The sequence below is a fragment of the Janthinobacterium sp. SUN073 genome, assembly GCF_030397665.1.
Classification (GTDB): domain Bacteria; phylum Pseudomonadota; class Gammaproteobacteria; order Burkholderiales; family Burkholderiaceae_D; genus Janthinobacterium.
This window is the reverse complement of sequence record NZ_JAPUBT010000010.1, coordinates 114,757-172,427: the sequence shown is the minus strand read 5'-3', so window position 1 is coordinate 172,427 and position 57,671 is coordinate 114,757. Positions and strand designations below refer to the sequence as shown.

At 61.2% G+C, this 57,671-nt stretch carries 41 protein-coding genes (1 of these 41 running past the window's edge); 15 read left to right on the top strand and 26 right to left on the bottom strand.

All coding sequences use genetic code 11. The features are described 5' to 3' along the window. Positions 1–1,036: the 5' portion of a 3-deoxy-7-phosphoheptulonate synthase AroG gene (gene aroG, locus O0882_RS23080; protein WP_289951943.1), read on the bottom strand. It extends 29 nt beyond the left edge of the window; 1,036 of the gene's 1,065 nt are visible here — the first part of the coding sequence; the start codon lies at positions 1,034–1,036; the stop codon falls past the left edge of the window. Between the two features lie 499 nt (positions 1,037–1,535). On the opposite strand from aroG, the gene O0882_RS23075 reads away from it, so the two are divergent. Further along, positions 1,536–4,391 carry a TonB-dependent receptor gene (locus O0882_RS23075; RefSeq protein WP_289951833.1) on the top strand — a complete coding sequence of 952 codons (2,856 nt, stop codon included), beginning with the start codon at positions 1,536–1,538 and terminating at the stop codon, positions 4,389–4,391. Between the two features lie 206 nt (positions 4,392–4,597). On the opposite strand, the gene tldD is transcribed toward O0882_RS23075, so the two are convergent. From tldD to O0882_RS23060, 3 genes are all read right to left on the bottom strand, one after another. Continuing rightward, positions 4,598–6,058, bottom strand: a complete 1,461-nt coding sequence (gene tldD, locus O0882_RS23070) for a metalloprotease TldD (RefSeq protein ID WP_289951832.1) — start codon at positions 6,056–6,058, stop codon at positions 4,598–4,600. A gap of 157 nt (positions 6,059–6,215) precedes the next feature. After that, positions 6,216–7,016, bottom strand: coding sequence for a carbon-nitrogen hydrolase family protein (locus tag O0882_RS23065; protein ID WP_116743322.1), 801 nt, complete (start codon positions 7,014–7,016; stop codon positions 6,216–6,218). Positions 7,017–7,046: 30 nt separating this feature from the next. After that, the gene (locus tag O0882_RS23060; protein ID WP_354670287.1) at positions 7,047–11,210 is read right to left on the bottom strand and encodes a YhdP family protein; all 4,164 of its coding nucleotides are present in this window, start codon (positions 11,208–11,210) and stop codon (positions 7,047–7,049) included. Between the two features lie 237 nt (positions 11,211–11,447). On the opposite strand from O0882_RS23060, the gene glnE reads away from it, so the two are divergent. The 3 genes from glnE to O0882_RS23045 all read left to right on the top strand — a co-directional run bounded on the left by glnE (position 11,448) and on the right by O0882_RS23045 (position 15,596). After that, on the top strand, positions 11,448–14,228 hold the full coding sequence (gene glnE / locus O0882_RS23055; protein WP_289951941.1) for a bifunctional [glutamate--ammonia ligase]-adenylyl-L-tyrosine phosphorylase/[glutamate--ammonia-ligase] adenylyltransferase: 2,781 nt from the start codon (positions 11,448–11,450) through the stop codon (positions 14,226–14,228). Between the two features lie 99 nt (positions 14,229–14,327). Then, a complete protein-coding gene (locus tag O0882_RS23050) occupies positions 14,328–14,804 on the top strand; it encodes a cache domain-containing protein (protein WP_289951828.1) in 477 nt (158 codons plus the stop codon). A 27-nt stretch (positions 14,805–14,831) separates the two neighbouring features. After that, on the top strand, positions 14,832–15,596 hold the full coding sequence (locus O0882_RS23045) for a YoaK family protein (protein WP_116743320.1): 765 nt from the start codon (positions 14,832–14,834) through the stop codon (positions 15,594–15,596). A gap of 54 nt (positions 15,597–15,650) precedes the next feature. On the opposite strand, the gene O0882_RS23040 is transcribed toward O0882_RS23045, so the two are convergent. The 4 genes from O0882_RS23040 to tkt all read right to left on the bottom strand — a co-directional run bounded on the left by O0882_RS23040 (position 15,651) and on the right by tkt (position 24,253). Beyond that, a complete protein-coding gene (locus tag O0882_RS23040) occupies positions 15,651–17,657 on the bottom strand; it encodes a prolyl oligopeptidase family serine peptidase (RefSeq protein WP_289951827.1) in 2,007 nt (668 codons plus the stop codon). Between the two features lie 123 nt (positions 17,658–17,780). Continuing rightward, complete coding sequence (locus tag O0882_RS23035) at positions 17,781–20,453, bottom strand: TonB-dependent receptor (protein WP_289951826.1); 2,673 nt, start codon at positions 20,451–20,453, stop codon at positions 17,781–17,783. A 715-nt stretch (positions 20,454–21,168) separates the two neighbouring features. Continuing rightward, positions 21,169–22,179, bottom strand: coding sequence for a type I glyceraldehyde-3-phosphate dehydrogenase (gap, locus tag O0882_RS23030; RefSeq protein ID WP_096234037.1), 1,011 nt, complete (start codon positions 22,177–22,179; stop codon positions 21,169–21,171). 76 nt (positions 22,180–22,255) lie between these two features. Next, on the bottom strand, positions 22,256–24,253 hold the full coding sequence (gene tkt, locus O0882_RS23025; RefSeq protein ID WP_289951825.1) for a transketolase: 1,998 nt from the start codon (positions 24,251–24,253) through the stop codon (positions 22,256–22,258). Positions 24,254–24,459: 206 nt separating this feature from the next. On the opposite strand from tkt, the gene O0882_RS23020 reads away from it, so the two are divergent. The 3 genes from O0882_RS23020 (at position 24,460) to O0882_RS23010 (ending at position 30,631) form a co-directional block, all read left to right on the top strand. Next, positions 24,460–25,185, top strand: coding sequence for a 16S rRNA (uracil(1498)-N(3))-methyltransferase (locus O0882_RS23020; protein ID WP_289951824.1), 726 nt, complete (start codon positions 24,460–24,462; stop codon positions 25,183–25,185). A gap of 890 nt (positions 25,186–26,075) precedes the next feature. Next, positions 26,076–28,766 (top strand): TonB-dependent receptor, encoded by a 2,691-nt coding sequence (locus O0882_RS23015; RefSeq protein ID WP_289951823.1) that lies wholly within the window; start codon positions 26,076–26,078, stop codon positions 28,764–28,766. 236 nt (positions 28,767–29,002) lie between these two features. Further along, positions 29,003–30,631 carry an NAD(P)/FAD-dependent oxidoreductase gene (locus O0882_RS23010; RefSeq protein ID WP_289951821.1) on the top strand — a complete coding sequence of 543 codons (1,629 nt, stop codon included), beginning with the start codon at positions 29,003–29,005 and terminating at the stop codon, positions 30,629–30,631. Positions 30,632–30,646: 15 nt separating this feature from the next. Here O0882_RS23010 and O0882_RS23005 read toward each other — a convergent pair whose 3' ends face one another. From O0882_RS23005 to glnA, 6 genes are all read right to left on the bottom strand, one after another. Then, positions 30,647–32,020, bottom strand: a complete 1,374-nt coding sequence (locus tag O0882_RS23005) for an ATP-binding protein (protein WP_289951819.1) — start codon at positions 32,018–32,020, stop codon at positions 30,647–30,649. 134 nt (positions 32,021–32,154) lie between these two features. Beyond that, the gene (gene corA, locus O0882_RS23000) at positions 32,155–33,120 is read right to left on the bottom strand and encodes a magnesium/cobalt transporter CorA (protein WP_071079199.1); all 966 of its coding nucleotides are present in this window, start codon (positions 33,118–33,120) and stop codon (positions 32,155–32,157) included. Between the two features lie 142 nt (positions 33,121–33,262). Then, positions 33,263–34,753: a nitrogen regulation protein NR(I) gene (ntrC, locus tag O0882_RS22995; RefSeq protein WP_289951815.1), complete on the bottom strand. Its 1,491-nt coding sequence runs from the start codon at positions 34,751–34,753 to the stop codon at positions 33,263–33,265. A gap of 48 nt (positions 34,754–34,801) precedes the next feature. Next, the gene (glnL, locus tag O0882_RS22990; protein WP_289951814.1) at positions 34,802–35,890 is read right to left on the bottom strand and encodes a nitrogen regulation protein NR(II); all 1,089 of its coding nucleotides are present in this window, start codon (positions 35,888–35,890) and stop codon (positions 34,802–34,804) included. Positions 35,891–35,895: 5 nt separating this feature from the next. Beyond that, positions 35,896–36,405 (bottom strand): DUF4124 domain-containing protein, encoded by a 510-nt coding sequence (locus O0882_RS22985; protein ID WP_354670286.1) that lies wholly within the window; start codon positions 36,403–36,405, stop codon positions 35,896–35,898. 145 nt (positions 36,406–36,550) lie between these two features. After that, on the bottom strand, positions 36,551–37,966 hold the full coding sequence (gene glnA, locus O0882_RS22980) for a type I glutamate--ammonia ligase (protein ID WP_071079202.1): 1,416 nt from the start codon (positions 37,964–37,966) through the stop codon (positions 36,551–36,553). 384 nt (positions 37,967–38,350) lie between these two features. Between glnA and O0882_RS22975 the strand changes: the two genes are divergently transcribed. The 3 genes from O0882_RS22975 to O0882_RS22965 all read left to right on the top strand — a co-directional run bounded on the left by O0882_RS22975 (position 38,351) and on the right by O0882_RS22965 (position 39,601). Then, positions 38,351–38,812 (top strand): rhodanese-like domain-containing protein, encoded by a 462-nt coding sequence (locus tag O0882_RS22975; protein ID WP_289951811.1) that lies wholly within the window; start codon positions 38,351–38,353, stop codon positions 38,810–38,812. A gap of 157 nt (positions 38,813–38,969) precedes the next feature. Further along, positions 38,970–39,320: a type II toxin-antitoxin system RelE/ParE family toxin gene (locus O0882_RS22970; protein ID WP_289951810.1), complete on the top strand. Its 351-nt coding sequence runs from the start codon at positions 38,970–38,972 to the stop codon at positions 39,318–39,320. Then, complete coding sequence (locus tag O0882_RS22965; protein WP_289951806.1) at positions 39,317–39,601, top strand: Fis family transcriptional regulator; 285 nt, start codon at positions 39,317–39,319, stop codon at positions 39,599–39,601. The genes O0882_RS22970 and O0882_RS22965 overlap by 4 nt, the downstream gene beginning before the upstream one ends. Here the strand turns inward: O0882_RS22965 and O0882_RS22960 are convergent. Beyond that, the gene (locus O0882_RS22960) at positions 39,593–40,936 is read right to left on the bottom strand and encodes a TAXI family TRAP transporter solute-binding subunit (RefSeq protein ID WP_289951805.1); all 1,344 of its coding nucleotides are present in this window, start codon (positions 40,934–40,936) and stop codon (positions 39,593–39,595) included. The two genes, O0882_RS22965 and O0882_RS22960, sit on opposite strands and share 9 nt — an antisense overlap. Before the next feature lie 131 nt (positions 40,937–41,067). On the opposite strand from O0882_RS22960, the gene O0882_RS22955 reads away from it, so the two are divergent. Beyond that, positions 41,068–41,673 (top strand): glutathione S-transferase, encoded by a 606-nt coding sequence (locus O0882_RS22955; RefSeq protein WP_289951804.1) that lies wholly within the window; start codon positions 41,068–41,070, stop codon positions 41,671–41,673. Here the strand turns inward: O0882_RS22955 and O0882_RS22950 are convergent. The 7 genes from O0882_RS22950 to O0882_RS22920 form a co-directional block, all read right to left on the bottom strand. Next, entirely contained in the window at positions 41,670–42,050 is a 381-nt protein-coding gene (locus O0882_RS22950) for a hypothetical protein (RefSeq protein ID WP_289951802.1), read from the bottom strand. The two genes, O0882_RS22955 and O0882_RS22950, sit on opposite strands and share 4 nt — an antisense overlap. A 58-nt stretch (positions 42,051–42,108) precedes the next feature. Continuing rightward, on the bottom strand, positions 42,109–45,225 hold the full coding sequence (locus O0882_RS22945; RefSeq protein WP_289951799.1) for a transglycosylase domain-containing protein: 3,117 nt from the start codon (positions 45,223–45,225) through the stop codon (positions 42,109–42,111). A gap of 527 nt (positions 45,226–45,752) precedes the next feature. After that, complete coding sequence (locus O0882_RS22940; protein WP_289951796.1) at positions 45,753–46,538, bottom strand: molybdopterin-binding protein; 786 nt, start codon at positions 46,536–46,538, stop codon at positions 45,753–45,755. A 31-nt stretch (positions 46,539–46,569) separates the two neighbouring features. Then, entirely contained in the window at positions 46,570–47,397 is an 828-nt protein-coding gene (locus O0882_RS22935) for an EI24 domain-containing protein (RefSeq protein ID WP_289951795.1), read from the bottom strand. After that, the gene (locus O0882_RS22930) at positions 47,397–48,437 is read right to left on the bottom strand and encodes a sterol desaturase family protein (RefSeq protein WP_289951792.1); all 1,041 of its coding nucleotides are present in this window, start codon (positions 48,435–48,437) and stop codon (positions 47,397–47,399) included. The genes O0882_RS22935 and O0882_RS22930 overlap by 1 nt, the downstream gene beginning before the upstream one ends. Continuing rightward, positions 48,434–49,201, bottom strand: a complete 768-nt coding sequence (locus O0882_RS22925) for a polysaccharide deacetylase family protein (protein ID WP_289951935.1) — start codon at positions 49,199–49,201, stop codon at positions 48,434–48,436. Before O0882_RS22925 ends, O0882_RS22930 begins: the two co-directional genes overlap by 4 nt. Positions 49,202–49,272: 71 nt before the next feature. After that, the gene (locus O0882_RS22920; RefSeq protein ID WP_289951791.1) at positions 49,273–50,244 is read right to left on the bottom strand and encodes a beta-propeller fold lactonase family protein; all 972 of its coding nucleotides are present in this window, start codon (positions 50,242–50,244) and stop codon (positions 49,273–49,275) included. Between the two features lie 197 nt (positions 50,245–50,441). Here O0882_RS22920 and O0882_RS22915 point away from each other — a divergent pair, with 197 nt between their 5' ends. Beyond that, entirely contained in the window at positions 50,442–50,798 is a 357-nt protein-coding gene (locus O0882_RS22915) for an FKBP-type peptidyl-prolyl cis-trans isomerase (RefSeq protein WP_010395194.1), read from the top strand. Positions 50,799–50,998: 200 nt separating this feature from the next. Further along, the gene (locus tag O0882_RS22910; RefSeq protein WP_034782468.1) at positions 50,999–51,253 is read left to right on the top strand and encodes an acyl-CoA-binding protein; all 255 of its coding nucleotides are present in this window, start codon (positions 50,999–51,001) and stop codon (positions 51,251–51,253) included. A gap of 148 nt (positions 51,254–51,401) precedes the next feature. On the opposite strand, the gene proX is transcribed toward O0882_RS22910, so the two are convergent. From proX to O0882_RS22890, 4 genes are all read right to left on the bottom strand, one after another. Next, on the bottom strand, positions 51,402–52,460 hold the full coding sequence (gene proX / locus O0882_RS22905) for a glycine betaine/L-proline ABC transporter substrate-binding protein ProX (RefSeq protein ID WP_289951789.1): 1,059 nt from the start codon (positions 52,458–52,460) through the stop codon (positions 51,402–51,404). Positions 52,461–52,469: 9 nt separating this feature from the next. Then, complete coding sequence (proW, locus tag O0882_RS22900) at positions 52,470–53,573, bottom strand: glycine betaine/L-proline ABC transporter permease ProW (protein WP_116743309.1); 1,104 nt, start codon at positions 53,571–53,573, stop codon at positions 52,470–52,472. Next, positions 53,570–54,805 carry a glycine betaine/L-proline ABC transporter ATP-binding protein ProV gene (gene proV / locus O0882_RS22895; RefSeq protein WP_289951785.1) on the bottom strand — a complete coding sequence of 412 codons (1,236 nt, stop codon included), beginning with the start codon at positions 54,803–54,805 and terminating at the stop codon, positions 53,570–53,572. The genes proW and proV overlap by 4 nt, the downstream gene beginning before the upstream one ends. 569 nt (positions 54,806–55,374) lie before the next feature. After that, the gene (locus tag O0882_RS22890; RefSeq protein ID WP_289951783.1) at positions 55,375–55,659 is read right to left on the bottom strand and encodes a polyhydroxyalkanoic acid system family protein; all 285 of its coding nucleotides are present in this window, start codon (positions 55,657–55,659) and stop codon (positions 55,375–55,377) included. A 201-nt stretch (positions 55,660–55,860) separates the two neighbouring features. Between O0882_RS22890 and O0882_RS22885 the strand changes: the two genes are divergently transcribed. Both O0882_RS22885 and O0882_RS22880 read left to right on the top strand, forming a co-directional pair. Next, positions 55,861–57,258 (top strand): hypothetical protein, encoded by a 1,398-nt coding sequence (locus tag O0882_RS22885; RefSeq protein ID WP_071079213.1) that lies wholly within the window; start codon positions 55,861–55,863, stop codon positions 57,256–57,258. 99 nt (positions 57,259–57,357) lie between these two features. After that, positions 57,358–57,645, top strand: coding sequence for a protealysin inhibitor emfourin (locus O0882_RS22880; RefSeq protein ID WP_289951780.1), 288 nt, complete (start codon positions 57,358–57,360; stop codon positions 57,643–57,645). The last annotated feature ends 26 nt before the right edge of the window (positions 57,646–57,671 follow it).

Here is a 57,671-nt window from a genome sequence, read left to right as displayed (position 1 = left end):
GCTTCACGGCTTGCGCCAGGTTTTCCAGCACGGCCACGCTGGCGCTCCAGTCGATGCAGCCATCCGTGACGGATTGGCCATAGATCAATTCCTTGCCCGGGATCAAATCCTGGCGCCCTGCCACCAGGTGCGATTCCACCATCACGCCGACGATGCGGCTGTCGCCGCCGGCCACCTGGCTGGCGATGTCGGCACACACGGGGATCTGGTTTTCCGGTTTTTTCGAGCTGTTCGCATGCGAGGCGTCGATCATCAGGCGCGCTGCCAGGCCCTGCGCGGCGATCGCCTTGCAGGCCTCGTCCACGCTGGCCGCGTCATAGTTCGGGGTTTTTCCACCGCGCAAGATGATGTGGCAATCCTCATTGCCGTTGGTCGACACGATGGCCGAGTGGCCGCCCTTCGTGACGGAGAGGAAATGGTGCGGCTGCGAGGCGGCCTTGATGGCTTCCACGGCGATTTTCACATTGCCGTCCGTGCCATTCTTGAAGCCGACGGGACAGGACAGTCCCGAGGCCAGCTCGCGGTGCACCTGCGACTCCGTGGTGCGCGCGCCGATGGCGCCCCAGCTGATCAGGTCGGCGATGTATTGCGGGCTGATGACGTCGAGGAATTCCGTGCCAGCCGGCAAGCCCAGCTCATTGATATCGCGCAACAGTTCGCGCGCCATGCGCAAGCCGTCATTGATGCGGAAGCTGTTGTCCATGTACGGGTCGTTGATCAGGCCCTTCCAGCCCACCGTGGTGCGCGGCTTCTCGAAGTAGACGCGCATGACGATTTCCAGTTCACCGGCGAAACGCGCGCGCTCCTTGACCAGCAGGCGCGCATATTCCATCGCCGCCTTGGTATCGTGGATGGAGCAAGGCCCGATGACCACCATCAGGCGGTCATCCTGGCCGTGCAGGATGCGGTGCAGGGCGATACGGGCGCTGGCAGCGGTCTGTTCGGCTTGCTCCGAGCAGGCGAATTCGCGGATCAGGTGGGACGGCGGGGTCAATTCCTTCATTTCGCGAATTCGCAAATCATCGGTGCGGGGCATCATTTTCTCCAAAATTTAAGGAAGGGTAAAACATCTGGGTAAAAAAAAACCGCCATCAGTGGCGGTTTTTTAGAATTTGCTGGGATCTCGTTTTTTGCTGCTACGTGAACCGACCGCTACTCCACCGCCTTTGGGTTGGAATTGCTAAAGTAAAAATAAGCGGTAAAAAAGTGGCGAGCGAACATGCGAGTCATCCATAAGTGATGAACGACTATAAACCTAAATTGCAAGGATTGGCAAGCATATTTGTCGGCAAAGCCGCATGCCGCTGCCGTTTTAGACGGCAAAGCGCGTAAAAAAGCATAAAAAGTTGCGCGCCCTTAGACCGGCATGGTCAGTCCAGTGCTGAGGCCGTCGTGGCGCGCACACCACGCAACGCCCATTGCAGCGACGGCAAGCGACACACTACTGATCAAGATCTAATCGCGGGCAAACCGGACGGACAAGATTCAAAGACGCATCGACGACCTTTGATGGCCTGACCTTTCCGGAGAACAAAATGAGCCCTACACCCTTGTTTCAGCCAGCTGCCTTTTCACCACCACGCCTGGGCCTGACACTGGCCAGTGCACTGCTGAGTCTACCCGTCCTGGCACAGGACAATGCCGCACCCGCGCCCCTGCAGCGCGTGGAAATCACCGGCTCGAACATCCGCCGCGCCCAGGCTGAAACAGCCTCGGCCGTGCAAACCCTGAGCGCTGCCGACATTGAAAAATCGGGCAAGGCCAGCGTGGCCGAACTGCTGCAAACCCTGGCCGTCGACAACCAGGGCTCGGTCCCTACCAGCTTCAGCGGCGGCTTTGCCGCCGGCGCGTCGGGCATCTCGCTGCGCGGCCTGGGCACGGCGTCGACCCTGGTCTTGCTGAACGGGCGCCGCGTGGCGCCCTACGGCCTGGCCGACGACGGCCAGAAAGTGTTTGCCGACCTGAACATCATCCCCCTGGAAGCGGTGGAACGCGTGGAAATCCTCAAGGATGGCGCCTCGGCCATCTACGGCTCGGACGCCATCGCCGGCGTCGTCAATGTGATCCTGCGGGGCGACTACCAGGGCACGGCCGTGAAGGGCAATTACGGCAAGACCAAGGACTGGGATGGGCGCGAGGCGCGCGCGTCCATCACGCACGGTTTCGGCGATATCGACAACGACCGCTACAATGTGCTGCTGAACCTGGAATACAGCGAAAAAGGGGCGATCTCGAACCGCGACCGGGCAGGACGGGGCGCCGTCGGCCGCAGCGACTTGCGCGACCTGGGCTTCAGCGCGCAGGAATCACTCAGTGGCGCCGGCGCCATCACCGACAACAATGCGGCCGGCAGCGCCGTCAACGGCAATGTGCGCAATCCCGACACCTTCAATTACTATAACCGTGGCAACCTGGGCGGCGTGGGCTTTACGCGCACCTTCCCCGGCGCCGCCTGCGGCAACTTCACAAACCACCCGCAAGGCGATCCGGGTGGCGGCTGCCTGACCGATGCCGCGCAACAATATGGCCAGATCCAGCCCAAGCAAAAGAACATCAATTTTTTTGGCCGTGGCGCCTGGCAACTGACGCCGGCACTGCAAACCTATGTGGAACTGAATCTGTATCACAGCGAATCGAGTTCCGTCACCACGCCGTCGACCATCAGTGGCTCGGTGGGTTTTCCTGGCGGCCCCGTCAGCAATGCGGCAGTGGCGCTGGGCGCCGGCCATCCTGACAATCCCTACTTCGGCCGCGATGCACGACTGCGTTACCTGACCGCCGACGTCGGCCCGCGCACCTCGGAAGTCGATTCCACCTTTGCGCGCTTTGTCGCCGGCATCAAGGGCAGCGTGGCGGGCTGGGACATCGACAGCGCCCTGCTGTACTCACAAAACAAGGTCGCGAACGAGCAAGGCGGCTTCCTGCAGCGCGACGTGGCCTTCGCCCTGCTCAACCCCAGCGACGCGAATGTGGCCGCGGCCCGCCTGAACCCGGCCTATGCGGCCCTGCCCGCCGGCAGCGTATGGCGCATCGCGGAAAACGCGGGCCTCAATTCACCCGCCCTGTACGCGGCCCTGTCGCCACGCATCTCGAACGACGCCAAGACGCATATCGCGCAGATCGACTTCAAGGCCAGCCGCGAGGTGGCCAAGCTCGACGGCGGCGGCCTGAGCGTGGCCGTGGGTGCGGAATTCCGCCATGAATCGACGGAACTCAACCCGACCACGGGCACGGAACGGGGCAATATCATCGGCCTCGGTTATTCCGCCTACAAGGGCAGCCGCAACGCCTCGGCCCTGTATGCGGAGGTGCTGGCGTCCGTGCTGAAAACCGTGGAGCTGTCGGGCGCCCTGCGCGCCGACCATTTCACTGACGTGGGCAATTCCTACACGCCGAAAGTGGGCATAAAATGGACTCCCGTGCGCGAACTGGCCCTGCGCGGCACCTTCGCCAAGGGCTTCCGCGCGCCCAGTGCGGCGGAAAACGGCGTTGGCGGCCTGGCGGCCTTCTCCACCGCCAGCGACCCGCTGCGCTGCGCGCTGGGCGTGGACGTCGCGTGCGACCCCGCATCGATCGCCGTCATCACCTCGCCCAATCCCAGGCTGTCGCCCGAGCGTTCTCGCAGCTATTCCGTGGGCGCCGTGTGGGACCCGCTGCCGCGCAGCAGCATTTCCGTCGATCTGTGGCAAATCCGCCGCAAGAATGAGATCAACCAGGAACAGACGGACACGGCGATTGCCGAGGGCCACGTGGCGCGCGACCCGTCCACGGCCAGCGACAAGCCCGGCGATCCGGGTGCCATCACGGCCGTGCTGGCCAGCTATGTCAATTCCGCGCAAACCACGGTGCGCGGCATCGATATCGACGCGCGCCAGCGCTTCAACCTGGGCGGCGACTATGGCAACCTGGTGTTCGACCTGAAGTGGACGCATCTGTACAAATGGCTGCGCACGGAGCAGGACGGCACGCAGCGCGATTTCGCCGGCACGCACGGCAATTGCGATGTTTCCAACTGCATGGGCACGCCGGCTGACCGCATCAACCTGGGCGCCACCTGGGAGCGCCAGAACTGGCGCGTCTCGGCCAATGTCAACTACCGCGCGCCGCTCGACAATATCAGCTTCAAGAACGATCCGGACGGCTGCGCCACGCATTTCGCCGACGGTACGGATGCGCCGCGCGGCTGCCGCATCGCCTCGTTCACGACGGTGGACCTGACGGCCCGCTGGCTGGCCACGCCCAAGCTGGAAGTGTTTGCAACGGTGCAAAACCTGTTCGACAAGATCGCCCCGCTCGATCCGCTCACGTATGGCGCCACGGGCTACAACCCGCTCGACTACGCGGGCGCGGCGGGACGCTTTGTCAGTGCGGGGGTGAAATACAAATTCTGAGAAATCGGAAAAGCGGGAGCGTAGGTCGGATTAGCGGGGCGAAGCCACGCGTAATCCGACACCCGTGTTGACGCGGCCGGCAGTGGTGTCGGGTTACGCGCCTTGCGCTAACCCGACCTACGCGAGCGCCATCTCAGAAAAGATGGTCAGATTAGCCCGGAGGGCGTAATCCGACAACCTTGTTGGCCGCGCCGTGTCCAGAAAAATCAGGCTGTGCCGCCGACGGTAATGCCGTCCAGGCGCAGGGTCGGCTGCCCCACGCCCACGGGCACGCTCTGCCCCTCCTTGCCACACACGCCCACACCCGAATCGAGGCGCATGTCGTTGCCGATCATGGAGACGCGGTTGAGCACGTCCGGACCATTGCCGATCAAAGTCGCCCCTTTGACAGGATAGCTGAGCTTGCCGTTTTCGATCATGTACGCTTCGCTGGCCGAGAAGACAAACTTGCCGTTGGTAATGTCCACCTGACCGCCGCCAAAATTGACGGCATATAAACCATTTTTCACGGAAGCGAGGATCTCGCCCGGGTCCTTGTCGCCGCCCAGCATATACGTGTTCGTCATGCGCGGCATGGGCAGGTGGGCGAACGATTCGCGGCGCGCATTGCCCGTCACGGGCATCTTCATCAGGCGCGCATTCATCGTGTCCTGAATGTAACCCTTCAGGATGCCATCCTCGATCAGGGTCGTGCACTGCGTAGGGTTGCCCTCGTCGTCGATATTCAGGGAGCCACGCCGGCCAGCCAGGGTGCCATCATCGACCACCGTGACGCCCTTGGCCGCCACGCGTTCGCCGATGCATCCGGAAAACGCGGACGAACCCTTGCGGTTGAAATCGCCTTCCAGGCCATGGCCGATCGCCTCGTGCAGCAGGATGCCGGGCCAGCCCGGTCCCAGCACGATGGTCATGGGACCGGCGGGCGCGGGGCGCGCTTCCAGGTTCACCAGGGCCGAATTGACGGCGTCTGCCGCATATTGTTCCAGCACGGCATCACTGAAATAGTCATAGCTGTAACGCCCGCCACCACCGGCCGAACCCGTTTCGCGGCGGCCATTCTGCTCCGCGATCACGGTGAGCGAGACGCGCACCAGCGGGCGGATGTCAGCCGCCAGCACGCCGTCGCTGCGCAGCACCAGCACCACGTCGTACTCGCCCGCCAGGCCCGCCATCACCTGCACGACTCTGGGGTCTTTCGCCCGCGCCATCTTTTCCACGCGCTCAAGCAGCTGCACCTTGGCCGTGGCATCCAGCGAAGCGAGCGGATCATTGGGCAGGTACAGCGAACGCCCACCCTGCGGCTGCATCTGGCCCGCGATCTTGACTTTTCCGGCACCCGCGCGCGCGATGGTGCGCGTGGCCGCTGCCGCTTCCAGCAAGGCCCGCTCGGAAATATCGTCGGAATACGCAAAGGCCGTCTTGTCGCCGGACACGGCGCGCACGCCCACGCCCTGGTCGATGGAAAAACTGCCCGTCTTGACGATGCCCTCTTCCAGACTCCAGCCTTCGCTCCTGGTCGACTGGAAATACAGGTCGGCATAGTCGACCTTGTGCGTAAACATCGTGCCCAGGGCTTTGAGCAGCTTGTCTTCGTCCAGGCCGAACGGCGTGAGCAGGATGTCGCGCGCCACGGCCAGGCTGGACAGATTCGGTTCAAATGGCTTCATAACTTTGCACTCGCTAATTATATTCAACTCATTCTCAGTACCTGACAGAAGCGTAACGAGCGGCAGTGATTTGTGGCCGAGAAGCGCAGCCGTGCTTGAGCACGGTGAGCATCGCAGGCCGCAAAGCGCGACGCGCAGTAGCTTATGTCAGGTACCCTCACATAGTGCGATGCGCCAGGGCAGGCAAGGATTCGCGCACGCCGGCCAAAAACACCAGGTCGATCTCGCCGCTGACCACGCCCTCGCCTTCGGGCAACACAGCTTTGACTTCGCCCCACGGGTCGATCAGCATGCTGTGGCCCCAGGTGCGCCGGCCATTCGGATGCAAGCCGCCCTGCGCCGAGGCCAGCACATAGCACTGGTTTTCGATGGCGCGCGCGCGCAGCAGCACTTCCCAGTGGGCGCTGCCCGTCGTATAGGTAAATGCGGCCGGCACGACGATCAGCGCGCAATCGCCCATGGCGCGATACAGTTCGGGAAAGCGCAAGTCATAGCAGATGGACAGGCCGACGCGGCCGAACGGCGTCTCGATCGCGCGCACCTGCGCACCGGGCACGATGGTGCGCGATTCATTGTACGACTCGGTGCCGCGCGTAAAACCGAACAGGTGGATCTTGTCGTAGCGGCCGGCCGGCTCGCCCTGCGGGTCATACACCAGCGTGGTATTCAAGACCTTGCCCTCCTCGCCGGAGATCAGGGGCAAGGTGCCGCCGATCAGCCAGATGCCGTGCTGGCGCGCCATCTGCGCCATGCCATCCTGGATCGGTCCGCTGCCGGGCTGTTCCGCATGGGCCAGCTTGTCCGTTTCCTGCTGGCCCATGATGGCCCAGTATTCGGGCAGCACCACCAGCTGCGCGCCAGCGGCGGCGGCCTGCGCCACCAGGCGTCGCGCCGTGGCCAGGTTGTCTGCCACGGACGGCGAAGAAATCATTTGTACTGCTGCCACTGTATGCATCATTGCCACCTCTTATCCATTCGAACGCCTCGCCTATTTCGCCACCGCCTCCCCGGCTGCGGCGGCAGGCACGGCGACAGGCTCCAATTTACCACCATCGAGCTTGGTCACGACGGGCGACTTCCACGGGCCGGCGATCTGCATGTGATAGGTGAGCGCCTTCATCACGGGGGCACGCAGGAACAATTGCGCCAGGAAACTACCCAGGCCGATGACGGGGTTGACGGCCAGCGCATACACGAGCGGCCCCGTGCCCAGGTTAAATTCCGGGATCACCACCACGTGCAAATTCGTCGTTTCATTGGCGATGTCGGCCTTGCCATCCATCAGCACGGTGGCCGCCACGCCGTGCATCTTGAGGTTGTCGGTCGTCACCACGCCGCGCTTGATGCTGGCGTTGGCCGTGATGCCGTCGAAGGCCAGGCCTTCGGAAAACACATCGTGGAAATCGAGTTTCAGCAAACGGGGCAAGGCTTGCAGGCTGAGCACGCCCAACAGCTTGGCCGCGCCCGGATCCTGCTTGAGGAACTGGCCCGATTCCACATTCATCTCGATCTGTCCCGACAGGGTGGGAATGTCGAGCGAATACGGCAAGCCGTTCCAGGCGATGTCGCCACTCAGGCGCCCCTTGCCGCGACGCACCGTGTCGGCAAAACCGAAGCGGTCAAGCAACTTGCCCGCATCGACGATATCGAGGCCGAAACGCAGGCTGGTCGTGCTTTGCCCATCCTTGATGACCCATTTGCCATTGCCGCTCAGCGCACCATCGGCGTTCGACAGTTGCAGCTTGCCCACGCGCCACTCGCGCCCGCCCGCCGCCATGGTGTTATAGGCCTGCAACTCCAGCCGGCCGATCTTCTTGTTGAACAGTTCAAATTGCTCGGCGATGATATCGAGCGACGGGATCGACTGGGCGCCGCTCTTGCCTTCCAGTAAGCTCTTCACATCGTTGACGGCCGATTCCGGAATGATCAGCGACGACAGGCGCGCCGTCATCTTGCCCAGGCCGGACGGAGTTTCGAGCCACGTCACATAGCCCGATACTTGTTTCGCGTCAATATTGGCTTGCCACACATCCTTTTGATGCGTGGCGCCCACCACCACGTTTTCCAGCTTGCGCTCGCCCAGCATCAGTTCGCCGGCGCGCGCCGCCATCATGTCCGGCACCACATATTGCGCGATGTCGGGTGCGTCGTCGGCGTTGCCACCCGCCTCGGCCGGCGCCGTGGCGTTGCCGGCGATTTCGCCGCCGACGTCGATCCAGCTGTCCACGTCCAGGGTTTTCATATTTACGTTGAGCATCATGCCGCTGTCCGGTTCCGGCGCCGGCACGTTTACGCCGATGCCGCCGCGCAGCAGGCGCCAGGCATCCTTGCCCTGCTTCTGGCGCTGGTAGCGGGCGGCGATGCCAGACCCCAGCGCGATGCGGATATCGTCCGTGCGCAGGCCGGCGCCGTTCGCCGCATTGCCCGTCAGGGTGAATTTTACGGGCAGGCTGTCGCCGGCCGGCTTTTTCAAGGGCGCGGGGAAATCCAGGCCCAGGCCCGTCAGCGGCGACTCGACATTGACCACCACCTGATGGTCGCGCGCCGTGATCAGGCCGCTGTAGCGCGCGCCGCCATTCAAATGTTTCGCCAGGCGCTGCAACACGGGCGCCGGATACGTCTTGCGCAAGCCGTCGATGGTCATGTTGCCAGCGATTTTTACCTGGATGGAATTGTCCGGCTGCGAGCCGCCCGAGATGGCCAGCGGCCCGCCCAGCAGGCTGCCGTTCAAGCCATTCAGGTTGACGCCCTTTTCGTTAAATTCGATCTTGCCCTGCGTGCCCAGCACGGGCGGCATGTCGTGGAACAGCACCACGTCGTTGCCCGCCAGTTGCAAGCTGCCCTGCACGGTCGCCTCGAGCATGCGCTCGATCGGCAAGTGCAATTTGAGGGCCAGTTTGGCGTTGCCCGTCGCCGTCGTTTCATCCGTGAAATGCTCGATCCAGCCCAGCACGGGGCTGGCCGTCACGTACTTGAGGAATTCCTGCATCTGGCCGGCCGCATTGCCCTCGATATCGAGCAAGGTGTCGAACACGGTCAGGTCGGGGATCACGGCTTTGACATTCGTCAGAGCCACGCCGCCCGTGGTGGCCGTGTCGCCGCGAATTTCCATGCGCGCCCGCTCGAAAATAAAGCTGCCCTTGATTTTTTCCGCCTGCGGCCACAACGGCGCCTTGCCCGCCAGCGGTCCGTTTTCCGCAAACTCGCCCGGTGCATAATTGAGGATGCCGTTCTCGAGCTTGCCGGCCACGCGGAAGTCGCCACGATTGCGCTGGGCCGGCGTGTCCCCCTTGAAGGGGAAATGTTCGAGTTCGCCGCGCAGGCGCAGGCTGACATCGCGCGCCACGCCGCCTTCCAGCGCGCCCGTCAGCCAGTGGCGCAGGTGCTCGGGCGTTTGCAGCGGCAGATAGCGGCCGATGGTGTTGATCTGGAAATTGTCGATCGTGCCCGTCAAGTCGACCTGACCCAGGTTCTTGCCGTCGAGCGGCATGCGGTGCGTGCCTTGCAGGGCGACGCGCAAGCCTTGCTGATTGAAGTCCAGCTTGTCCAACCCGACTTGCAGCATATTCTCCGCTTCAAAGGTCCAGCGCGCCTGCATGGCGAATTGTTCGAACGGCAAGGCCGGCTCGCTCAGGTAGGTGGGGAACTGCAATACCAGTTCCTGCGCGTCGATGGCAATGGTGCCGCCCTTGTCATGGGCGTCGATGCTGCCGGTCAGATGGTCGAAGCCAGGAATGGCCGGCGCGGCCGCCTGTGCAGGGCTGGTCGCCGTCTTCGCCACGGCCAGGCGTGCCGGCTGCGCATTCAGACCAAGATCGATGAGCTTGCCGCGCAGGCGGTAGCTGGCGGGCGTGGCCATGTCGCCGTCCCATTGCGCTGAAAAATCCTGCAAACGCCCGCGCGGCGCCAGGGCATCGAGGCGCTGGCGCTGCTGCTCGCCCAGCGGCAGCTTGTCGGCCAGCGCGGCCAGGGTTTGCAAATCGAGCGACTTGGCCGTGATTTCCGTACGCGCCGGCTTGCGTTTGCTTGCAGCAATGTAGCGCTCGGACAAGGTCGTGGGCGGCAAGCTGAGGCCATCGCGGGTTTCCACTGCGAAATTCGTCAACTCCACCTGGTGTCCATTCGCGCCAAAGGTTGGCTTGCCGTCCGGCACCTTCGCCGACAGCTCTTCCTTTGCCGAAATGCGCCCGCTGACCGACAGCAAGTCGAGCGGGGCGATATGCTCGCCCAGCTGCGCCTGCACATCCGTCAGACCCACATCGGCCGTGAAGCCGGCCAGGCGCGCGTGATCCAGGCTCAGCCAGGCGCGCAGGGCGCCCTTGCCCTGGCTTAATTCAAACGGGTAGTCGAGATAGCGGCGCCAGGCGGCCAGGTCGGCGTTTTTCAGGTCGGCGTACAGCTCCCCCTTCCACATCGACACATCGGAGATACGCGTGCTGAAAGGCGGATGCGAGAAGTGAGCGCGCACATCAATGGGTGCGGCCAGGCTGGCAGGCGGGGTAGCCTGCAAACCCAGCCGGTGGCTGCGCCAGTGGTTGCGCAGCAGCAAGTTGACCTGGCTTAAAGCCAGCTCCGGCGTGCCGCGCGCTTCGTCGGTCCAGCGCACTTTGCCGTCGCGAATGATGATCTCATGCTGGGACAGCAGCCAGTCGGCACCCTTGCCATCGCTGCCTTGCGTGCTGTCGACCAGCACGCCTGCCACATACAGCTTGCCATCCTTGCTGCGCCGTACATCCAGGTCGGGCCGCGTGATTTCCAGGGTATCGAAGCGCACGGAACCGAGCACGCTCCACCACGACACGGTGGCCGAGATGCTCGGCAGGCTCAGCGCCTGGCGACCCGCCTGGTCGCGCAGGCTCACGTCGCCGAGGAAGAGATTCGGCCGCACGCCATGCCAGGAGGCATAAATACGCGCGATGCTGACAGGGTTGCCCAGCGCGCGGCTGGCCGCCCGCTCGATATCGCCCTTGTAGTAATCGATATTCGGCAAGATGGCGTAGCGCAGGAATAAAAACAGCACGGCGAAGGCGAAATACGCCAGCAGCACCAGTTTGATGGTAAAACCCAATACATGATGGGTGGCCAGATTCGCCATGCGATAGGCGGCACGCAGCCGCTGCCAGCGCAGGGCCAATGGCACATGCTCTGTCACGCTTGCTTCTGGCGGTTTTTGCATCAATAAGCTAATAAACTGGCCCGGCGTCAAATAATGGCAAAAATCGTCTGCATTCGTGGTGCACACCCGCATCCTTGCGCTTGCTTCTGAGCAAAGCCTCCCTTACCATCGTCCGGAAGAGCACGCACTGCCGGCGGCATACGCGCCAGCGGCACAATTTTACCGCATCCCCCGCCGTTCGCAGCCAAGTTAAACAAGAACCATGCAAGCAGCATCCACGAGACCCTTACCGACACCATGAGCACACAGCCTTTGATCTCCGCCTCCCGTTTCTACCAGCGCTGGCTGAGTGCCGCCCCCGAGCGCGCCGCACAGATAGCGCAGCTGGTGCGCGCACCGCTGGACGGGCTCGACTTTGCCGCCGCGCTGGCCGAGCAGGCGAACGCCGCCACGCCGCCGCTGCCGCCCGAGCGGGCCATGCGTCGCCTGCGCAACCTGCTCGTCTGCGGCCTGATCGAGCGCGATCTGGGCGGCCAGGCCGACTTGAATGAAGTCGTGACAGCCATGACGGGCTTTGCCGATTTCGCCATCCGCACGCATGTGGAGACGATCATGGCCGAGATGGTGGCCCTGCATGGCATGCCCGTCGGCGAAGAATCGGGCGAGGAGCAGGCCTTGATGGTGTTGGCGATGGGCAAGCAGGGCGGCGGCGAACTGAATGTCTCGTCGGATATCGACCTGATCTTTGTGTATCCGGAAGACGGCGACACGCAAGTCACCGCGCCGGGCCAGCGCAGCCTGTCGAATCACGAGTTTTTCATTCGCATGGGCAAGAAACTGATCGCCGCCCTGGCCGAGATCACGCAAGATGGTTTTACCTTCCGCGTCGACATGGCATTGCGTCCGAACGGCAACTCGGGTCCGCTGGCCGCCAGCTTGGGCATGGTCGAGCAATACCTGATCGTGCAGGGCCGCGAATGGGAACGCTACGCCTGGGTCAAGGCGCGCGCCGTGACGGGCAAGCCCGAGGATATCGCCTCGCTCGACGCCATCGTGCGACCCTTCGTCTTCCGCCGCTACCTCGATTTCGGCGTCATCGATGCCATCCGCACCATGCATGGCCAGATCCGCGCCGAGGTCAACCGCCAGGAACGGCTGCACCCGGACCGCAGCAACAACGTCAAGCTGGGCCGCGGCGGCATCCGCGAAATCGAATTCCTGGCGCAAGTGTTTCAATTGATACGCGGCGGGCGCGATGCCGAGCTGCGCGAGCGTTCCACGCGCGCCACCCTGCGCACGGTGGCGGACAAAGGTTTGCTGGAACCGGCCATCGTGGAACAATTACTGGGCTCCTACACTTTCCTGCGCAACCTGGAACACCGGCTGCAATACCTGGACGATGCGCAAACCCACACCCTGCCCGCCAATGAGGCCGACCGCCTGAGCGTGGCGCAGATGATGGGCTTGTCCGACACGGCCACACTGCTGGCCCAGCTGGAAGCGCACCGCGTGTTTGTCGCCGGCCAGTTCGACGAGATGTTCAGCGACAAGAGCAGCGGCACGCCGCCGGCCGACACGGGCATCGACCCGCAGACGTCGAACGACTGCGCCGCCTCGGACCAGCAGGAAGCCATCGAGGCGCGCTTCGCCGCCCTGGGTTTCCACGAACCGGCCGCCTGCGCGCGCCGATTGTTGGCCACCTGGCAGGCGCCGCGGCTGCAATCCTTGCCCGAGGCGAGCCGCACGCGTTTGGTGGCCCTCGTCAATTCCGCCCTGCCCCTGATCACCGATTGCTCCGTTTCCAACGGTAACGCCAGCCAGCTGGCCACTCTGGGCCGCCTGCTCGACTTTTTGGAAGCCATCGCGCGCCGCTCGGCCTATCTGTCGCTGTTGACGGAATATCCCCATACGCTCGAGCGCGTCGTGCGCATGGTGTGCGCCAGCGGCTGGGCCGCCACCTTCCTCACGCAACATCCTATCCTGCTCGATGAACTGCTCGATGAACGCATCCGCAACACGGTGCCGGACCCGGCCGCGTTGGCGCTGGACCTGCAGCGCCAGCTCGACGACGCGCCCGGCGACACGGAGCGGCAGATGGATATCCTGCGCGAAACACACCATGCGCAGCTGTTCCAGTGCCTGGCGCAAGACCTGGCCGGCGACCTGAGCGTGGAAAAGCTGGCCGACTACCTGTCGCAGCTGGCCGACATCATCGTCGCCGCCACCGTGCAAGCCGTCTGGCAAACCTTACCCACACGCCACCGCGAGGTGCCGAAATTCGCCGTCATCGCATATGGCAAGCTGGGCGGCAAGGAACTGGGCTATGTCTCGGATCTCGACGTCATTTTCCTCTTCGACGACGACGACCAGGAAGCGCCCGGCCTGTACGCCAAGCTGGCGCAGCGCTTCATCACCTGGATGACCTCGCACACCTCGGCCGGCATCCTGTTCGACATCGACATCGCCCTGCGTCCCGATGGCGCCTCGGGCATGCTGGTTTCCAGCGTGCAGGCATTCGAGCGCTACCAAGGCAGCGCGGCCTGGGTGTGGGAGCACCAGGCGCTCACGCGCGCGCGCTTCTGCGCTGGCGACGTCGCCATCGGCAAGCACTTCGAACGCATCCGCGACACGATCTTGCGCAAGGAGCGCCCGGAAAATGGCCCGCTCAAGGGCGAAGTGGTGGCCATGCGCAAGAAAATGCTGGACGCCCACCCGCCCCGCCCTGGCAGCTTTGATTTGAAACAAGATCCGGGTGGCATGATCGACATCGAATTCATGGTGCAATACCTGGTGCTGCAGCATGCGGCGCAGTATCCGCAGCTGACGGCCAACTCGGGCAATATCGCCCTGCTGCGCCTGTGCGGCGAACTGGGGCTGATCGACGCGCAGCTGGCCGCCCTGGTGGCCGACGCCTACCGCGCGCTACGCAAGCTGCAGCACCAGTTGCGCCTGCAGGGCCACGACCTGGCCCGGGTGGAACCGGAAAGAGTGCGCGTGCATGCGGACAACGTGATGCGCCTGTGGCACACGATCTTTCCCGCGACGATTGCATAAGCCCGGCGGCGGCGTATGATACGTACAGGCAATTCCACTTCCCAGTAGTGCCGTACAACAGGCCGCGCCGGGGTTGCCTATCATCCCAGGAGACAGCGTATGAAGACGAGTGTAAAAACGGGCATCCACGCCCTCGTTGCCAGTTTCATCCTCTGCGCCATGCCGGCAGCGGCATGGGCCGCCCCCAAGGGCAGCGCGGACGAAGCCATCGCCATGACCAAGCGCGCCGTGGCCATGATCAAGGCCGATGGCAAGGAAAAGGCCTTTGCCGCCATTGCCGATCCCACCAACACCAGCTTCCATGACCGCGACCTGTATATATATGTGTACGACATGAATGGTGTCACCCTGGCGCACGGCAACAATCCCAAGATGGTCGGCAAGAACCTGATCGATCTGAAGGACAATGAGGGCAAGGCCATCGTCAAGTCGCTGATCACCACGGCCAATACGCCGGCCGGACGCGGCTGGGTAGACTTCAAGTGGCCCAATCCGCTGACCAAGGTGGTCGAGCAAAAATCCGGCTACATCGAACGGGTCGACAATATGATCGTCGGTTCCGGCATCTATAAATAAGCCACGGCAAAAGGAAACCACGCCCGCATGCCGCTCCATTACCTGTCCCGCCTGAGCGGATCGGCACGCGATACGCAAGCCAACCTGCAGCTGGGCTGCGTGCTGGCGCTGGTGGCAGGCGCCGTGAATGCGGGCGGTTTTCTCGCCATCGGCGGCTATACCTCGCACATGACGGGCATCGTTTCCGGCATGGCGGACGACCTGGCGCTGGGCAATATCACGCTGGCCCTGGCCGCGCTGGGCGCCTGGCTGGCCTTTGTCAGCGGTGCGGCCGTCACGGCCATCATGGTGAACTGGGGCAAGCGGCGCCGGCTGCACAGCCAGTTTGCCGCCAGCCTGCTGCTGGAAGCGGCCCTGTTATTGCTGTTCGGCTTGACGGGCAATTATCTGGCCACCATGCCCGACGTGCTGGGTCCCGTCACCATCTTGCTGTTGTGCTTTGTCATGGGTTTGCAGAACGCCATCATCACCAAGATTTCGGGCGCCGTCATCCGCACCACCCACGTGACGGGCCTGTCCACCGATATCGGCATCGAACTGGGCAAGATGGCGTATTACAATCGGCGCCACCTGCCGGACCGGATGGTCAAGGTCAACCGCGGCAAGCTGAGAACGCACAGCCTCTTGATCAGCTGCTTTTTCATTGGCGGCGTCAGCGGCGCACTGGCGTTCAAGCACATCGGCTTTCCTGCGGCCACCATCCTGCTTGCCGGCGTGCTGACCCTGCTGTCCGGCGTGCCCGTGCTGCGCGACTTGCGCGTGCTGTGGCGCTTCTACCGGCGCCGCTTCTGAAAGCAAAAATGCCGTCCAGACCAGGTCAGGACGGCATCACCTTGCTACGCTGAATTACTGCTGCGCGGTCTTGTTGTCGGCAGCCGGACCAATATAGCGGTTAATAAAGCTGTACACGGCTTCGCCCCACTTGATATTGTTGCTTTCCTTGGACCAGCCATGACCCTCGCCTGTCATCACCATCCATTCGACCGTATTGCCCTGCTTGCGCAACTGGTCGCGCATTTTCTCGCCATGGATCAGGGGCACGCGGCGGTCTTCACTGCCGTAGGCCATCAGCACGGGCGCCTTGATCTTGTCTGCATGATCGATCGCCGATACCTTACGGAAATACGCCTCGTCGGTCTTCGGATCGCCGTGCATTTTCGTGCCGATGTTATCCATCACCGGGCCCGATACATCGGACCAGTTGACGGTGAACAACATTTTCACGTCCGTCACGCCCACCCAGTTGATGCCGCATTTGTACAGGTCGGGATTTTTCACCAGGCCGTACATGGTGGCATAGCCGCCGTAGCTGGCGCCGATGATGCAGACGCGGTTGCGGTCGACCACGCCCTGCTTGACCAGTTCCTCGATACCGTCCGTGATGTCATCCTGCATCGCCAGGCCCCATTGCTTCCAGCCCGCCGTATGGTGTTTCCAGCCCAAACCGGTCGACATGCGGAATTGCGGCTGCATCACGGCAAAGCCGCGCGAGGCCAGCATCTGCGTGATCGGATCGTAGCCAAAGCTGTCGCGCGCATGCGGGCCGCCGTGAATGTACGCCACCAGCGGCAGGGCCTTGGGCGTGCGCCCTTGCGGCAAGGTCAGGTAAGCCGGGATGGTCAGGCCATCGCGCGCCTTGTAGTGGATGACGGTCTGCTCGGAAAGCTTCTTGCCATCCAGTGAGGGCTTGACGCTGTACAGCGGCTCCAGCACCTTCTTCACCGTATCGAAGTAATACAGCTTGCCCACATTGTTGACGCCGGTGGTGACAACGACGGCGCGGTTGCCGCGCCACTGGAATTCCACGTGTTCGCCAGGCAGGCTGGCGTCGAGCGAAGCTTGCAGGCGCGCATAATCTTCGTCAAAGTAATACATTTCCGGCTTCATGCCGTCGACGGCCACGCCCACCACCTTCTTGCGCGCTTCGTCAAAGACCAGGCCGCCCGCGATGTCGACTTCCGCATGCTCGGCGATCAGCTCGCCCGCCGTGTTGTTGGCGCTGTTCCAGATATGCACGCCGGCCTTGTCGCGGCCATTGAAACGTCCCGCCACGAACAGGGTCTTGTTATCGAAATCAAAGCCTAGCGGATTCATTTCCTTGCCTTCATCCAGATACGCCTTGTAGATCGCTTTCCATGGCGCCGTCTCGTCATCGCGCAGGTACACGGTTTGCACGATGCGCTTGCTACTCTCTTCCACCGTCATGGCCGATGCCACGCGGATCACATTATTATGGTCCAGCACCCAGCCGCTGACGGCACCCGGGTTATTAAAGGTCAACAAGGCCATGCGGCCATTTGTCGTATCCAGGCGGAACACATCGCTGGCACCCAGGTCGGCATCGCGGCCCCGTTCATTGTTGACGACGATCAAGTCGTTGCTATCGCCGCCCACGCGCTGCAGCACGGACACGGGCTTGTACGGCATACCCGAGCTCATCGATTCCTTCACGCTGATGACCAGCTTGCGAAAGCCGCTGCCGTCGCTGTTGACGGCGAACAAACCGCCACCGGTCTGCTTTTCCAGTACTTCTTCGCTGCCCTTGCTGATGCTGAACACCAGGCGCTTGTTGTTGACCCAGATGGGATTAGCCACGTTCCAGTCGGGATCGGAAGCCACCACGGTCGAGGCCCGGGTATCGAGATTGATGACCGCCAGCACGAAGCGGCCATTGCGCGGCGTCAACACCGCCATGCTTTGGCCATCGGGCGACAGGATGGGGCGGCCGCTGAATTCCGCCTTTTTGAAGAATTCGGCAATGGGAATGGATTCGTCGGCGCGCACGCTGGCGCTATACAGGCCGCTACTGAGTAACAAGGTGCTAAGCACGACAGGAATGATGCGTCGGTTCAAGACAGTCTCCTCGATAAAAACAATGACATTAATTTCCTTTAGGCAATCATGCGCCGCTTGCCCAGCAGGATAAAAAAAGCGCCGTCACCTCACGGTCACGGCGCCTTTTTTCATCACGCGCGATTACTTGAAGCTGTAATCAGCCGTGATCTGGAAGTAACGGCCCATCGCGCTATGCAGCGGCGCATAGTAGTTGGCCGTGTCGTTCGGATGGAAAGGCGGTTTGCGGTCGAAGGCATTCTGGATCGCAAAGCTCAGCTTGGTATTCTTGAAGCCGCTGTAGCTGCCGCCCAAGTTGACCACCGTGAACGATGGAATGCCCTTGCACAGTTCCGGGAAGCCTTCGGTTGCCAGCACGCATTCTTGCGTACGATCGCCTACCGATGCCATCTTGCTGGTAAATACAGTATCAGCCGACAGGGCATAGGCCGCCTTTTTCCAGGCCAGACCCAGAGTCGCCTGTACGGATGGCGTACCACGGGTGCCTGCATACTCAATCAGTTCGTCATTAGGCGACGGAGCGTTCAGGTAGGACTGCATGTGACTTACATTCAAGGTTGGCTGCAGCGTACCGTACTCACCCAGGTTGATGCGGCCAGCCAGTTTCAGATCCACGCCACGAATCTTGGTGACAGCCACATTGGTCAGCAACATCTTGATGTTGGTCACTTCACCAGCCATGGCGCCAGCGGCCTTGTCGGCGGCGGTCAAGGGATCGCGGATGATGGCGACAGCCGGGTCACCAGCGTAACGATCTGGATTCGCCAGCACTTGTGTCAAATCGTATGTGCTGATTTCATTGACCCGCTTGATCTGCCACAAGTCGACCGTCGCCAGGAACGAAGAACTCGGTTCCCATGCCAAGCCCAGCGTATAGCTCTTCGCCGTTTCCGGTTTCAGTTCCGGATTCGCGCCGCTTTGATAGGCGCTGGACGTGTTGCAACCCAATTTGTATTGGGCGTTGCAACGGAAGGGATCGCGGATCGACACGAAGGCATTACGCACGTCGGTGGAGTTTTCCACCAGGGTCGGCGCGCGGAAGCCTTCAGCATACGTACCACGTACCATGAACGTTGGCGTCGCGCTCCATTTCAGCCCCACCTTGGGCGTGGTCGAGTTGCCATAGTCAGAGTAGTGGTCGTGGCGCACCGCCAACTGGGCTTCCACGGTCTTCAGCAAAGGCACGGTCGCTTCCGCATAGATGGAAGAAATATTGCGGCTGTTCGAGAAACCTGGTGGCAATTGTGCCTGATGGTAGATTTCACCTGCGACGGCCTGCGGGTCAGGGGAGGTATCCAGCGATTCACGGCGGAATTCCGTACCGATGGCCAGGCCGACGGCGCCGGCCGGCAAGTTGAACAGTTCGCCCGAGATCTTGCCATCCACCTGTGCCAGGCTCGACTTGAAGACGTTGACGGAACTCGTCGTGATCGAGTCATACAAGGCCTTGTTGGCATCGCCGCCGCCAAAGATGAAGGTGCCGTTCTTGTATGCATTCAAGAAAGGCGTCGTCAGGATGGCGGCGGTGTTGCGCGATGACACTTTACTGTTCGTGTACAGGGCAGCCGTTTCCCAATCCCAGTTCTTGAAGTCACCTTTGACGCCAACCAGATAGCGGCCGAAATCGGTGGTATTGTCCTGGCCCTGGCCTGGGAAGTCGCGCAGCTTGGCACGCACGCGCACGGTGCCGTTGCCGCCAGCAAGCGTCTTGCCATCCGGGCCAATCAGCTCCTTGGGATACTGCGGGTGCGTGATCGGCAGTGCCGGGATGATTTCGTTGTTTTGACCGGCGACAAAATGCAAGTTGCCCGTGACGACAGCTTTGTTGCGGTTGAACATCAGTTCACTGAAGACCGTGGTGCTGGCGGTCGGCTGCCAGGTCATGCGGCTGGTAATGCCGACGCGGTCGGTCTTGCCGGCCACGTTATACGTGCTGTCCTTGTAATCGTCGAAGACGCACGCCTTGCCCAAGGCACCCGCGTTGAGCACGGTATCGGCAGGCACCAGACGGTCCGCCGGGCAGCTCTTGTCCATCGTTTGTGATTTGAACGTGCCGCTGGTCTTGTCGGTCCAGTACAGGTTACCCGGATAGGTGTACAGCGAGCGGCGATCCTTGTAGCCATACGCGCGCAGATCCTGCGTGCTCAGGTAATCGTCGCGATTGCTCATGTACATCGGCTTGCGCTGGCGCACATCGATTGTCGCGTAGGCATTGAAATGGTCCTTGACCAGGCTGCCTTTACCGAAGCTGATGGTGGCACGTTTCTGCTCGCCATCGCTACGGCTGGACTGGCCCAGCGAGCCGCTCACTTCAAGGCCTTCAAAACTGTCGCGCAGAATGATGTTGACCACGCCAGCCATGGCTTCCGAACCGTAAATGGCCGATGCACCATCCTTCAGGATTTCGATACGTTCCACTGCGCCGACGGGAATCGAGTTCAAGTCGACAAACGTGGTCTGAAATTCTGGCTGTGCATAGGGCGCCAGGCGGCGGCCATTGATCAGGGTCAGAGTGGCCTGGCTGCCGAAACCGCGCAGGTTCAGGCCGGCTGCGCCAGCGGTAAAACCGTTGGTGCGGTTTTCATCAACACCGCCGACGTTCGACGAAATCGTGCGCAGCACTTCATTGAGCGACGTCGCGCCGCCCCGCGTAAGCTCTTCACGCGTGATGATCTGCACCGGTGAAGCCGTTTCCAGCGCAATGCGGCGCACGTTGGAACCGGTCACGTAGACTTTTTGAACCGGGGTAATCTCGGCCTCGCCAGCGATCTTCGCCGGCGCTGCTTGAGATCCCATGCTCGCTTCTTGCGCATGAACAACTTGAGTCAACAAACTGGTACCAGCAATTACGCCGAGTGCCAGGCGAACCAAGACCACACTAGTTTTTTCTCTGATAAACATCTCTTCCCTTTGTGCGTTTTATATAGTCAATTTTGTTATTGCAACTCAAATTCAAGCAGTCAGCGGCATTACATACTCCAAGCAAGCAATACGTATCCCAACATGGCAAGGCGTTGTCTGCATGAAAGTTTATTATGCATGCAAGCTTTTTCATTTTGTTACAAATATTAATTTATGTTGCCATAAAACGACTTGATAGAATATTAAATAGCTATCTACAAATTACGCGACACTAAATTCGAAATGTATAGAAAAAACAGAATTAAATTTAACTGCATAAATAGTTTCCAGTTTGCTGTTTACATCCCTGTCAGAATCACGTAAGCATCTGAAAAACTGGCTTTTATTGCAACCAAAAATGACAACGGCGGTCTGCGAGGCAAGCGGAATGGGACGCGGCAGCAGGACGCCGCGGCAGAATGAGGCGATGTTTTTTGTCCAGCATATAACGCGAAAAAATGTAACTAATAGTAATCACGCAAAAAAACGCCCTTGGAACGGTAAAACACTAGAGATGCGCGCACAGGGCGAACGCGCATAAAAAAACCGCCCTGTCAGACAGGGCGGTCGGGCACCCCACTGGGTGCGTTTACTGCAGCATTTCGGTGAATTACTTGGCCGACATCAGCGCGACGGTGGTGTCGAGCATGCGGTTCGAGAAACCCCACTCATTGTCGTACCACGACGATACTTTCACCAGGCGGCCCGATACCTTGGTCAGGGTCGAATCGAAGTTCGACGAAGCCGGGTTATGGTTGAAGTCGATCGACACCAGCGGTTCGGTCTGGTACGTCAGGATGCCTTCCAGCGCGCCTTCCGACGCGGCTTTCATCAGCGCGTTGACTTCTTCCACCGTGGTGTCGCGCTTGGCGATGAAGGTCAGGTCGACCAGCGAGACGTTGATGGTCGGCACGCGGATGGCGAAACCGTCCAGCTTGCCATTCAGCTCAGGCAGCACCAGGCCCACGGCGGCGGCAGCGCCCGTCTTGGTCGGGATCATGCTCATGGTGGCCGAACGGGCGCGGCGCAGGTCTTCATGCATCACGTCGGACAGCACCTGGTCGTTGGTGTAGGCGTGCACGGTGGTCATCAGGCCCGTTTCGATGCCGATGGCGTCGTTGAGCGGCTTGACCAGCGGTGCCAGGCAGTTGGTGGTGCACGAGGCGTTCGAGATGACGGTGTCGGTCGATTTCAGTACCGAGTGGTTCACGCCGAACACGACGGTTGCATCGACGTCCTTGCCGCCTGGTGCCGAGATGATGACTTTTTTCGCGCCGCCCTTCAAGTGAGCCGAAGCTTTCTCTTTGGTGGTGAAGAAGCCCGTGCATTCCAGCACGACATCCACGCCCAGCTCGCCCCATGGGATTTCAGCAGGATTGCGCTGTGCAAACACGCGGATCGGATCGCCATTGACGATCATGTTGTCGCCTTCGACGGTAACCGTGCCCGGGAACTTGCCGTGCGCGGTGTCGTAGCGGGTCAGGTGGGCGTTCGATTTGGCATCGCCCAGGTCGTTGATGGCAACGATCTGGATATCCTGTTTCTTGCCGCCTTCGTAGAAAGCGCGCAACACATTACGGCCGATGCGGCCGTAGCCATTGATTGCAACTTTGATCGTCATACTCTGCTCCTGATTAAAAAAGAAGGTACATGCACGCCCCCGGCGAGCACATCGCCAGGGCCGTTAAAAATCAATATTAGCCAGCGATAACGGCTTTCACCTTGGCGACAACGTTCTCGACCGTGAAACCGAAATGCTTGAACAGCACGCCGGCAGGCGCCGATTCGCCGAACGTGTCGATACCGACTACGGCGCCTTCCAGGCCCACGTATTTGTACCAGAAGCTGGTCACGCCCGCTTCGATGGCCACGCGCGGCACGCCCTTCGTCAGCACGCTGGCCTTGTAGGCGGCGTCCTGGCGGTCATACACGTCGGTCGACGGCATCGACACCACGCGCACGTTGATGCCTTCCGAGGCCAGCGCGCTGGCGGCGGCGACAGCCAGTTCCACTTCGGAACCGGTGGCGATCAGGATCGCCTTGGCGTCCGCCACGTCGTTCAGCACATAGCCGCCGCGGTAGATATTTTCAATTTGCTCGCTGGAACGCTCCTGGTATGGCAGGTTCTGGCGCGAGAAGATCAGCGTCGACGGGCCATCCTTGCGGCGCACGGCGGCGCCCCAGGCAGCAGCCGACTCGACGGTGTCGCATGGACGCCAGTTGTCCAGGTTCGGGATCAAACGCATCGACGAGACGTGCTCGACCGATTGGTGCGTCGGACCGTCTTCGCCCAGGCCGATCGAATCGTGGGTGAACACGAAGATCGAACGCAGTTTCATCAGGGCGGCCATGCGCAGGGCATTGCGGCTGTAGTCGGAGAACGTCAGGAACGTGGCGCCGAACGGAATGTAGCCGCCGTGCAGGGTGATGCCGTTCATGATGGCGCTCATGCCGAATTCGCGCACACCGTAGTTGATGTGGTTGCCAGGCTGGCCCGAACGCACGGCCACGCACTCTTTCCAGTTGGTCAGGTTCGAACCGGTCAGGTCGGCCGAGCCGCCGAGGAATTCCGGCAGCGACGACGCCAGTGCCTGGATGGCGTTCTGGCTGGCCTTGCGGGTGGCGATGTTTTCTTTCTTTTCCACGCAGGAAGCGATGGCGGCGCTCAGGGCCGCTTCGAATGCCTGTGGCAACTCGCCTTGCATGCGGCGGGTCAGTTCAGCGGCTTGCTGCGGGAATTCCTTGCCGTACGCGGCGAAGCGCTCGTTCCAGTCCGCTTCCAGCAGGGCGCCTTGTTTCTTGGCATCCCAGGCTGCGTACACGTCGGCTGGCATCTCGAACGGTGCGGCATCCCAGCCGATGTATTCGCGCACGGCAGCGATTTCCTTGTCGCCCAGCGCGGCGCCGTGGACCTTGTCGCCGCCTTGCAGGTTCGGCGAACCCTTGCCGATGATGGTCTTGCAGCAGATCAAGGTTGGCTTGCTGGCGGTCTTGGCGGCGGCGATGGCGGCAGCCACGGCGGCAACATCGTGACCGTCGACGGCGCGGATGACGTTCCAGCCGTACGCTTCGAAGCGGGCCGGGGTGTCGTCCGTGAACCAGCCTTCGACTTTGCCATCGATGGAAATGCCGTTGTCATCATACAGGGCGATCAGTTTATTCAGGCCCAGGGTGCCGGCCAGCGCGCACACTTCGTGCGAAATACCTTCCATCAGGCAACCGTCGCCCAGGAAAGCATAGGTGTAGTGGTCGACGATGTCGTGGCCAGGCTTGTTGAATTCAGCGGCCAGCAATTGCTCCGACAGGGCCATGCCGACGGCGTTGGCGATACCCTGGCCCAGCGGGCCGGTGGTCGTTTCCACGCCTGGCGTGACATCGACTTCCGGGTGGCCCGGGGTTTTCGAATGCATCTGGCGGAAGGCCTTGATGTCATCCATCGACAGGTCGTAGCCCGTCAGGTGCAGCAGCGCGTAGTGCAGCATGGAGCCGTGGCCGTTCGACAACAGGAAACGGTCGCGGTTCTGCCATTTTGGATTCGCGGGATTGTGGCGATAATGACCACTCCACAGGGCAACTGCGATCTCGGCCATGCCCATCGGCATGCCTGGATGGCCGGAGTTGGCCTTTTGTACAGCGTCCATTGCCAGTGCGCGGATCGCATTGGCCATTTTGGTAGTCGGGAGCGTAGTTGTCATGATGGTGTGGGTCAGTCGCGAGTTTGGGATTCGTTTGCAACAGCACGGACAAGAAAGAACCCAGGCCGGCTGCTTTATGTAGTCAACTATTTTACCAGACTGGGGGGCTGCAAATTAGAATTGCGGCGTACTGGCCCGCCAAATGGCTATACTTTGACGTCTTTCCACCCCCTTTCCAACCGTATCTCGCCCAATTTAGGATTTGCATGCCGCGTTTCTTCTGTCCCCAGCCGCTCGTTGCCGGCACCACCATCGCCCTGCCGGAGGCTGTCGCCCACCATATCCAGGTCGTGCGCCTGGCACCGGGCGACGTCATCACCCTGTTCAATGGCGAAGGCGGCGAAGTGCAAGCCAGCCTGGTGGCGGTGGCCAAGCGCAGCGTGACGGCGGAAATCCAGGCGCACGTGGCGCGCGAAGCGGAACTGCCGTATGCCGTGACCCTGGCGCAGGCGCTGCCTGAAGCGTCGAAAATGGACTGGATCATCGAAAAAGCCATCGAACTGGGCGCGGCCGGCATCGTGCCGCTGGCGGCACAACGCTGCGTGGTGCGCTTGTCCAGCGAGCGGGCCGAGAAAAAGCTCGCGCATTGGCAAGGCATCATCGTTTCCGCCTCGGAACAATGCGGACGCAACCGACTGGCCCAGTTGGCGCCATTGCAGGATTTTAATAGCTGGAGCAGCCAGCAGGATTTACATAAACGCATCATTTTGACGCCGCGCGCGGAACAGTCGCTGGCCGACTGGGCGCGTCACCAGCCACCACAAGCGGTCACCGTGATGGTAGGGCCGGAAGGCGGATTTACCGAGGCGGAAGAAAAAGCCGCCATCGCGGCTGGCGCCATCGGCCTGGCTATGGGGCCGCGCATTCTGCGCACGGAAACGGCGGGATTGACAGCGCTGGCGACCCTTGCGGCGTTGTGGGGCGGGATGTAAAGAATAACGGCAACACCGCGCCTGTACATTGCGCCTGTACATTTTTCATATCGGCAATTGTAAACATTTGCCGATATGCGAGCCGGAAATCGGCCTCAGCTACAGCCCGCATGAGTCCTCCGGGCGATCCGGCTCGATCAAGGGGCATCTGCCGCCCCTGCCAATTCCACCCGATCCATTTCCGGGGGCATTGCCGCGTACATCAATTCGGAGTCAATAATACCTGTAACACCGCGCCTTACAATACCACGGCACGCCCGCTATTCCATCAAAACCGTAAACAAAAAATATAAACAAACAAAGACAATCCACACATCCATGAAATGTGCGGATACATTATTATATTTTCAAATATCGATATGAATAAGAAACACAGGCACCTACGGTGATTAAGCACCAAAATAATACATGGCTGCACACCTTTGGCGCACAAACCTAATATTGCACCATGATGGCGCGCACGTCTATCATTCTCCTGTCTGACACAAAAAAACAACACTTTCCCCCGCCTCCCCTCTTCACGTGGCAGCCTTGAAGATGTGCATGCATGCGGCTTGGTCGAGATTCGATGCGCCATCTCCATGGCAAGTGAGAATAGCCAAGCTGCACAGTATGTTGTTTTTTGATAGGCACTTGGACTATAAAAATTGACAGGCAAGCCACAGCAATGGTTTCATTGAATTCTTGAGATTTTGAATAGTCAGAATTTTCAAAGACACCGTCCATGAGACGATTGATAAAATAATAGATATATAAGGCCGGCTTTGCCAATACAAGGCGATGTCAAGCCGCATATTCATAATGTGAGGAGTTTTGCAATGATGGTGGAAACAGGATTATCGCGGTCTATCCGTTTGATGTTTATCGGCAGCCTTGCGTTTGGCATGCAAATGGCCAACGCACAGACCACTGGCGAAAGCATTCAAAAGGTTGAAGTGACAGGTTCGAGCATCAAACGCGCGGAAGCCGAGACCATCTCGGTCATCCAAACACTGACTCGCAAGGATATCGAACAAACCGGTAAGTCTTCGATCGCCGACGTCGTGCGCAGCATTTCCGCCGACAACAACGGCAGTATCAGCGGCTCCTTCACCAGCGGCTTCGCCGGCAGCGCCTCGGGCGTCTCGCTTCGCGGCTTGAGCGTCAGCTCGACCCTGGTACTGATCAATGGCCGCCGCACGGCGCCATACGGCTTCGGCGATGACGGCCAACGCAGCTTCGTCGACTTGAACTCGATTCCGCTCGACGCCGTGGACCGCATCGATATCCTGAAAGACGGCGCTTCCGCCATTTACGGCTCCGACGCTATCGCCGGCGTGGTCAACATCATCTTGCGCCAAAATTATGTCGGCAAGACCCTCTCCGCCAATGTCGGCCAGAGCGGCCATGGCGACGGCACCGTCACCAGCATCTCCGGCGCCATCGGCTTCGGCGACATGGACACCGACAAATTCAACGTCTTCGCCACCATCGATGCGAAAAAATCGGGCGAAATCAAGCAAGGCAACCGCGACAAGTGGATCGGCCAGGCCGATGCCCGTCCATGGGGTGGCCGTGACCAGCGCGGTGGCGCCACGACCAGCGGCAACGGCGGCGGCAGCTCCTTCCTGGGCACCCTGCGTCCAATCTCGCCAGCACTTGGCAATGTCACCAACTTGCCGGGCTCGTGTGATCCGATCAACCTCGATCCAAAGGGCGGCACTTCGGGCGACAACGGGGGCGGCGGTTGCCTGTGGGATCCGGTCCAGTTCGCGACCATCCAGCCAAAAACCGAAAACGTCAACCTGTTCATGCGCGGCACCCTGGCATTGGGCGCCAATGCGCAAGGCTACACGGAAGTGGGCATCTTCAAGTCGAAGGCCGACACCTACACCACCCCGTCCGGTCTGACCGGCGCCGGCTTTGACCTGATCAATGCCCGCGTCAACAACACCAACAGCGGCGCAGACCAACTGCTGATGCCGGCGAACCACCCGGACAACATCCTGCGCGTCGATGCCCGTCCGCGCTGGGTCGACGCCTCGCGTCCACGCGTGTCGAACCTCGAAACGACCGTCACCCGTGTCCTGGCCGGCGTCAAGGGTACGTATGCCAACTGGGATTACGATACCGGCCTGATGTATGCAGAAAGCAAAACCGACCGCACGCAAACGGGTTACTATCGTACCAGCGCCTTGCGCACGGCACTGAACAACGGCACCTTCCGCATCGGCAAGGGCGTCATCAACAGCCCTGAAGTGCTGGCACTGGTATCGCCTACGCTGAACAACTCGGGCACGACGAAGAGCACCTCGCTGGACTTCAAGGCTACGCGCGAACTGTTCCAATTGCCAGGCGGCATGATGGGCATTGCTGTGGGCGCCGAATACCGCAAGGAAGAAACGAACAGCCAGTCGACGCCATACACCGATATCAACGATATCGTTGGCCTGGGCTATTCCGCTTCGCAAGGTTCGCGCAACGTCAAGGCCCTGTACGCCGAGCTCGCCGCGCCAGTCATGAAAGAGCTGGAACTGCAATTCGCGCTGCGCAGCGATGATTACTCGGATTACGGTCGCTCGACCACGCCTAAAGTGGGCTTCAAGTTCACGCCAGCATCGGCCGTGGCTTTCCGCGGTACGTATGCGGAAGGTTTCCGCGCTCCTAGCGCAGCGGAAAACGGCAACAGCGCCGTGGCAGCGTTCACCAGCATCCCCAGCGATCCTGTGCGTTGCGCCGTAACGAATTTGCCAGTGGATTGTACTTTGTCGCAACAAGTTGGCGCGATCACGATCGGCAACAAGAACATCAAGCCAGAAACCTCGAAGAGCTACAGCTTGGGCATGGTGCTCGAGCCGATCAAGAACATCAGCCTGTCGATCGACTGGTGGAAAATCGTCCGTGATGGCGAGATCAACGGCTCCGATCCTGGCGCAGTGGTCGCCAACCCAGCTGGCTACCCAGATGCGGTCATCGTACGTGGCGAGCCGACGAGCAACTTCCCAGGCCTGGTTGGTCCTATCCTGATGGTCAAAGCGCCGTACCTGAACGCGGGTCAAACCAAGACTTCGGGTATCGACCTGGATCTGCGCGGCAAGTACAACGCTGGCGAATATGGCCGCTTCAACTCGGGCGTGACTGTCACGTACATGAAGGAATTCACCCGTACCAACGCCGATGGCACGGTACTGGAGTTTGCTGGCACCCACGGCGACACCAACCTGTCCGGTAACGGCGGTACGCCGAAGACCAAAGTCCGCCTGACCCTGGGCTGGGATCAAGGTCCGGTCAACATCACGGCCAACATGAACTACGTCAGCAGCATCAGCAACAAAAATGATACGGCTGGCGAGTGCCTGGACAGTGATGCACAGCACGTGCCGTATAAAAACTGCCGTATCGCTTCGTTCACCACCACGGATCTGTTTGCCAAGTGGAATGTCACGAAACAATGGGAACTCACCGCGTCGATCAGCAACCTGTTCGACAAGATGGCACCACTGGACGTGCAAACCTACGGCCGCATCAACTACAACCCATCGCTGCATCAATCGGGCGCAGTGGGCCGTTACTTCACGCTGGGCGGTCGTTACACGTTCTAATCGCCAGGCAAGATATAACAGTTAGCTAGCAAGACAAATCCGGCGGCCATGCAGTGGTCGCCGGATTTTTTCTTTTCGCAACACCTTTTCTTTCCTGCCGCACCAAGGCGCCGCCTTCCCGGCAGATGGCCCGCAACTGGACATGCGGGTAAAATAGCGCCCTGACGCTGCCGTGCGCGGCGCCTCACAGACTCTCCGCTAGATACGGAGCCCTGCCATTTTTAGACAAACACACTATGTTGCGACTCAACGAAGTAAAACTCCCCCTCGAACACGACGACGCGGCACTGCCTGCCGCCATCCTGGCCCGCCTCGGCATCGCTGCCACCGACCTGCTCGGCTATACCGTATTCAAGCGCAGCTATGACGCGCGCAAGCGCAGCGCCGTGGTGTTGATTTATTCCCTGCATGTTGAAGTCAAGAACGAAGCGGCCGTGCTGGCGCGCCTGGGCCACGATATCCATCTGATGCCCGCGCCCGACACCGACTACAAATTCGTCGCCGGCGGCGAACAGCTGGCCGGCCACACGAATGAACCGCGTCCCATCGTCATCGGCACGGGGCCATGCGGCCTGTTCGTGGCGCTGATCCTGGCACAGATGGGCTTGCGCCCCCTCATCCTGGAACGCGGCAAGCAAGTGCGCGAACGCACGGTCGACACCTTCGGCTTCTGGCGCAAGCGCGAACTGAACCCGGAATCGAACGTGCAGTTCGGCGAAGGCGGCGCCGGTACCTTCTCGGACGGCAAGCTGTATAGCCAGATCAAGGATCCCAAGCACTATGGCCGCAAGGTACTGACGGAATTCGTCAAGGCTGGCGCGCCCGAGGAGATCATGTATGTGAGCAAGCCGCACATCGGCACCTTCCGTCTGGTCAAGATGGTGGAAGAAATGCGCGCGAATATCGAGCGGCTGGGCGGCGAATACCGTTTCAGCAGCAAAGTGGTCGATCTCGACATCGTGCCGGGTGCCGACGGCGGCCAGGTACGGGGCGTGGTGCTGGACAATGGCGAGACCATCGCCAGCAACCACGTGGTGCTGGCCATCGGCCACAGCGCACGCGACACCTTCGAGATGCTGCACCGCCGCGGCGTGTACATCGAAGCCAAGCCGTTCTCGATCGGTTTCCGCGTGGAGCACCCGCAATCCTTGATCGACAGCTGCCGCTTCGGCCCCAGCGCCGGCCACCCGATTCTGGGTGCGGCCGACTACAAGCTGGTGCACCACGCCAGCAATGGCCGCTCCGTCTACAGCTTCTGCATGTGCCCCGGCGGCACGGTGGTGGCTGCCGCCTCGGAGCCAGGCCGCCTGGTGACGAACGGCATGAGTCAATATTCGCGCAACGAGCGCAACGCCAACAGTGCCATCGTCGTCGGCATTACGCCAGCCGACTATCCGGGCGACCCGCTGGCCGGCATCGCCCTGCAGCGCGAACTGGAAGAGCGCGCGTTCGCCCTGGGCGGCGGCAACTACGATGCGCCCGGCCAATTGGTGGGCGATTTCGTGGCCGGCCGCGCATCGACGGAGTTCGGCAGCGTGATGCCATCGTACAAGCCGGCCGTGCACTTGACGGACCTGGCGCCGGCCCTGCCCGAGTACGCGATCACGGCCATGCGTGAAGCCTTCCCGGCATTCAACAAGCAGATCAAGGGCTACTACAAGGCCGACGCCGTGCTGACGGGCGTGGAAACGCGCACCTCGTCGCCGATCCGCATCAAGCGCCGCGACGACAACCTGCAAAGCCTGAACACGCGGGGCCTGTTCCCGGCCGGCGAAGGCGCCGGCTATGCGGGCGGCATCCTGTCGGCGGCCGTCGATGGCATCAAGGTGGCCGAAGCGGTGGCCCTGTCGATGGCCGCCGCCTGAGGCCCGTAGAGCAGATCAGGAGGCCAGCGGCAGCCTGATCTGTATATGACAGCCGGGCGTGCAGTCGATGGCGCACACCTGGCCGCCCAGTTGCTGCACGATGGTGTAGACGATGTGCATGCCCAGACCGGAGCCGCCCTGGCCCCGCTTGGTGGTGAAGAACGGTTCGAACATATGCTCGCGCACGGCAGGCGCCAGGCCGACGCCATCGTCGGAAAACTCCAGCAACAGCCAGCGCAAGGCCGCGTCATCCTCGTCCGCCTCGATGCGCGCGCGTATCGTGATGCGCCCCGGCCCGCCCTGCGGATAGCCGTGGCGGGCGCTGTTCATCAGCAGGTTCGAGAGGATTTGCGACAATTTTCCGGCCGCCAGGCGCACCTGGCAATCGGGCGCGATATCGAGTTCCACGCCCAGCGCCGCCTTGCGCAGTTCGGGACTGTGCGCCGACACCAGGCCGTGCACATAGTCGTGCAGCGCCAGGTCGGCCACGTATTCGCTGACCTGGTCCACGGCCAGCTGCTTGAAATTGCCGATCAGGTCGGCCGCGCGCGCCAGGTTACGCTCGATCAAGGCGGCTGCGCCTTTGAGGGATTCGGCAATGTCGATCAGTTCGGCGCGACTGACCTTGGCGCCGCCCAGCAGCTGCACCAGCTGGTCGGCATAGCTGCCCATGCTCGACGCGGCCGTCAGCGCCACGCCGATGGGTGTGTTTACTTCATGCGATACCCCCGCCACCAGCGAGCCGAGGGCCGCCATCTGTTCCTGCTCGATCAGGTTCGCTTGCGCCGCCAGCAGCGATTCGGTACGCACGCGCACGATTTCTTCCAGCTGCTGGGTGCGCTCCTGGTGCTGTAGCTCGGCCGCGCCGCGGGCCGAGAAGATCGACAGCAGCAGCAAGGCCAGCAAGCGCTTGTTTTCATCGATGGGACGCGTGTCGATGGCCGACAGGATGCCCAGGGTCTTGCCTTCGGTATCGATCAGCGGCATGCCGACATAGCTTTCCGCCCGCATGTCGACCAGCAGGCTATCGAATGGAAAGCGACGCTGGATATCGCTGCCATGAAAACACATGCTTTGGCACGTTACGTCCTGGCAAGGCGTGTGCTGCAGGCTGTATTCGATATTCGGCTGGTAGCCGTCGCCGCCCCACAGGGCCAGCGTGCGAATGCCTTCGCTGCCATCGTCCAGGCGCACCAGGCGCCCGGCGATCACATAGTGCACGTCGAGCGCTTCGGCCAGGTCCTTGACGAGGATGCGCAGGAAGTCGTCGCCACGGGCGTGCGCCGTCGAGGCCGTAATCGAGCGCAGGGCCGCCTCCGCCAGGGTGCGCCGCTGCTCGGGATCGAACAGGGGTTCTTGCGAATTCACATCAAACAACGGAATACTCATGAATGCTCCTGCACGGCACCGGAAGCGCAGGCACAGCTGCCGGCGCGGCGATTCTCAGCCATGACCCGCTGCAGCGGACCTGCCGCGATTGTACCCCTGGATATTGTTCAATAATACAGATACACAGGAATTTTTTACAGCCAGCCGGAACGCTTGAACAAGTAATACATATAACCGCAGACACAGCTCATCAGTCCCACGGCCACGGGATAGCCGTATTGCCAGTCCAGCTCCGGCATGAACTTGAAGTTCATGCCCCACACGCCGGCAAACGCCGTGAACACGGCAAAGATAGCCGCCCAGGCCGCCAACTGCTTGTTCACTTCGCTTTCATCGATGGCCACCATCGACAAATTCACCTGGATGGCCGTGCTGATGGTGTCGCGGATGGTGTCGAGCGTGCCGTTGATGCGCGCCAGGTGGTCGTGCACATCGCGGAAATACTCCTGGGTATCGTGGCACAGCGGCGGCACGCGCCCGCCGTGCAGCTTGCCCACCGCTTCCATCAGGGGCGCCACCACGTGGCGCAAGACCATGACCTTGCGTTTCAATTGATACAGCCGTTCGATATTGTCGCGCTCGGTGCCACGGTCGAAGATGCGGTCCTCGATCAGTTCCAGCTCCGATTCCAGCGCGTCGAGCACGGGAAAGTAACGGTCGACGACGGCGTCCATCAGCGCGTACAGCACGAAGGCCGAACCCTGGCGCAGCAAGTGCGGTTCGCGCTCGGCGCGCGCGCGCACGCCGAGGAAACCTTGCGAGCTGTTGCTGCGCGACGAGAGCACATAATTGGCGCCGACAAAAATGTCGACTTCACCCATGACCAGTTCGTTTTCGACCATTTCCACGGTTTTCACCACGGCAAACAGGGAATCGCCATATTCCTCGATCTTCGGACGCTGGTGGCCCCGCTGCGCGTCTTCCACCGCCAGTTCGTGCAGGCAAAACTCGTGCTGCATCTGTTTCAGCTCGTCCGGCGTGGCATCGAGCAGGGCCACCCAGACGAAACAGTCGGGGCGCTCGACGTAATCGCTGATATCGTCAATCGGCAAATCGGCCAGTTTTTTGCCATCCTGATAGGCCACGCAGTTAATCAGCATACAGTTCCACAATGAAAGTTAAGACCGAACGAAACAGTCCGGCAAGCGCCAGCTTACCTTATCGCCTGCTGTGTGTGTTGTGGCGTGCAAGGGACGCCGTGCGGAAAAGCGGACGGAGCGGACGCTCCGTCCGGAAGATAGATCAATCGTCCTTGGCGCCGTCGATGCCCAGTTCGGAGATCTTGCGGGTGATGGTGTTGCGGCCGATGCCCAGGCGCACGGCGGCGTCGTTCTTGCGCCCGTGCGTATGCTTGAGCGCCGTCTTGATCAGGGCCGACTCGAATTGCCGTCCCAGCACGGCCATGACTTCCTGCTGCCCTGCCCCCAGCATGCCGGCCGCCTGCAATTCCAGTAAACCAATCCAGCCCGGCGGCGCGCCGGTGGCGGGCGCCGCCGCTTCGAAGACCTGGCCACCGTGCGGATGAGCCACGGCCGGCGGCGGCGCTTCGCCATGCGCTGCGGGAGCGCCGGCATCGCCCTGCCCCTGCGTCAATTCCAGCGGCAAGTCCTTGATTTCCACCGTCTGGCCCGGCGCCATCACGGTGATCCAGTTGCACAGGTTTTCCAGCTGGCGCACATTGCCGGGCAAATCGAGGCCGCTGAGAAATTGCATCGTCGGTTCGCTCATGCGCTTCGCTTCCACGCCCAGCTGACGCGCGCTTTGCACCAGGAAGTGGCGCACCAGGATGGGGATATCCTCGCGCCGCTCCCTCAAACTGGGCAGGCGCAAACGGATCACGTTCAGGCGGTGATACAAGTCTTCGCGGAACAGGCCGTCGCGCACGCGCTGTTCCAGATTCTGGTGCGTGGCGGTAATGACGCGCACGTTGGCCTTCATGGGCTGGTGCCCGCCGACGCGATAGAAATGGCCGTCGGACAGCACGCGCAACAGCCGCGTCTGCAGGTCGAACGGCATGTCGCCGATTTCATCGAGGAACAGGGTGCCGTTCTCGGCTTGCTCGAAGCGGCCCCGGCGCGTCGTCTGCGCGCCCGTAAATGCCCCCCGTTCATGGCCGAACAATTCGGATTCCAGCAAATCTTTCGGGATCGCCGCCGTATTCAGGGCAATGAACGGCTGCGCCGCACGCGGACTGTGCTTGTGCAGCGCGCGCGCCACCAGTTCCTTGCCGGAACCGGATTCGCCCGTGATGAGCACCGTCACATTCGATTGCGACAGACGGCCGATGGCGCGGAACACCTCCTGCATGGCCGGCGCCTGGCCGAGGATTTCCGGCGTTTCCGACGGGCCCGATTCGACGCTGGTCTCGCGCAGGCTCTCTTCCAGCGCGCGGCGGATCAGCTCGACAGCCTTGTCGATGTCAAACGGCTTGGCCAGGTATTCGAAGGCGCCGCCCTGGAAGGCCGCGACGGCCGAATCGAGGTCGGAAAAAGCCGTGATGATGATGACAGGCAAGCCGGGAAAGCGCGACTTGACCGTCTGCAACAACTCCAGGCCGGACGCGCCTGGCATGCGGATATCGGACACGAGCACTTGCGGCGTGTCAAATTCCAGTGCGGCGATGGCGTCGCGCGCATTGGCAAAACTCTTGGTGGCGAGATTTTCCCGCGCCAGGGCTTTTTCCAGCACCCAGCGGATTGATTCGTCGTCGTCAACTATCCAGATTGGCTTCATTAGTGTGTGCGTCCCGCAATGGATTTCATGGGTGGGATACTTCCTCGCTTATGGCAAGGGGAGAACGATCCTGAAATCGGTGTATCCAGGCCGGCTTTCGCACTCGATCACGCCCAGGTGCTGTTGCACGAAGGTTTGCGCCAAGGTCAGACCCAGCCCGCTGCCGCCTTCCCTGCCCGACACCAGCGGGTAGAAAATCCGGTCGCGGATCTGGGGTGCGATGCCCGGTCCATTGTCAATGATATGCAAGTCTAATGCCAGGTTGTAGCGGACCTTGGCCAGGGTCACCTGGCGCGCCACGCGCGTCTTGAAAATCAGCTCCGCATCGCCCGCCTCGATGCGCTCGGCCAGCGCTTGCGCCGCGTTGTGCGCGATATTGAGCACGGTTTGTATCAATTGTTCCTTGTCGCCGCGAAACTCGGGGATCGAGGCGTCGTAATCGCGCGAAATGGTCAGTCCGCTGGGAAACTCGGCCAGGATCAGGCTGCGCACGCGCTCGCACACTTCGTGGATATTCACGTCGCCCACGATGTGCGGGCGGCGGTGCGGCGCCAGCAGGCGGTCGACCAGCGTCTGCAGGCGGTCCGCTTCCTTGATGATGACTTGCGTGTATTCGCGCAGCTCGCTCAGGTGCAGGGCCGGCAATTCCAGCTCCAGCAACTGGGCCGCGCCGCGGATGCCGCCCAGCGGGTTCTTGATTTCATGCGCCAGGTTGCGGATCAGCTCCTTGTTGACCTGGCTCTGGTCGAGGATGCGCTCCTCGCGGTCGAGTTTTAATTGCTGCACGTTTTCGCGCAACTCGATCAGCACGCCGTCGCGCGGCGCCTCGAGCGCGCTGACGATGCTGTGCACGCGCAGCGGTTCGCGCCCCAGGCGCTCCAGGCTCAGGTCCTGACGCAAGTCGGAAAACTTGTGTTCAAGCGCTTGCGCGCAGATGCCGGCCAGCTCCTCGGGATTGAGGAACAGCGCCGTCAGCTTTTGCCGCGACAGGGCCTTCAATGAGCTTTCCAGCAGGTTTTCCGCCGCCGCGTTGGCATAGCTGATGCGCCCGTCGCCGTCGAGCAGGATCACGGCCGAAGCGAGCAAATCAAGGCCTGCCAGGTGGGCGGGGCGGCTGGAATGGTTGTCTATTGTCATGTGCTTTACCGAATATTCGCAATCTCGCGTTTCAGGGCTTCGACGTTCTGCTGCGTCCGGTTGAGATTCTCTTTCAACTGCGCCGCTCTTTCCTGATACTTGGCATAGTTGCGTTCATTGCCCTGGCGTTCAGGCTGGCCCTCGTTGAACTCCAGGCGCTGGGCCGCCAGTTTCTGCTCTTCGCTGCGCAATTCGTCCTGCAGGATCTGGCGCCGGTCCAGGTCGCGCGCACGCTGCTCGGCGCCATCGACCTTGGGAAACGCGCCAGCGGCAGGCGCCGCCGTAGCCACCGCCTGCGTGGCGGGCCGCGCAGGCGCGCCGGCCAGCGGCGTCGTCTTGCGTGGCGGCGCCGTCATGGCGCCCGGCAAATCGAGCAGCTGGCAATGCGCGCCAGCCCGCTTGTCCGTATACGTCTTGTGTCCTTGCGCATCGGCGCACACATACAGCTGCCCGTGCGCCTGTGCCGCCGCGCCCAGCAATCCTGCCATCAGCGCCATTCTGTAATGCTTGGTCAATCTTCACTCCTGTCGGCTCGTGCCGCATCGTTCCTGGGCCGACTATACAACACCGCCCAGTGGCGCCATAACAAAAAACGCGGGCAAGACCATCGCCTCACCCGCGTTTTTTATTCACTACCGGCAAGTTGCCGGCATGGCGCCATTACAGCGAGTAGTACATGTCGAACTCGGCAGGATGCGTGGTCATGCGCATGCGCTGCACGTCCTGCATTTTCAGTTCCAGGTAAGCGTCGATCATGGAATCGCTGAACACGCCGCCACGGGTCAGGAACTCGCGGTCCTTGTCCAGGGCTTCCAGTGCTTCTTCCAGCGAAGCGCACACGGTCGGGATCAGTGCGTCTTCTTCCGGCGGCAGATGGTACAGATCTTTCGAGGCGGCTTCGCCCGGATGGATCTTGTTGGCAACGCCGTCCAGACCAGCCATCAGCAGTGCAGCGAAGCACAGGTACGGGTTCGCCAGTGGATCCGGGAAGCGCGCTTCCACGCGGCGGCCTTTTGGATTGGCCACGTGCGGGATACGGATCGAGGCGGAACGGTTTTTCGCCGAGTACGCCAGTTTCACTGGAGCTTCGTAGCCTGGTACCAGACGCTTGTACGAGTTGGTGCCCGGGTTGGTAATCGCGTTCAGTGCCTTGGCGTGCTTGATGATGCCGCCGATGTAGTACAGGGCGAAATCGGACAGGCCGGCATAGCCGTCGCCAGCGAACAGGTTTTTGCCATCTTTCCATACGGATTGATGCACGTGCATGCCCGAACCGTTGTCGCCAACGATAGGTTTCGGCATGAAGGTGGCGGTCTTGCCATAGCTGTGCGCCACGTTCCACACCACGTATTTCAGGTTTTGCGTCCAGTCGGCGCGCTCGACCAGGGTCGAGAAGCGGGTGCCGATTTCATTCTGGCCTGCGCCAGCGACTTCGTGATGATGTACCTCAACCGGGATGCCCAAGGACTCCAGGATCAGGCACATTTCCGAACGCATGTCCTGGAAGCTGTCCACTGGTGGCACGGGGAAGTAGCCGCCCTTGACGGTAGGACGGTGGCCGCTGTTGCCGCCTTCGATATCCTTGCCGGTCGACCACGAACCTTCGTCCGAACCGATCTTGACGAAGCAGCCCGACATGTCGATCTTCCAGCGCACGCTGTCGAAGATGAAGAATTCTGGCTCAGGGCCAAAGTAGGCGGTGTCGCCCATGCCCGACGATTTCAGGTAGGCTTCGGCGCGTTTCGCGATCGAGCGCGGGTCGCGGTCGTAGCCCTTGCCGTCCGACGGTTCGATCACGTCGCACTGCATGAACAAGGTCGTTTCTTCCATGAATGGGTCGATATTGGCCGTATTTGGATCCGGCAGCAAGATCATGTCGGACGCTTCGATGCCTTTCCAGCCAGCGATCGAAGAACCGTCAAAGGCGTGGCCCGACTCGAATTTATCCATGTCGAAGTGCGACACGGGAACCGTCACGTGCTGCTCTTTACCACGGGTATCAGCAAAGCGGAAATCAACGAATTTGACTTCGTTTTCTTCTACCATCTTCAAGACTTCTGCGGCTGTCATTGCCATGCGTATCTCCTAAATGAATGTGGGGTGAGCCGACCTTAATGCGTCTGGGCTGATGAAGCGAAGCAAACATTGCGTGCCACCAAAACTCATAAGGATCATAGCAGATTCCATGCCAGCTCCTGAAGCGCCCTGGCGCCGGCAGCAAAATGACTGCCATCCCAGTGAAAGTTTTCCTGCCCGCGATTTTCCTGCTGAGTTTGCGTCATTCAAGAATGCACTATGCAAGTGCAAAAAACGAATAACGCACCATTATCGTGCATTTTGTACGCATTCTTGAAAAATGCCTTCTTGTGGTGCATGCGCCGTGCACCGTGACTTCCCATTTGCGGGGCGCGGACGGCGCACTATAATCGATCACACCACCCCACTTTCATCGAGGACGCCATGACTACCGCCGCCGACATCCTGACCACCGCCCGCAGCCGGGCCAATGAAGGTACGCCGTACGCCGGCGCCGTCACGCCGCAGGAAGCGTATGAGCTGCTGCAGGGCGATGCCGCCGCCAAGCTCATCGATGTGCGCACGAATGCCGAGCGCGACTGGGTCGGCCGGGTCGACATCGCCGATACCCAGCACGGCGCGGTGCAGTGGGCCACCTACCCGGGCGGCGTGCCGAATCCCGACTTCCTCGCGCAACTGGCTGCCCAGGCCGGCAAGGACGAGGTGCTGCTGTTCCTGTGCCGCTCCGGCGTGCGGTCGCGCCATGCGGCCAAGCTGGCGACCGAGCACGGCTACATGAACTGCTTCGACATCCTCGAAGGTTTTGAAGGCGACAAGGATGCCGATGGCCACCGCAAGCAGATCGGCGGCTGGTGCAAAGCGGGATTGCCGTGGCTGGGCGCCTGACGCTGGCCACCTGACTATCTGAACAGTATTTGATCTGGCGGGCCACCTTGTGGCTCGTCATCGGCTACAACCATCCATGCGCGCCCGATTTTTTCAACTGTGGCGCAGATTTACCTTGCGAACATGTACCTTATATAGTACAACGTAGAGGTGCGTCATGGATGCTTCCGGTTTGCGGCAGATTACCCTGCTGTTCTATGCGAACGGCAATGGCGGCGAACCCGTGCGCGACTGGCTCAAATCGTTGCCCATCGAAGAGCGCCAGGTGATCGGGCAAGACTTGATGCATGCGCAATGGCGCTGGCCCGTGGGCATGCCCCTGTGCCGGCATCTGGGGCAAGGTCTATCGGAAATTCGCAGCAGCTTGCCCGGCAACCGCATCGCCCGCGTGCTGATCTGCCATCATGGCGATTGCCTGGTGGCGCTGCACGGCTTTATCAAGAAAACCCGCACCACGCCGGAAGACGACCTGGCGCTGGCCCGCAAACGCTACAAGGAGCTGACATGAACGCCACCTCGCCCCATCTGGGCAGCAGCCTCGACGACTTTTTAAAAGAAGAAGGCATCTTCGAGCAAACGCAAAACCGCGCCATCAAGGAAGTGATCGCCTGGCAACTGACGCAGGCGATGCAGGAACAAGCGATGTCGAAGACGCGCATGGCGGCGCTGTTGCAGACCAGCCGTTCGCAACTCGACCGCCTGCTCGACCCCAGCAGCGACGTGACCCTGTCCACCCTGGAGCGCGCTGCCGCGCTGGTGGGGCGCAAGCTGTCGATCACCTTAGTTTGATTCCGCAGGCTGATGCTCGCCCATCAAGGTCAAGATGCGCTTGCGCACGAAATTGATGTGGCTGCGCAAGCCGTACAAGCCATCGGCAAATGACAGGGGAATCGAGATCTGGTTGACCATTTCCTCGATCTGATCGAGCCGCGTCAATTGCGCCGCATACACTTGCGCGCGCTGCTCTGGCGGCACATCTTCCAGCGCCTGCTCCACCGTGCGCAGCTGGCCATACCAGCGGTAAACGCGCGAGCGGATGCGCCACACGTACAGCGGCGGCACCACGCGCGACAGCGGCAATATCAACGCACCCAGCGCCACCACCAGCACCCACATGCGGTCGAAGAAATTGGCCAGCCAGAAACTCATGTAGCGCTGCAGCACGGGTGCACCATCCTTGTAAAATTTCAGCGCTTCGGGCGCGACGGGAATTTCCGTGTAGCGCGCGGACGGGAACTGCCCCTGTTGCTGGAACCAGCCCGTGCCGCCGTGAATACTGGCCGCCGCCTGCACGAACAGGTCGACCAGGGCCGGATGCAAGTCTTCGCGCGCGACCAGGGTGGCGGTCGGTGCGATCAGGTGGTAATCCTGCGCGGGAATGTTTTGCCCCAGGTCGACGATGCCACGCGGCAAAACGACATGCGTGAGGAAAGGCAGGCGCCGCGTGTACGCTTCCGCTTGCGAAAAATCAAACAGCTTGATGCCCGGTGTTTGCAGCAGCATCTGGATCAGCGGCGCTTCCGGCGCCGAGCTGAACACGAGACCATCGATGCGCCCTTCCAGCAGCTCCACCGTGGCGGGCGTGTTCTGCAAGTCGCTGACGGTCAACTCGTTCGCCTCGACACCATTCACGGACAGCAACTGCCGAAACAGGCTGGGCACGCCCGTGCCTTCCGGCCCCAGGTTGATCTTCATGCCTTTCAGTTGCGTCAGTTCCGTCACCGCCTTGTCTTCGCGCAGGAACAGCCACACGGGTTCCGTAAACAGGCTGCCCAGGGATATGAGGCCATGCCGCTCGGCATCGGCGTGCTCCGTCGAGCCGCTTTGCACGAAGGCAATATCGGTCTTGCCGTTATTGAGGCGCTGCAGGTTTTCCTGCGAGCCCAGCGACGGCTGCAAGGTCACCTTGATGCCGTGCCTGGCCAGGGTGGCCGCGTATTTCTTGCCAAACTCTTCATACGCGCTATTGTCCTGTCCCGTCGACAGGCTCACCTGGCGCGGCGGCGCCGGGTCGACCAGCCAGTAAGCGAGCGCGCAAAACGCGCCGACCAGCAGCAGGGTGGGACCGGCGGTGGCGAGGAAATCGCGCACGGAAAAGCGGCTGAACGCGAGGATTTTGGACATGTGGTGGCGCATAGGTTTCATGGGTGGCTACGATGCCAAGAAAACCTCAACTATGCAAGGCACTTTCACCGGCGCCGCATGGCCAAATCCGCTACAGTGGCAGATCGATCACCTGCCCCATGGAGCCCCGCATGCTGAAAATTCTTGGAAAAGCCGCCTCGATCAATGTCCGTAAAGTCTTGTGGACCTGCGAGGAACTCGACCTGCCGTACGAACGCGAAGACTGGGGCAGCGGCTTTCGCAGCACCGACGACGCCACCTTCCTGGCCCTGAATCCGAACGCCATGGTGCCCGTGCTGGTCGACGGCGACCTGGTGCTGTGGGAATCGAACACGATATGCCGCTACCTGTGCGCCCAGGCGGGCCGCGACGACTTGCTGCCAAGCACACCCCGCGCCCGCGCGGAAGTGGAAAAATGGATGGACTGGCAAATGGGCGACCTCAACAACAGCTGGCGCTACGCCTTCCTGTCGCTGGTGCGCCACAGCCCCGCACACCAGGATGCGGCGCAGCTGGCGGCCGGCATTGCCGGATGGAACAAGATGATGGGCATCCTGGAGCAGCAGCTGCAGCGCACGGGTGCCTTCGTCTGCGGCGAACAGTTCACCTTGGCCGATATCGTGCTGGGCCTGTCCGTCAAGCGCTGGCTGATGGCGCCCATGCAACGCCCCGACTATCCTGCCATCGCCGCCTACCATGCGCGCCTGGAAGATAAAACCGCCGTGTTTGCCGGCTAATCGAGTTCGATTGCCTCGACCGTGCCGCCGATGACGTAGCAATCGCCATCGCGGCGCACTTCGTCCAGTGTCGCGGGATCGTCGTGCGTGTAGGTGCCGTCGACATCGACGCACCAGACGTCGCCGAAACGCAGCAACTTCACGCCGCAGCAAATGCGGTTGATGAAGTTGCCCGGCGTCTTGAGCAGCACTTCGCGCACCGCGCCCACCGTGATGGCGACCTGGCGCCAGACATTGCCGTCCAGCGCATGATTTCTTGCATACAAGACGATGCGCACGGCTTGCACGCCCCCGGGCTGATACTGCTGCTCGATGGACACGAGCGCGCCATCGTCAAAGCGGTGATATTGCTGAAAAATCTGCTGTGTCTTGTTCAATTGCACTTCCTCAAAAAAAACCGGCCTGTGAAGGCCGGCTTTCAGCTGCAACAATACCTTAATTCGTGCACTGTTTCGCCACGCCCTCGGCCGGCGCGGGCGGCTCGATCAGCGGCATCAGGCTAGGCGCCAGCGACACCAGCAATTGCACCGGCAAGGCGCTGGTGAAATCGTAGTTCTTCGATTCCGGTCCCCGCACATACGCCGTCATGCTGCCATAGAAGCGTTCGCCGATATTGAAGACGAACGTGGCCGATCGGTTCACATAGCGCGACTCGATCAGGCGGCCACCGGCGCCATACACGTCGAAACGCTGGTCGCCCGTGCCCGTCTTGCCGCCCATCGGGATCGGCACGCCGTCGGCGCCGACGAAAGCCGTCCTGGCCCGCTTGGCCGTACCGTCCGACACCACTTCGCGGATGGCCTTGGCCACGGCTTTCGCCACGTCCGGCGACAGCACTTGCTCCGCTTCCACCTTCGTGCCCCGCTTGACCATGGTGTCATACGGCGTATTGGCGGCGAAATGCATGGAATCGATGCGCACGCTCGGTTTGCGCACGCCATCGTTGATGATGATCCCCATCAACTCGGCCAGCGCGGCGGGACGGTCGGCCGACGCGCCCAGGGTCGTCGCATACGACGGCACCAGCGAATCGAACGGGTAACCCATCTTCTTCCACTGGCGGTGGATTTCCAGGAACCCCTCCACTTCCAGCAAGTTGGCGATGCGGCGGTCCTGCGCATGCTTGCGGTGCGTATTGAACAGCCATTTGTACACTTCCTGGCGCTCCTTCTCGCTGGCCGCCACCATCTGCGACAGGGTGGAGCCTTCGTGCTGGCGCAGATACGCCACCATCCACAGTTCCAGCGGATGCACATTGGCCAGATAACCGCGGTCGGCCAAGGACCAGTTTTCCATCGCGTACTGCTGGTACATCTTGGCCACGCGCTCGGGAGGCACTTCGTTTTGCGATGGCAAGTTGGCGTTCAGGAAATCGCCGAATTCCGCCACCGTGCCCTTCGGATTGATGGTGCGGAAGATATTTGCCAGGCGCACGGGCGTCGGGCGGATGCTGGCCAGCAGAATCTTTTCCTGCTCGTCGACGCTCTTGCCGCGGTACTTCTGATAGAAGCGGTGCAGGAATTCGCGCCCTTCCTTGTCGGCAAAACGGCTCAGGTACTGGGCCCGGCGCGGATCGTCCGCGTCCGCCAGCAGGGAGGCCGAGGAATCGGGACGCGAGAACATGTAGTAGCGGGCCACGTCGCGCATCAGCCGCACGAACACCAGGTTGGTCGACTGGCGCAGCGCCTGCTGCACCGTCATGATGCGGCTGTCGTCAAGCTTGGAGAAGTTGCCGAAATGATGCAAGCCGCCGCCCGTGAAGAAGCCTTCACCCGGATTGCCCGAATACTGGCGTTGCATGGCGGCCGCCAGCATGGCGGGCAAGTTGCGCGCCTCGCCCAGCGGTAGTGGTTTCAGATAGGCAATAGCCCACTGCGACAGCATGTCCTTCGGATCGACGGCGATCTTGCCCAGCTCGGCGGCGCCCATGCCGCTGTAACGCTGGTGCAACTGGTCGATGATGTCCAGATACGTCACCAGGGTGCGCAGCTTGGCCGTGGAACCGAGGTCCAGCTTGGCGCCCTCGTTGATGTCCAGCGGCTGGTCAAAATTATCCGTTTGCACGCGCAGCAAGTTGGCTTGATCGCCCTTTTGCAGCAGGGTAAAACTGTAGACCACGTTGGCAGGGTCGCCATTGCCCAGCATGCCCTTGCCCGTCAGGCCCGCCGCTTTCGCCACTTCCGGGTCGCGCAGCTCGCGCAAGACCTTGGTAACGGCGTTTTGCGCCTGCGCATCGAGCGTGCTGACCACCTTCAGGTCGAGGCGGTCGAGGTTGTACAAGCGCGGATCACCGAGCATGCTGGCCAGGTGGTTGCGCACGGCATTCGACGCCTTGCGCGTGACGAACGAGGTCGATGCTTCCGATTGCACGCCCGAGGCCGTCGACGGGCGCAGCTTCTCGGCGATGGCCGCATTGCGCAGTTGCGGCGAAATCACGCCCGCCTGCGCCAGCAGGCGCAGATGGCTGTTGGTCAATTCCTCCAGGTCGGCGCCGCCGGCCACCAGGTAATGCGAAGGACGGCGCTGCGCGATCAAGAGGCTCAGCGCCTGCTTGTAGGCCAGCGCACTGTCCGGCTGGTCCATATTGCCCTTGAGCAAAGTCTTCACCTCGGCAAACGGCCGGCCATACCAGACCCACATGCCGTCGCCGATGCCGTTGACCTCGCCAAAACCGCTTTTGGCCGACAGCGGCACGGTATTGAGGTAGTTGACGACGATCTTGCGCCGCGCTTCCATGGTGTTTTCGCCATCCTGGTACGAGCGCAGACTGGCCGAAATCATTTGCAGCAATTTATCCTGCATGGAACTGGTGCGGCCGTCTTCCGAATGGCGGTATTTTTCAATCTGCGTGGCCAGGGTACTGCCGCCACCGCCCCGGTGGCCGCCGAACAGGTTCAGCGCCTTGTCCAGAATCGCCTTGCTCAGACGGTCCCATTCCACGGCGGGATTGCGCTCGGGCGTGCCCGGGTCGAGCAATTCGCGGTTTTCGATGAACAGCAGGCTTTGCACGAGCGCGGGAGGTGCTTCGGCAAAGCTGTCGAACATGCGCTCGGGATAGCTGGCCGCGAACAGGGGCGCGGCGCGGCAATCGAGGATGGTCAATCCGGCGCGGTTTTTTTCGTGATACGTGGCAAAGATGCCCCGGTCGACCAGCTCCACCATCTTCGGCGACATGCGCGCCTGCGCCGTGACGGCATAGTCGCGCGCATTCAGCTTGGTGATGAAGTCAGGCAAGCTGGCATAGCCGAGGCGCTCATCGTATGGGCCATGCTGCGGATAGCGAATGGCACCCGCTGGCGCCGGGCCAGGCTCGACCTTGAACGTCAGCTGGCGGTCCAGGCGCGTGAAAAACTCGGCCTGCAGGGCCGAGGTGCGCACTTCGCGCATGACGAACCACGCCACGCCGGCGATCAGCGCCAGCAGAATAATGGCAAAGATCGGCCAGATGCGCGAACGGCGCTTCTTCGGCGGGCTCGCCGGCGGCGGCGCCTCGGCAGCTGGATCAGAGGGGGGCCGCTCTTGCGCGGCCAGGTTGACGCCTGTGTCTTTCATGGGATGCTGGGGTAAGGTTGGGTTTGGACGGCGCGGAAAAGGCGGTAGCGATACCGCTCCGCGCGGGATAAGACGAGGGCCGGCCAAGGCCGGTCACAACAAAGCTTGCTTAACATGATGTCCATACCAGTGAATCAAAAAAACACGTTACTGCACAGGCAGGCGACCCCGCATTCGACACACAAGGCCCCTGTTCACCATTCCACCACATCGGCATGAAAACGACTGACGAGCGCGCACAAAAATCTTGCTTCATCGAAGATTTTCGCAAAAAAACAACGTCTTGGAACGTACGCTTGCGTACTAAGAGCCTATCCCAGTAGATGAATACATCCCCTGCTGGCGCCCCTCAGAAGCGGGGACTGCGTTGATCGTCGTTGCGTGGCTCGCCACGCGTCCTCCTCACGCCTTGTCCGCGCTCCTGATGCGCTGCCTGCAGAAGACGCTCCCTACTGGGATAGGCTCTAAGATGCAAGGCGGGCTGGACGCCAGCGAAAAAAAACCGCCGGCGCCGGGCGGGCAGCAGCTCAGATAGTGGTGTATTCCGCCTGCAGGGCATCGAGTGCGGCGCACATGTCCGCAAAGGCGGTCGCCGCTTGCGCGGGTTCGCCCTTGACGCCCAGTTCGATATGCCGGCGCGTCTGCGCATCGCCCACGCTAGGCAGGCTGAACACCTTGATCAGTGGAAACTCCACTTCCAGGCGCACCATCAGCGGCGTCAGCAAGGATTCGGCCGTTTCATACACGAGCAAGGCATGTTCCGCACGCGGCACCTGGTTGAACAAATGGCTGTAATGCGTGTCCAACACCCATTCGATCATGGGCCAGGACATGACGGGAAAGCCCGGCACGAAATAATGTTCGCGCACGGCAAAGCCGGCAATCTTGTTGTACGGATTCGGAATCAGCTCGGCGCCTTCGACAAATTCCGCCATTTTCAGGCGGTGCAGGTTTTCCGGCGAGTTCAAATCGGCCGGCACGCCCGCCTCTGCTCCCATTTCCGTGATGCGCTGCTCGATATTGAGCTTGCCCTGCGGATGCAGCACCAGCGGCAAGCCCAGCGCATCGGCGGCCGCCTGGCGCGTATGGTCGTCCGGCGTGGCGCCGATGCCGCCAAAGCTGAAAACGATGTCGCCGCTGGCGAAGCTACGCTTGAGCAAGGCGACCAGGCGGGCCGGTTCGTCGCCCACGTATTCCGCCCAGCTCAGCTGCAAGCCACGCTGCTTGAGCATGCTCACTACTTTCGGGAAATGCTGGTCCGTGCGCTTGCCCGACAGGATTTCGTCGCCGATGATGATCAATCCGATAGCCATGAAGCTCCCTCGTAGAATTCGATAAAAATACTCAAGCGTCCGCCGGCGCCACGTCGGTCATGCCGCGTACGCCCCGCAAACGCGACAGTGCTTCCAGGCAGTAATACTGGAACCACAGACCCGTGAAGATAAAGATCAGTACATACAGCCAGATGGCGAACGCCGCCAGGAAGGGGAAGAACACCACCGACATCGCGCCGCCCATCCACAGCATGCCCGGCACGGCGCCGGCCGCGCCGGAGACCATGCCGATGGCCAGCAGGGGCCAGCGCTGCGTGCGCATGATGGCGTGGCGCTCTTCCACGCTGGCGTAGTCGGCCATGGCGTCATACGCCATCACGCGGTAGGTCAGCCAGCCCCACAGCACGGCTTGCCCCACCAGTGCGGCAGGTGGAAACGCGTACAGCGGCAGCATGAGCACCCAGACGACGATGAACAGCAAAAAGGTAGCCAGCGAAGTGCCGACACTGCCGAGCAGGCTGCCGCCATGCTTCTTGTCCAGCCGCGGAAAGTGCCGCCCGCCAATGTGGCGGCCGATGGCCGGCATGGCGAACAGGCCCATGAAAATGAGCGCCGTCAAGATCATCAGCGGCAGCAGCATGAACATGGCGATCAGGGGCACGATGACGGCTTTCAGCACGCCCAGGCCGAAGGTGGACAGCACCTGGCCGCTGGTGCGGAAGAAATCATACTGCGTGAACAGCGCGTGCAGGCTGTCGATCAGCGGCTGCAAGCCCACATACAGCAGGGCTCCCCACAAGATCAGCGACAGGATGAATGGCGCAACGCTCAACAGCAGTATCTTGCCATGCAATTGCGACAGGAAAGCACGGCCATACGAATTCAACACATTACGCATCAACGGCGTCCTTTTCGTTTCAATCTTGCAAATTCCACCATGCGGCGCAGGCCCAGCCATTGCTGCTGCCAGAAGCCGCGGCCATACTCGCGTCCGGGGCGGCCCACGCCATCACTGTCGATGCGGGCCAGCTGGTCGCGCACGCCCGTGCGCGCATAGCCCGCCGAGAAATTCGCGGTGCCCAGCAGCATATCCCAAATCGGCAAGACCACGCCGAAGTTGCAACCACCCATGCTGCCCTTGCCTTTCGACTCGTGCCCCACGCCAATGGCGTGGTGCGTGCGGTGGAAACGGGGCGAGATCAGCAGCCGCTCGCCGATGCGGCCGAAGTGTATCCTCACATTCGCATGCTGCAAGCTTTGCAGAATGCGCGAAATCGACACCAGCAGCACGTACTGGCCCGGTGGCACGCCGATACCCAGCGCCACCAGCGCCATCACCACGTCGCGCAGGAAGTCATCGAGCAAGTGGTTGCGGTCATCGCTCCACAAGTTCATGTTTTGCTGGCTGTGATGCAGGCTGTGCAAGCCCCACCACCAGCCGAAATGGTGCGAAGCCCGATGGTAGCAATAATCGACAAAGTCCAGTATCACAAAATAAATGATAAAACTGAGCAAGGGACTGATGCCGGGCAACAGCGACTCCAGGTTGAATGGATGGATATTATCGAAACGCAAAGCACCGGCCAAGGCATCCATCAGCGGATCGAGCGTAAAGAAGACCAGCACGGAAAACAGGCCGACGCGGTGCAGCACCGTGTAGATAAAATCGTTCCAGCGGGCGCGCGGGTCCGTCATCTTTTGCGCGGGAATCAAGGCTTCGAGCGGACGCAGCACGAGAAACAGCAGCACCAGTTCGCACAGGCCGATCAGCAGCCATTCCGTGCCTTCGAACGCTTCTTCCGTGAATTCGCCAAAGCCCAGGTGATACACGAGGGGGTTGACGATAGTCTGGAACAGCCAGCCTTGCGCCACGCCAAAGGCGTCGACCACGGCGTCGATGACGGGCGTGACGAGGCTGACGATGTCGGCGGCGGTCATGGCTGGCCCTTCTTTTGCGCGTAGGCGGGATGCTCGCGCAGGGTGGCAAAGCAGAAGCCCTTGTCTTGCAAGCCGGAAATCAAGGCATCCAGGTTGGCGGGCGCCCACGGCTCCTTGCGCGACCAGATGCCCATGTGCGCAATGAAAATGTCGCCGCTGCGCAAGTTGGCCAGCGCTTTTTTCAGCAGCATGGCGTTTGGATACTTATCGCTGGGCAGCTCATCGCCCGAGTAGCCCGCCGGCGCCCAGCCCGCATGCTGGTAGCCGCAGGCGCTGCCGGCGGCCAGGGTGCGCGGCGAGGTGTAGCCGCCCGGCGCGCGCCAGAACGGATCGAGCTTGTGCCCGGTCAGCTCCTGGAAACGCGTATCGACGCGGCGCAATTGCTCGCAGAACTGTTGATCAGTGAAGGAGGCCAGCTTGCCGCCATCCTTGCCGAACTGGGGCTTGACCTGGATCAAGCCACTGGCCAGATCCTTCTTCCAGTACACATGGTCAAACGTATGCGTGCCGAACGCATGGCCTTCGGCGACGCGGGCTTTCCAGTACGGCGCCCATGAGGGATCGAGCGAATAGTCGCCGCGCGTGGTCTTTTCATTGGCCAGGAAGAAGGTTGCCTTCACATGGCGCTTATTCAGCACGTCAGCGATCAGTTGCGCTTGCGACTGGCTACCCGTGTCGAAGGTCATGTAGATGGTGCCCTTGCAGGCGGCCGGGGCTGAAGGTGCGGCTGGTACTGCTGCGGCGGCATGCGCAGGCGACAGCATGACGCTGGCGCACAGCAGCACAGCGGGCACGCCGCCCGCGAAAGTGAGGCATTGCATCATCACACCCGTCATCACATGCGCGGCGAATGGGTGGCGAAATACACGCCATGGGGCGAGCGGCCCACCGGTATGGTCTTGATCACCTTGCGCGTGGTCAGGTCGATCACGGCCACTTTCTTGATCCAGCGCAAGGTGACCCACATGGTCTTGCCATCGGGCGTGATTTCCATGCAGTCCGGGCCGCCAGGCACATTGATGGTACCCACGTTTTCCAGGGTTTGCTGGTCGATGATGTTGATCGTGTTCGACACGCGGTTCGAGACAAACGTCATGCGGTTGTCACCCAGCGCGCGGAAATTATGCGTGCCGGCGCCCGCCTTGATGCGCTTGACGGTCTTTTGCGTGCGCCAGTCGATCACTTCCACGTAATCGCTGCCCATGATGCCGACCAGCAAATGCTTGCCGTCGGGCGTCATCGTGATGCCGGCCGGCGCCGGGCCGACAGGCATGGTCCATTTCACCGTCTGCGTGGCCAAGTCGATGGCGCTGACCTGGTTGCTGCCCTGCTGAGTGATGAAGGCCATGGTGCTGTCGGCCGTGAAGGCCATGTGGCTGGGCAGCTTCGGCAATGGAATGCGCTTGGCCAGGGTCAGGGTCTTGCCGTCGTAGCGGTACAGGTCGATGCGGTCCAGGCGCAGCGAATTCGAGATGAACCACTTCTGGTCCGGCGAAAAGCCAATCTGGTAGGGGTCGAGGATATTGCTGATGCGGCGCTGGATCTGGCCCGACACGGGGTCGAGGAAAATCAGTTCATTGCCGACGGAACTGGCGACGATCAGCGACTTGCCGTCCGGCGTTTCCATCAAGTGATGCGGTTCCTTGCCGACGGCAAAGGTGGACAGGGGAGCATAGGTTTTCTGGTCCAGCAGTTGCACCGTAGCATCACGGGAATTGAGCACCACCACCACTTCGGCTTGCGCCGTAGACATTGCGGAAACCAGGCACAGCGAGGAAAAAACAAGGCGGCGTAGACTGCGGAACATGGAAGAAATCACTGTTAAATACAAAACAGGCATTTTACGTGGAACACTGTATTTTTTGTATGAAATCCCCCCTTAAATGCAAGCGGCAGCCACACATCACCGTAATTTCCCCTTTTTCCCTGTCCCGCGCCTGGAATGGCGCTTTGCAACTCATTGCTCTACAATCTGAAGCTTTCATCGCCTACACAAGGATTATCATGACCACCACCACTACCGCTTCCGGCCTGCAATACATCGATACCGTCGTCGGCGAAGGCGCTGAAGCGCAAGCCGGCAACAATGTTGTCGTGCATTACACGGGCTGGCTGCAAAACGACGACGGCAGCGCCGGTTCGAAATTTGATTCGAGCAAGGACCGCAACGACCCATTCGAATTCCCGCTGGGCGCAGGCCGCGTCATTCAAGGCTGGGACGAAGGCGTGCAAGGCATGAAAGTGGGCGGCAAGCGCCAACTGATCATCCCGGCAGCACTGGGCTATGGCGCACGCGGCGCCGGCGGCGCGATTCCACCGAACGCCACCCTGATTTTCGACGTCGAACTGCTGGGCGTATAAGAACGGACTTCGCAGCGCTCAAGCGACTGTATCTGGCGCCGCCCCTCTTCATCGAGCGGCGGCGCTTTTGTTTTGAGTATCCCCTCTAATGCACGGCGCGCTTTTTTCACTATGATGTCAGGCACTGCAGCACGCACGGTGGCCACTCCGCCGCGCCTGCCGCACTTTTCCAGCGATTCCATCAGCACACAGGAGCCATCATGAGTTTACAAGAGCAATTCGAACAAGCGCAGCTCGATTCCAAGACCCTGTCCGAGCGTCCGGACAATATGACCTTGTTGAAAATTTATGCCTTGTTCAAGCAAGCCTCGAGCGGCGACGCCACGGGCGAGCGTCCTGGCATGACCGACTTCGTCAACCGCGCCAAGTTCGACGCCTGGGCGGCCCTGGCCGGCACCTCGAAGGAAGAGGCGCAACAGCAGTACATCGACTTGATCGAAGACTTGAAGGATTAAACGCGAGCAACGCCTGTTTTACTGAGAAATCAGCCAAAAACGGCTGAAAACTCACAAAAAACCACCAAAACAGGTGAAAACAGGCCGTTAACGTCAAAGTGGCTACCAAACCGGTAGCCACTTTTTTTACGCCTGTATCAGCCGCAAATTACTTTTTCGCTGCCGCCAGCGCTTGCGCGATCCAGCCGTCAAACTTTTGCTGGTGGTACTTGATCCAGCCGGCCGTATGGCGCGCGATATCGGCTTGCGTGTTTTCGCCGCGGCGCATGCGCTCGTTCTGCGCATTGATGTCCGCCACGGGCAATTGCATCACCTCGAACAGCTTGGCCGCGGCCGGGTTGTTCTCCGCCCAGGCCTTGTTGGACACGATGCGCGCCGTGTTGACGGCAAAACCGTAATCGCTGCCATCGTCGAGGCGGGTATTCACCTTGTCCGGATTGGCCGAGAATGGCACTTTCAGCCAGACCACATCCTTCCCCGGCACCAGCACGCCACTGACCCAGTACGGCGTCCATGTGTAGTACAGGATCGGTTCGCCACGCTTGTAGCGGCCCAGGGTATCGGCGATCAGGGCCGCATAGCTGCCCTGCACGTGCGTCACCGTCTTGCGCAATTTGTACGCATCCATGTGCTTCTCGATCAGCGCTTCGCAGCCCCAGCCGGGGTTGCAACCCGTCAAGTCAGCCTTGCCATCGCCATCATGGTCGAACAGCTTGGCCAGGGTGGGATCGCGCAACTGGTCGATATTCGTGATGTTGTACTTCTCGGCCGTCGCCTTATCGATCAGATAACCCTGCGCGGCAGGGCCGGCGTATTGGCCCGTGCGCGACAGCTTGGCGTCGCCGCCCGCATTGTTATAGAAATCCTTGTGCATCGGGTCCCAGTGCACGGCCATGAAGGTGGCGTCGCCGTTGGCGATGGCGATATGCGCGGTCGGGTACTCCACTTCCTTGATCGGCTGCACTTCATAGCCCAGCTTTTCCAGGGCCTTGTCGACCAGCATGGTCTGGAAGGTTTCTTCCGCGATCGAGCTTTGCAGCGGCTGCACCTTGACGCCCTTGCCGGGTAACTCATTGGCGGAGGCGGCCGGCGTCTGCGCCATGGCCAGGCTGGTGGTCAGGGCCAGGGCGGCGAGCGCCAGGGCCGAAAACAGCTGGAACTTGCGTTGCGATTTTTGCGTCACTTTAAAATTGTCAATTTGATGCATGTGCTTCCTTTATTGTGCGTTGGCCAGCGTTGCTTGCTGTTCAACATTATTTTTCTTCGTATTGCCGCGCACCAGACGCAGCACGAAACCGGCGGGACCCGTCTGATACCAGTGGCGCACGCCACGGCGCGGCTGACCCATCGCTTGCGTCAAACGGTCCAGGGTGATGGCCAGCAGCACAATGCCCAGGCCACCCACGGTTGCCAGGCCCATGTCCAGGCGGCCGATGCCGCGCAGCACCATTTGACCCAGACCACCGACGGCGATCATCGAGGCGATCACGACCATCGACAGCGACAGCATCAGCGACTGGTTGATACCAGCCATGATGGACGGCATGGCCAGCGGAAACTGCACGCGGGTCAGCAACTGCCACGGCGAGGCACCATACGCGCGGGCCGCTTCGATCAGGTCCGGACGCACCTGGCGGATACCCAGGTTGGTCAGGCGCACCAGTGGCGGCAGGGCAAAGATGATCGTCACGATCACGCCTGGTGCATTACCGATACCAAACAGCATCACCACCGGCACCAGGTAAACAAAGGCGGGCGTGGTCTGCATGGCGTCCAGCAGGGGGCGCAGGATATTCTGTGCGCGGTCGCTGCTGGCAAGGAAAATGCCCAGCGGCAAACCGATGGCCAGACAGAACGCCAGCGACGTCAACACCAGCGACAAGGTCGTCATGGCTTCCGGCCAGATGCCCAGCATCGACACGAGCAGCAGCGCCAGCACGGTGCCGATGGCCAGCGTGCGGCTGGTAAATTGCCATGCCAGCAAGCCGATGATGGCGATCACCGTCAGCGACGGAGCGGCCAGCAGCACGCCTTCCACGCCGGACAATACGCTGTCGATCGGCGCGCGCACGGCCTGGAAGAAGGGGCGGAAATGCGCCACGACCCAGCCCAGGCCCTGGTTGATCCAGCTTTCCAGCGGCAGCGAGCCGTCGAAAATCTGTGTCAGGTGAAAGCCGGACGCCTGTTCCGGCTGCACGGCAGGCGCGGCGGCATCGAGCCACGCGGTGCTGGCGTCGGTGGGCGGCGTCAGCGCCCAGGGATTGATCTGGGCGGCCTGTTCAACAACAGGTTCTACGGTAGAAACGGTGCTTGGGTTCATGCTTGTCCTTTCTGTTGTTGTGGCTCGGCAATAGCTGGCGTGTCGCGGTCGAGGAACTTCAGCAAGGTTGTCTTGCTGATGGCGCCGCGGAAGCTGCCGTCATTGGCCACCACAGGGACGGCGTAAGGCAGTTGCGCCACCTGGCCGAACAGGCCGGCGACTGGCTCATCTGCGTTAATGGTTTGCACGTCGGGCAGATAGGCATGTGCCAGGCCCAGCGGGCCGACATGGCCGTCGAGCGCACTGCGCAGCGAATCGACCGAGACGACGCCGAGGAACTTGCGCTGCGGATTGACAACATAGGCAAACGCGCGATCCTGCTCTTCCAGCATCGACAGCGCGGCGCGCGAACCGCGGCTCGGCGATTCCGACACCACGATCTGGCTTTTGCGGGCAATATCGCTGGCCTTGAAGACGGCCGCCGCATCGACGCCGCGCACGAAGTTGCGCACATAATCGTTGGCTGGTTTGCGCAAAATCTCTTCCGGCGTGCCCACTTGCACCACGTGACCGTCTTTCATGATGGCAACGCGGTCACCGATGCGCATGGCTTCGTCGAGGTCATGCGAAATGAAGACGATGGTGCGGCGCTTGATTTGCTGCAAGCGCAGCAGTTCCGATTGCATTTCCGTACGGATAATCGGATCGAGCGCGGAAAACGCTTCATCCATCAGCAAAATCGATGGATCGCAAGCCAGCGCGCGGGCCAGGCCCACGCGCTGCTGCATGCCGCCCGACAATTCGTCGGGATAGCTGGCGCCGTAGCCGTCCAGGCCGACCTGCTCCAGCGCTTGCTGGGCCAGCGCATGGCGCTCGGCCTTGGGCATGCCGGCCAGTTCCATGCCGAAGGCAGTGTTGTCGAGCACGGTAATTTGCGGCAGCAACGCGAACGACTGGAACACCATGCTGATGTCCTTGCGGCGCAGGGCACGCAACTGGGCGTCCGGCAAGGTATTGATGTCGTTGCCGTCGATCAGGATGCGGCCGGCGGTCGGCTCGATCAGGCGGTTCAGCATGCGTACCAGGGTCGACTTGCCCGAACCGGACAGGCCCATGATGACGAAGATCTCGCCCGCTTCGATGGTAAAGGTAGCGTCGAAGACGCCGATGGTGCAGTCGGTCTTGGCCAGGATGTCCTGCTTGCTGGCGCCCTTGCGGACGAGTTCAAGTGCTTCTTCTGGCTTGTCGCCGAACACTTTGAACACATGGTCGATAATAATTTGTTTTGCCACGATGTGGTTCTCCCTCGATTTGACGAATGGAATGAAACCCAGCAAGCTGCCAGCTTGCGGCGGGAATCAGCAAACCCTGCTGCGTCGGCTACGCCACGGCGCAAAAGCGCACGGGAGCGACAGTAAACAGGGGGTGACACGCGTGTGACCAGCGGATGGCCAAAGCCGATGCCGGGGTGCCGTGTGCGTGCTAAAAGAGGCTGTGGTTCAGGACTTTTAACAACGCTAGCGCCATGCAAATACATGGCACCAAATGTATTTGACCGAAAAATCGACCAAACTACTTTTAACTGGATGCAGGTGTAAAACCCGAAGAATTATTCACCACTCAGCGAGCGGAGAGTACTGCGAAGCAGAAGGTGAAACGCGGTGTAGCTGTTGTAAATATGACTCAAGTATAACGCAAAAAGACACCAAAGTCCAATGGCTTTCCAAATAGAAATGTGATAGCAATGTTCGCCAGCGTACAGTCAGACGTAAAAAAGGCGAAAAGAGACGTGTTTGCATCATCTTTTCGCCCATCGCTGTGACACGCTTCCTAGCACCAAACATGGCGCCAGACAAGCGGATCAAACTGACTCGGTAAACACCTTGCGCATCTTCTCGGCGATCTTGCCTTCAATCGTGGAAGCAAAGGCGCTGAGCATGAAGCCCAGCTTGATTTGCAGTTGCGCCTGCTCTTTTTCCAGGGTCAGCGAACCATCGACGCCGCTGCGTTCGAAACGCAGCACATCGCCATCCCAGGCGCACGCCAGGTCATATTCCTGGGCCAGCTTGTCGGCCACTTGCTGCGCCGCTTCGCGCGCCTTTGTTGCTGTCAGCTTATGTTGCTGAACTATATTTATATCCGCCATCAAACGATCCTTTTATTATAAAAACGGGGGCCATACGGTCAGCATCATACCAGCCAGCGTGCGGCAGGCGCGGCCGCAGCAGGCACTGGACTGGCAAAAAACGCCCGCCGTCCCGCATCACGTTTGCGCGAGATCAAACCGGATACACCGAAGCGGGACGACTATTCCAATTCCAGCTGCGCGTAATCTTGGAGAGCTACCATGGACCAGAAAGTCATCGTGCCGGTCGAAGCCGTGCTGACCAAATGCGTGTCCCTGCCCGTCGGCTATGTCCCTACCCCCTCGGCGCCGTACCGCCAGCACCGCAAGAATGCGCAACTGACCTTGCAGCCGGGCCCGCCCCGCCTGAGCGAGGCAACGGCCCGCAACCTGGCCGCCGTGCCCGTCGGTTCGCGCGTGCTGATCTGGAAGCAAGACCCGTCCGTGAGCGACCTGGGCACGCGCAAGGCCTTTTTGCCCGGCCTGATCCTGCAAGGCCCGCGCGACGCGCGCATCACGTTTGGCGAACCGGGCATCGCGCAGGTCAGCCCGAATGCCTTCGGCGACTTCATCGTCTCGCCCAACACGGACCAGTTCGATGCCGTGCACACCTTTGCCATCGTGCGCATGACGCTCACCATGTACCAGCGCGCGCTGGCCAGCAACGACACGGCGCCGCCCCTGCCCTGGCAATGGAATAGCGCCAGCAATACGGCGCCCCTGCGTGTGTTCCCGCACGGTTTGCCCAATGTCATGAACGCGTACTACAGCCGCAGCGACAAGGCCCTCAAGTTCGGCGACTTCATCCCCAGCGGCGCCACCGAGCGCGTCTACACCTGCCGCTCGCTCGACATCGTCTCGCATGAAACGGGGCACGCCGTGCTCGATGGCCTGAAACCGAATTGGCTGCTCAGTAACAATCCACCGCAAACGGGCGGCTTGCACGAATCGTTCGGCGACCTGACCGCCATCTTCCTGGCCCTGTCGCAGCTGGACCAGGTGGAAGCGGTGATCGCCCAAACCAAGTCCGACCTGCACGACAAGACCTTCCTGGCCGATCTGGCGGAACAGTTCGGCCTGGCCCTGGGCCGGCCTAACGGCTTGCGCAATGCCGACAACGACATCAAACTATCGGAAGCAGGCACGGAAGTGCACGCCATCTCGCAAGTATTTACGGGCGCCATCTACGACATCCTGGCCGACATCTTTGCCCACGAACGCCAGCCCCAGCTGGAAGACGACGCGGCCGTGCTGCACCGCTGCGGCGACTACCTGCGCAGCCTGGTCCTGCGTGCCCTGGTGGCGTCGCCCGAGCAAGCCGCCACGTATGCCGACGTGGCCGGCCACATGCTGACGATCGCCGAGGCCGATGGCAATGGCGCCTACCTCGACTACATCCGCAACAGTTTTACCGTGCGCGAAGTACTCAAGGCGAATGCCATGACAGAAGATGGCCAGATGAGCTTTGCCGCCGACGTCGTCGACGGGGACGGCGCCGTGCAAGACAGGCGCGCCTGCTGCGGTACCATGAACCATGCGGAATACAGCGAGTCGGATCAATTGCTTGAAGCGGAGCGCGAAGCGCTGGCCGCCTGGTGCCGCAGTTACGGCGCCCGATAGACAGTACAACTGCGCGGCACAACCACGCAGCTGCGCACCAGCGCGCACGCTTCAGGCCTGCCGGATTTGGCCCCACCACCATCGACAACAAGGAGCAGCATGAAAATTTCAGCCCGCAGCAGCGGCGGCTTTGCCGGCCTGAGTGAACAATACGACATCGATACGCAGGCCCATCCGGCTGGCCCCGGACTGGAAGCGGCACTGGCCAGCAGCGGCTTTTTCACGCATCAGCAAGCCACGGCTGAACAGCTGGGTGCCGATATCCCCCGCTGGCAGATCACCGTCGACGCGCCCACCGCGCGGCGCACCATCACGTTTGCCGAGGATGGCAGTGCTGAAAATGCACGTTGGCAACAGTTGCTGACGCAAATACGTGCCAGTGCCTGATTTTTCTGGCATGTATTTTGTGTCGA

What these genes read in the sequence shown, in the direction of transcription:
- O0882_RS22910 (WP_034782468.1), top strand. Translation starts at nt 50,999, where the DNA reads ATGAGTTTACAAGAGCAATTCGAACAAGCGCAGCTCGATTCCAAGACC.
- O0882_RS23020 (WP_289951824.1), top strand. Translation starts at nt 24,460, where the DNA reads ATGCCGCGTTTCTTCTGTCCCCAGCCGCTCGTTGCCGGCACCACCATC.
- O0882_RS22930 (WP_289951792.1), bottom strand. Translation starts at nt 48,437, where the DNA reads ATGACCGCCGCCGACATCGTCAGCCTCGTCACGCCCGTCATCGACGCC.
- corA (WP_071079199.1), bottom strand. Translation starts at nt 33,120, where the DNA reads ATGCTGATTAACTGCGTGGCCTATCAGGATGGCAAAAAACTGGCCGAT.
- O0882_RS22940 (WP_289951796.1), bottom strand. Translation starts at nt 46,538, where the DNA reads ATGGCTATCGGATTGATCATCATCGGCGACGAAATCCTGTCGGGCAAG.
- glnA (WP_071079202.1), bottom strand. Translation starts at nt 37,966, where the DNA reads ATGGCAATGACAGCCGCAGAAGTCTTGAAGATGGTAGAAGAAAACGAA.
- O0882_RS22890 (WP_289951783.1), bottom strand. Translation starts at nt 55,659, where the DNA reads ATGGCGGATATAAATATAGTTCAGCAACATAAGCTGACAGCAACAAAG.
- proX (WP_289951789.1), bottom strand. Translation starts at nt 52,460, where the DNA reads ATGCATCAAATTGACAATTTTAAAGTGACGCAAAAATCGCAACGCAAG.
- O0882_RS22960 (WP_289951805.1), bottom strand. Translation starts at nt 40,936, where the DNA reads ATGTCCAAAATCCTCGCGTTCAGCCGCTTTTCCGTGCGCGATTTCCTC.
- O0882_RS23015 (WP_289951823.1), top strand. Translation starts at nt 26,076, where the DNA reads ATGGCCAACGCACAGACCACTGGCGAAAGCATTCAAAAGGTTGAAGTG.
- O0882_RS22975 (WP_289951811.1), top strand. Translation starts at nt 38,351, where the DNA reads ATGACTACCGCCGCCGACATCCTGACCACCGCCCGCAGCCGGGCCAAT.
- tkt (WP_289951825.1), bottom strand. Translation starts at nt 24,253, where the DNA reads ATGACAACTACGCTCCCGACTACCAAAATGGCCAATGCGATCCGCGCA.
- O0882_RS22920 (WP_289951791.1), bottom strand. Translation starts at nt 50,244, where the DNA reads ATGTTCCGCAGTCTACGCCGCCTTGTTTTTTCCTCGCTGTGCCTGGTT.
- glnL (WP_289951814.1), bottom strand. Translation starts at nt 35,890, where the DNA reads ATGACAATAGACAACCATTCCAGCCGCCCCGCCCACCTGGCAGGCCTT.
- tldD (WP_289951832.1), bottom strand. Translation starts at nt 6,058, where the DNA reads ATGAAGCCATTTGAACCGAATCTGTCCAGCCTGGCCGTGGCGCGCGAC.
- O0882_RS22915 (WP_010395194.1), top strand. Translation starts at nt 50,442, where the DNA reads ATGACCACCACCACTACCGCTTCCGGCCTGCAATACATCGATACCGTC.
- O0882_RS22945 (WP_289951799.1), bottom strand. Translation starts at nt 45,225, where the DNA reads ATGAAAGACACAGGCGTCAACCTGGCCGCGCAAGAGCGGCCCCCCTCT.
- O0882_RS22925 (WP_289951935.1), bottom strand. Translation starts at nt 49,201, where the DNA reads ATGCTGTCGCCTGCGCATGCCGCCGCAGCAGTACCAGCCGCACCTTCA.
- proW (WP_116743309.1), bottom strand. Translation starts at nt 53,573, where the DNA reads ATGAACCCAAGCACCGTTTCTACCGTAGAACCTGTTGTTGAACAGGCC.
- O0882_RS22955 (WP_289951804.1), top strand. Translation starts at nt 41,068, where the DNA reads ATGCTGAAAATTCTTGGAAAAGCCGCCTCGATCAATGTCCGTAAAGTC.
- ntrC (WP_289951815.1), bottom strand. Translation starts at nt 34,753, where the DNA reads ATGAAGCCAATCTGGATAGTTGACGACGACGAATCAATCCGCTGGGTG.
- O0882_RS22965 (WP_289951806.1), top strand. Translation starts at nt 39,317, where the DNA reads ATGAACGCCACCTCGCCCCATCTGGGCAGCAGCCTCGACGACTTTTTA.
- gap (WP_096234037.1), bottom strand. Translation starts at nt 22,179, where the DNA reads ATGACGATCAAAGTTGCAATCAATGGCTACGGCCGCATCGGCCGTAAT.
- O0882_RS23045 (WP_116743320.1), top strand. Translation starts at nt 14,832, where the DNA reads ATGCCGCTCCATTACCTGTCCCGCCTGAGCGGATCGGCACGCGATACG.
- O0882_RS23050 (WP_289951828.1), top strand. Translation starts at nt 14,328, where the DNA reads ATGAAGACGAGTGTAAAAACGGGCATCCACGCCCTCGTTGCCAGTTTC.
- O0882_RS23005 (WP_289951819.1), bottom strand. Translation starts at nt 32,020, where the DNA reads ATGAGTATTCCGTTGTTTGATGTGAATTCGCAAGAACCCCTGTTCGAT.
- O0882_RS23065 (WP_116743322.1), bottom strand. Translation starts at nt 7,016, where the DNA reads ATGATGCATACAGTGGCAGCAGTACAAATGATTTCTTCGCCGTCCGTG.
- O0882_RS23010 (WP_289951821.1), top strand. Translation starts at nt 29,003, where the DNA reads ATGTTGCGACTCAACGAAGTAAAACTCCCCCTCGAACACGACGACGCG.
- O0882_RS23075 (WP_289951833.1), top strand. Translation starts at nt 1,536, where the DNA reads ATGAGCCCTACACCCTTGTTTCAGCCAGCTGCCTTTTCACCACCACGC.
- O0882_RS22970 (WP_289951810.1), top strand. Translation starts at nt 38,970, where the DNA reads ATGGATGCTTCCGGTTTGCGGCAGATTACCCTGCTGTTCTATGCGAAC.
- O0882_RS23035 (WP_289951826.1), bottom strand. Translation starts at nt 20,453, where the DNA reads ATGGGATCTCAAGCAGCGCCGGCGAAGATCGCTGGCGAGGCCGAGATT.
- O0882_RS22880 (WP_289951780.1), top strand. Translation starts at nt 57,358, where the DNA reads ATGAAAATTTCAGCCCGCAGCAGCGGCGGCTTTGCCGGCCTGAGTGAA.
- O0882_RS22885 (WP_071079213.1), top strand. Translation starts at nt 55,861, where the DNA reads ATGGACCAGAAAGTCATCGTGCCGGTCGAAGCCGTGCTGACCAAATGC.
- O0882_RS22935 (WP_289951795.1), bottom strand. Translation starts at nt 47,397, where the DNA reads ATGCGTAATGTGTTGAATTCGTATGGCCGTGCTTTCCTGTCGCAATTG.